Source organism: Ensifer aridi (assembly GCF_002078505.1).
Lineage (GTDB): Bacteria > Pseudomonadota > Alphaproteobacteria > Rhizobiales > Rhizobiaceae > Sinorhizobium > Sinorhizobium aridi.
In genome coordinates, this window is record NZ_LUAV01000012.1 from 1,177 (window position 1) to 55,909 (window position 54,733).

Annotated in this window: 61 protein-coding genes, 1 other RNA gene and 2 pseudogenes (1 of these 64 cut by a window edge); 31 read left to right on the forward strand and 33 right to left on the reverse strand. The window is 62.3% G+C overall.

Annotation, left to right across the window (positions count from 1 at the left end; translation table 11 throughout):
- Positions 1–103 precede the first annotated feature (103 nt).
- The 3 genes from AYK65_RS10120 to AYK65_RS10130 form a co-directional block, all read right to left on the reverse strand.
- Positions 104–1,009 carry an aminoglycoside phosphotransferase family protein gene (locus tag AYK65_RS10120; RefSeq protein WP_081158286.1) on the reverse strand — a complete coding sequence of 302 codons (906 nt, stop codon included), beginning with the start codon at positions 1,007–1,009 and terminating at the stop codon, positions 104–106.
- A gap of 70 nt (positions 1,010–1,079) precedes the next feature.
- Positions 1,080–2,348: an NAD(P)/FAD-dependent oxidoreductase gene (locus tag AYK65_RS10125; protein WP_046120743.1), complete on the reverse strand. Its 1,269-nt coding sequence runs from the start codon at positions 2,346–2,348 to the stop codon at positions 1,080–1,082.
- Between the two features lie 104 nt (positions 2,349–2,452).
- Positions 2,453–2,917 carry an Lrp/AsnC family transcriptional regulator gene (locus tag AYK65_RS10130; protein WP_026617684.1) on the reverse strand — a complete coding sequence of 155 codons (465 nt, stop codon included), beginning with the start codon at positions 2,915–2,917 and terminating at the stop codon, positions 2,453–2,455.
- Positions 2,918–3,136: 219 nt separating this feature from the next.
- Here AYK65_RS10130 and AYK65_RS10135 point away from each other — a divergent pair, with 219 nt between their 5' ends.
- Complete coding sequence (locus AYK65_RS10135) at positions 3,137–3,856, forward strand: aspartate/glutamate racemase family protein (protein WP_026617685.1); 720 nt, start codon at positions 3,137–3,139, stop codon at positions 3,854–3,856.
- A 449-nt stretch (positions 3,857–4,305) separates the two neighbouring features.
- On the opposite strand, the gene AYK65_RS10145 is transcribed toward AYK65_RS10135, so the two are convergent.
- Positions 4,306–4,710 carry a winged helix-turn-helix transcriptional regulator gene (locus tag AYK65_RS10145; RefSeq protein ID WP_081158288.1) on the reverse strand — a complete coding sequence of 135 codons (405 nt, stop codon included), beginning with the start codon at positions 4,708–4,710 and terminating at the stop codon, positions 4,306–4,308.
- Positions 4,711–4,856: 146 nt separating this feature from the next.
- Here AYK65_RS10145 and AYK65_RS10150 point away from each other — a divergent pair, with 146 nt between their 5' ends.
- On the forward strand, positions 4,857–5,744 hold the full coding sequence (locus tag AYK65_RS10150) for an SDR family oxidoreductase (RefSeq protein WP_081158289.1): 888 nt from the start codon (positions 4,857–4,859) through the stop codon (positions 5,742–5,744).
- Positions 5,745–5,918: 174 nt separating this feature from the next.
- The gene (locus AYK65_RS10155) at positions 5,919–6,530 is read left to right on the forward strand and encodes a 2-hydroxychromene-2-carboxylate isomerase (protein WP_081158290.1); all 612 of its coding nucleotides are present in this window, start codon (positions 5,919–5,921) and stop codon (positions 6,528–6,530) included.
- Between the two features lie 45 nt (positions 6,531–6,575).
- Here AYK65_RS10155 and AYK65_RS10160 read toward each other — a convergent pair whose 3' ends face one another.
- From AYK65_RS10160 to AYK65_RS10175, 4 genes are read right to left on the reverse strand one after another with little or no spacing between them, the layout of a single operon-like run.
- On the reverse strand, positions 6,576–7,103 hold the full coding sequence (locus tag AYK65_RS10160; protein WP_077068259.1) for a DoxX family protein: 528 nt from the start codon (positions 7,101–7,103) through the stop codon (positions 6,576–6,578).
- Positions 7,093–7,893, reverse strand: coding sequence for an HvfC/BufC N-terminal domain-containing protein (locus AYK65_RS10165; protein ID WP_081158291.1), 801 nt, complete (start codon positions 7,891–7,893; stop codon positions 7,093–7,095). The genes AYK65_RS10160 and AYK65_RS10165 overlap by 11 nt, the downstream gene beginning before the upstream one ends.
- Positions 7,880–8,809, reverse strand: coding sequence for an MNIO family bufferin maturase (gene bufB / locus AYK65_RS10170; protein WP_081158292.1), 930 nt, complete (start codon positions 8,807–8,809; stop codon positions 7,880–7,882). Before bufB ends, AYK65_RS10165 begins: the two co-directional genes overlap by 14 nt.
- 33 nt (positions 8,810–8,842) lie before the next feature.
- Positions 8,843–9,166 carry a BufA1 family periplasmic bufferin-type metallophore gene (locus tag AYK65_RS10175; protein WP_026617693.1) on the reverse strand — a complete coding sequence of 108 codons (324 nt, stop codon included), beginning with the start codon at positions 9,164–9,166 and terminating at the stop codon, positions 8,843–8,845.
- Between the two features lie 251 nt (positions 9,167–9,417).
- Here AYK65_RS10175 and AYK65_RS10180 point away from each other — a divergent pair, with 251 nt between their 5' ends.
- Together AYK65_RS10180 and AYK65_RS10185 are read left to right on the forward strand one after the other, a co-directional pair.
- Entirely contained in the window at positions 9,418–9,954 is a 537-nt protein-coding gene (locus AYK65_RS10180; RefSeq protein WP_026617694.1) for a sigma-70 family RNA polymerase sigma factor, read from the forward strand.
- Between the two features lies 1 nt (position 9,955).
- A complete protein-coding gene (locus tag AYK65_RS10185) occupies positions 9,956–10,594 on the forward strand; it encodes an NrsF family protein (protein ID WP_026617695.1) in 639 nt (212 codons plus the stop codon).
- A 232-nt stretch (positions 10,595–10,826) separates the two neighbouring features.
- Here AYK65_RS10185 and AYK65_RS32930 read toward each other — a convergent pair whose 3' ends face one another.
- Entirely contained in the window at positions 10,827–11,039 is a 213-nt protein-coding gene (locus AYK65_RS32930; protein WP_077068260.1) for a GDCCVxC domain-containing (seleno)protein, read from the reverse strand.
- Positions 11,040–11,164: 125 nt separating this feature from the next.
- Positions 11,165–11,917, reverse strand: coding sequence for a pyridoxine 5'-phosphate synthase (locus AYK65_RS10195; RefSeq protein WP_026617696.1), 753 nt, complete (start codon positions 11,915–11,917; stop codon positions 11,165–11,167).
- Positions 11,918–12,128: 211 nt separating this feature from the next.
- Between AYK65_RS10195 and AYK65_RS10200 the strand changes: the two genes are divergently transcribed.
- From AYK65_RS10200 to AYK65_RS10235, 8 genes and pseudogenes are all read left to right on the forward strand, one after another.
- On the forward strand, positions 12,129–12,839 hold the full coding sequence (locus AYK65_RS10200; protein ID WP_026617697.1) for a DUF899 family protein: 711 nt from the start codon (positions 12,129–12,131) through the stop codon (positions 12,837–12,839).
- 304 nt (positions 12,840–13,143) lie between these two features.
- The gene (locus tag AYK65_RS10205) at positions 13,144–14,241 is read left to right on the forward strand and encodes a hypothetical protein (protein ID WP_081158293.1); all 1,098 of its coding nucleotides are present in this window, start codon (positions 13,144–13,146) and stop codon (positions 14,239–14,241) included.
- 102 nt (positions 14,242–14,343) lie between these two features.
- On the forward strand, positions 14,344–15,009 hold the full coding sequence (locus tag AYK65_RS10210) for an HAD family hydrolase (RefSeq protein WP_081158294.1): 666 nt from the start codon (positions 14,344–14,346) through the stop codon (positions 15,007–15,009).
- A 102-nt stretch (positions 15,010–15,111) separates the two neighbouring features.
- The gene (locus tag AYK65_RS10215; protein ID WP_081158295.1) at positions 15,112–16,086 is read left to right on the forward strand and encodes an MBL fold metallo-hydrolase; all 975 of its coding nucleotides are present in this window, start codon (positions 15,112–15,114) and stop codon (positions 16,084–16,086) included.
- A 336-nt stretch (positions 16,087–16,422) separates the two neighbouring features.
- Positions 16,423–17,097 carry a MerR family transcriptional regulator gene (locus AYK65_RS10220; RefSeq protein WP_026617701.1) on the forward strand — a complete coding sequence of 225 codons (675 nt, stop codon included), beginning with the start codon at positions 16,423–16,425 and terminating at the stop codon, positions 17,095–17,097.
- Between the two features lie 316 nt (positions 17,098–17,413).
- The gene (locus tag AYK65_RS10225) at positions 17,414–17,659 is read left to right on the forward strand and encodes a glycine zipper 2TM domain-containing protein (RefSeq protein ID WP_026617702.1); all 246 of its coding nucleotides are present in this window, start codon (positions 17,414–17,416) and stop codon (positions 17,657–17,659) included.
- 16 nt (positions 17,660–17,675) lie between these two features.
- Complete coding sequence (locus AYK65_RS10230) at positions 17,676–18,029, forward strand: EF-hand domain-containing protein (RefSeq protein ID WP_026617703.1); 354 nt, start codon at positions 17,676–17,678, stop codon at positions 18,027–18,029.
- 204 nt (positions 18,030–18,233) lie between these two features.
- Positions 18,234–18,859 (forward strand): annotated as a pseudogene (locus tag AYK65_RS10235) (LysE family translocator).
- A gap of 13 nt (positions 18,860–18,872) precedes the next feature.
- Here AYK65_RS10235 and AYK65_RS10240 read toward each other — a convergent pair.
- Positions 18,873–20,000, reverse strand: coding sequence for an ATP-dependent DNA helicase (locus AYK65_RS10240; RefSeq protein WP_026617705.1), 1,128 nt, complete (start codon positions 19,998–20,000; stop codon positions 18,873–18,875).
- Between the two features lie 276 nt (positions 20,001–20,276).
- Here AYK65_RS10240 and AYK65_RS10245 point away from each other — a divergent pair, with 276 nt between their 5' ends.
- From AYK65_RS10245 to AYK65_RS10260, 4 genes are all read left to right on the forward strand, one after another.
- Positions 20,277–21,365 (forward strand): AbrB family transcriptional regulator, encoded by a 1,089-nt coding sequence (locus AYK65_RS10245; protein ID WP_081158296.1) that lies wholly within the window; start codon positions 20,277–20,279, stop codon positions 21,363–21,365.
- A 153-nt stretch (positions 21,366–21,518) separates the two neighbouring features.
- Positions 21,519–21,893, forward strand: coding sequence for a COG4315 family predicted lipoprotein (locus tag AYK65_RS10250; protein WP_081158297.1), 375 nt, complete (start codon positions 21,519–21,521; stop codon positions 21,891–21,893).
- A complete protein-coding gene (locus AYK65_RS10255; protein WP_081158298.1) occupies positions 21,877–22,431 on the forward strand; it encodes an RNA polymerase sigma factor in 555 nt (184 codons plus the stop codon). Before AYK65_RS10250 ends, AYK65_RS10255 begins: the two co-directional genes overlap by 17 nt.
- Positions 22,428–23,234, forward strand: coding sequence for an anti-sigma factor family protein (locus AYK65_RS10260; RefSeq protein WP_026617709.1), 807 nt, complete (start codon positions 22,428–22,430; stop codon positions 23,232–23,234). The genes AYK65_RS10255 and AYK65_RS10260 overlap by 4 nt, the downstream gene beginning before the upstream one ends.
- A gap of 13 nt (positions 23,235–23,247) precedes the next feature.
- Here AYK65_RS10260 and AYK65_RS10265 read toward each other — a convergent pair.
- From AYK65_RS10265 to AYK65_RS10290, 6 genes and pseudogenes are all read right to left on the reverse strand, one after another.
- A pseudogene (locus AYK65_RS10265) lies at positions 23,248–23,678 on the reverse strand (nitrile hydratase accessory protein).
- On the reverse strand, positions 23,647–24,306 hold the full coding sequence (gene nthB / locus AYK65_RS10270) for a nitrile hydratase subunit beta (protein WP_081158299.1): 660 nt from the start codon (positions 24,304–24,306) through the stop codon (positions 23,647–23,649). Before nthB ends, AYK65_RS10265 begins: the two are co-directional and overlap by 32 nt.
- A complete protein-coding gene (gene nthA / locus AYK65_RS10275) occupies positions 24,303–24,938 on the reverse strand; it encodes a nitrile hydratase subunit alpha (RefSeq protein WP_081158300.1) in 636 nt (211 codons plus the stop codon). The genes nthB and nthA overlap by 4 nt, the downstream gene beginning before the upstream one ends.
- Positions 24,939–25,018: 80 nt before the next feature.
- Positions 25,019–25,612, reverse strand: a complete 594-nt coding sequence (locus AYK65_RS10280) for a LysE family translocator (RefSeq protein ID WP_081158301.1) — start codon at positions 25,610–25,612, stop codon at positions 25,019–25,021.
- A 246-nt stretch (positions 25,613–25,858) separates the two neighbouring features.
- On the reverse strand, positions 25,859–26,086 hold the full coding sequence (locus tag AYK65_RS10285; RefSeq protein WP_026617713.1) for a hypothetical protein: 228 nt from the start codon (positions 26,084–26,086) through the stop codon (positions 25,859–25,861).
- A gap of 141 nt (positions 26,087–26,227) precedes the next feature.
- On the reverse strand, positions 26,228–26,437 hold the full coding sequence (locus AYK65_RS10290) for a cold-shock protein (RefSeq protein ID WP_026617714.1): 210 nt from the start codon (positions 26,435–26,437) through the stop codon (positions 26,228–26,230).
- Positions 26,438–26,872: 435 nt separating this feature from the next.
- On the opposite strand from AYK65_RS10290, the gene AYK65_RS10295 reads away from it, so the two are divergent.
- A complete protein-coding gene (locus tag AYK65_RS10295; RefSeq protein WP_026617715.1) occupies positions 26,873–27,718 on the forward strand; it encodes an aldo/keto reductase in 846 nt (281 codons plus the stop codon).
- Positions 27,719–27,842: 124 nt separating this feature from the next.
- On the opposite strand, the gene ilvN is transcribed toward AYK65_RS10295, so the two are convergent.
- A complete protein-coding gene (ilvN, locus tag AYK65_RS10300; protein ID WP_026617716.1) occupies positions 27,843–28,415 on the reverse strand; it encodes an acetolactate synthase small subunit in 573 nt (190 codons plus the stop codon).
- A gap of 22 nt (positions 28,416–28,437) precedes the next feature.
- Positions 28,438–30,216, reverse strand: a complete 1,779-nt coding sequence (locus AYK65_RS10305; RefSeq protein ID WP_026617717.1) for an acetolactate synthase 3 large subunit — start codon at positions 30,214–30,216, stop codon at positions 28,438–28,440.
- 355 nt (positions 30,217–30,571) lie between these two features.
- On the opposite strand from AYK65_RS10305, the gene AYK65_RS10310 reads away from it, so the two are divergent.
- The 5 genes from AYK65_RS10310 (at position 30,572) to AYK65_RS10325 (ending at position 37,238) form a co-directional block, all read left to right on the forward strand.
- Complete coding sequence (locus AYK65_RS10310) at positions 30,572–32,578, forward strand: ATP-binding protein (RefSeq protein WP_081158302.1); 2,007 nt, start codon at positions 30,572–30,574, stop codon at positions 32,576–32,578.
- 253 nt (positions 32,579–32,831) lie between these two features.
- Positions 32,832–34,967, forward strand: a complete 2,136-nt coding sequence (locus tag AYK65_RS10315; RefSeq protein ID WP_052728669.1) for a gluzincin family metallopeptidase — start codon at positions 32,832–32,834, stop codon at positions 34,965–34,967.
- A gap of 48 nt (positions 34,968–35,015) precedes the next feature.
- On the forward strand, positions 35,016–36,560 hold the full coding sequence (locus AYK65_RS10320) for an MBL fold metallo-hydrolase (protein WP_081158303.1): 1,545 nt from the start codon (positions 35,016–35,018) through the stop codon (positions 36,558–36,560).
- 81 nt (positions 36,561–36,641) lie between these two features.
- A complete protein-coding gene (locus AYK65_RS31615; protein WP_139015899.1) occupies positions 36,642–36,779 on the forward strand; it encodes a VOC family protein in 138 nt (45 codons plus the stop codon).
- 27 nt (positions 36,780–36,806) lie between these two features.
- Positions 36,807–37,238: a nuclear transport factor 2 family protein gene (locus AYK65_RS10325; protein ID WP_139793164.1), complete on the forward strand. Its 432-nt coding sequence runs from the start codon at positions 36,807–36,809 to the stop codon at positions 37,236–37,238.
- Between the two features lie 7 nt (positions 37,239–37,245).
- On the opposite strand, the gene miaA is transcribed toward AYK65_RS10325, so the two are convergent.
- On the reverse strand, positions 37,246–38,154 hold the full coding sequence (miaA, locus tag AYK65_RS10330; protein WP_420810242.1) for a tRNA (adenosine(37)-N6)-dimethylallyltransferase MiaA: 909 nt from the start codon (positions 38,152–38,154) through the stop codon (positions 37,246–37,248).
- Between the two features lies 1 nt (position 38,155).
- On the opposite strand from miaA, the gene serB reads away from it, so the two are divergent.
- The 3 genes from serB to AYK65_RS10345 are packed head-to-tail and all read left to right on the forward strand — an operon-like array spanning position 38,156 to position 40,320.
- Positions 38,156–39,043, forward strand: coding sequence for a phosphoserine phosphatase SerB (serB, locus tag AYK65_RS10335; RefSeq protein ID WP_081158304.1), 888 nt, complete (start codon positions 38,156–38,158; stop codon positions 39,041–39,043).
- On the forward strand, positions 39,040–39,648 hold the full coding sequence (locus AYK65_RS10340) for a GNAT family N-acetyltransferase (protein ID WP_081158305.1): 609 nt from the start codon (positions 39,040–39,042) through the stop codon (positions 39,646–39,648). Before serB ends, AYK65_RS10340 begins: the two co-directional genes overlap by 4 nt.
- Before the next feature lie 33 nt (positions 39,649–39,681).
- Positions 39,682–40,320, forward strand: coding sequence for an alpha/beta hydrolase (locus AYK65_RS10345; RefSeq protein WP_081158306.1), 639 nt, complete (start codon positions 39,682–39,684; stop codon positions 40,318–40,320).
- A 25-nt stretch (positions 40,321–40,345) separates the two neighbouring features.
- Here the strand turns inward: AYK65_RS10345 and AYK65_RS10350 are convergent, their stop codons facing one another.
- From AYK65_RS10350 to AYK65_RS10400, 11 genes are all read right to left on the reverse strand, one after another.
- Positions 40,346–41,848, reverse strand: a complete 1,503-nt coding sequence (locus tag AYK65_RS10350) for a Do family serine endopeptidase (RefSeq protein ID WP_081158307.1) — start codon at positions 41,846–41,848, stop codon at positions 40,346–40,348.
- Positions 41,849–42,088: 240 nt separating this feature from the next.
- Complete coding sequence (locus tag AYK65_RS10355) at positions 42,089–42,475, reverse strand: ACT domain-containing protein (protein WP_026617724.1); 387 nt, start codon at positions 42,473–42,475, stop codon at positions 42,089–42,091.
- 6 nt (positions 42,476–42,481) lie between these two features.
- Positions 42,482–42,667 (reverse strand): DUF2065 domain-containing protein, encoded by a 186-nt coding sequence (locus AYK65_RS10360; protein ID WP_026617725.1) that lies wholly within the window; start codon positions 42,665–42,667, stop codon positions 42,482–42,484.
- 7 nt (positions 42,668–42,674) lie between these two features.
- Complete coding sequence (gene hflC, locus AYK65_RS10365; protein WP_026617726.1) at positions 42,675–43,607, reverse strand: protease modulator HflC; 933 nt, start codon at positions 43,605–43,607, stop codon at positions 42,675–42,677.
- On the reverse strand, positions 43,604–44,689 hold the full coding sequence (gene hflK / locus AYK65_RS10370; RefSeq protein ID WP_026617727.1) for an FtsH protease activity modulator HflK: 1,086 nt from the start codon (positions 44,687–44,689) through the stop codon (positions 43,604–43,606). Before hflK ends, hflC begins: the two co-directional genes overlap by 4 nt.
- Before the next feature lie 203 nt (positions 44,690–44,892).
- Positions 44,893–45,432: a dihydrofolate reductase gene (locus AYK65_RS10375; protein ID WP_026617728.1), complete on the reverse strand. Its 540-nt coding sequence runs from the start codon at positions 45,430–45,432 to the stop codon at positions 44,893–44,895.
- Positions 45,425–46,030, reverse strand: coding sequence for a glutathione S-transferase family protein (locus AYK65_RS10380; protein ID WP_046120731.1), 606 nt, complete (start codon positions 46,028–46,030; stop codon positions 45,425–45,427). The genes AYK65_RS10375 and AYK65_RS10380 overlap by 8 nt, the downstream gene beginning before the upstream one ends.
- 147 nt (positions 46,031–46,177) lie before the next feature.
- Entirely contained in the window at positions 46,178–46,972 is a 795-nt protein-coding gene (locus AYK65_RS10385; RefSeq protein ID WP_081158308.1) for a thymidylate synthase, read from the reverse strand.
- A gap of 199 nt (positions 46,973–47,171) precedes the next feature.
- Entirely contained in the window at positions 47,172–47,390 is a 219-nt protein-coding gene (locus tag AYK65_RS10390; RefSeq protein WP_046118889.1) for a hypothetical protein, read from the reverse strand.
- A gap of 41 nt (positions 47,391–47,431) precedes the next feature.
- The gene (locus tag AYK65_RS10395; protein ID WP_081158309.1) at positions 47,432–47,677 is read right to left on the reverse strand and encodes a hypothetical protein; all 246 of its coding nucleotides are present in this window, start codon (positions 47,675–47,677) and stop codon (positions 47,432–47,434) included.
- Between the two features lie 11 nt (positions 47,678–47,688).
- Positions 47,689–47,895, reverse strand: a complete 207-nt coding sequence (locus AYK65_RS10400; RefSeq protein WP_026621656.1) for a hypothetical protein — start codon at positions 47,893–47,895, stop codon at positions 47,689–47,691.
- Positions 47,896–48,122: 227 nt separating this feature from the next.
- Here AYK65_RS10400 and AYK65_RS10405 point away from each other — a divergent pair, with 227 nt between their 5' ends.
- Complete coding sequence (locus tag AYK65_RS10405; RefSeq protein ID WP_026617734.1) at positions 48,123–48,569, forward strand: DUF2267 domain-containing protein; 447 nt, start codon at positions 48,123–48,125, stop codon at positions 48,567–48,569.
- 214 nt (positions 48,570–48,783) lie between these two features.
- Here AYK65_RS10405 and AYK65_RS10410 read toward each other — a convergent pair whose 3' ends face one another.
- On the reverse strand, positions 48,784–49,092 hold the full coding sequence (locus AYK65_RS10410) for a DUF2853 family protein (RefSeq protein WP_046118887.1): 309 nt from the start codon (positions 49,090–49,092) through the stop codon (positions 48,784–48,786).
- Positions 49,093–49,246: 154 nt separating this feature from the next.
- On the opposite strand from AYK65_RS10410, the gene ssrA reads away from it, so the two are divergent.
- From ssrA to AYK65_RS10430, 4 genes are all read left to right on the forward strand, one after another.
- Positions 49,247–49,608: a transfer-messenger RNA gene (ssrA, locus tag AYK65_RS10415) on the forward strand.
- Between the two features lie 205 nt (positions 49,609–49,813).
- The gene (locus AYK65_RS10420; RefSeq protein ID WP_026617736.1) at positions 49,814–50,332 is read left to right on the forward strand and encodes an SspB family protein; all 519 of its coding nucleotides are present in this window, start codon (positions 49,814–49,816) and stop codon (positions 50,330–50,332) included.
- A 22-nt stretch (positions 50,333–50,354) separates the two neighbouring features.
- Positions 50,355–50,585 carry a DUF4169 family protein gene (locus AYK65_RS10425; protein ID WP_081158310.1) on the forward strand — a complete coding sequence of 77 codons (231 nt, stop codon included), beginning with the start codon at positions 50,355–50,357 and terminating at the stop codon, positions 50,583–50,585.
- A gap of 145 nt (positions 50,586–50,730) precedes the next feature.
- Complete coding sequence (locus AYK65_RS10430; protein WP_081158311.1) at positions 50,731–50,967, forward strand: ribbon-helix-helix domain-containing protein; 237 nt, start codon at positions 50,731–50,733, stop codon at positions 50,965–50,967.
- 33 nt (positions 50,968–51,000) lie between these two features.
- Here AYK65_RS10430 and AYK65_RS10435 read toward each other — a convergent pair whose 3' ends face one another.
- On the reverse strand, positions 51,001–54,733 hold the 3' portion of the coding sequence (locus AYK65_RS10435; RefSeq protein WP_139793165.1) for an AsmA family protein. Its footprint extends 26 nt past the window's final position; only the last 3,733 of its 3,759 coding nucleotides appear in the window; its start codon lies off the right edge, out of view; its stop codon occupies positions 51,001–51,003.

Here is a 54,733-nt window from a genome sequence, read left to right on the forward strand (position 1 = left end):
TTTGAATTGCTGCATGTCTCCTTAAATCGAGGTCGATTTAAGGAGACATGCAGCAGAACAAGTTCTGTGCGGACGGAAAGACTTTCTTTTCCTTGATTCCGCTTCAGCCATAGCGTTCGTGGTCGGCAAGCACTTCGTCGATGACGCGCCGCGATTTTTCGACCTCGAGCCGATCGGTTCCCGGCATCCCGGCAGCAACGATCAGTGCCTTCCACAATGTCCATCCGCGGCCGCGCGCCCAGGTATCCCTGTCGAGCGGAAGGGCCGCGCGAAATGCCTCACGGCTTTCTCCCCTGAACATCGTCCAGGCAATCGATAGGTCGCACGCGGGATCGCCGACACCGGACGTGCCGAAGTCGATGACCGCACTCAAGCGACCGTTGTCAACGAGGAGATTGCCGGAGGCGACATCGCCGTGGAACCAGACGGGCGCACCCGTCCATGTGGTCCCAAGGGCCGCGTCCCATACAGCCCGCGCCGCCGAGGCGTCGATCTCACCCTCGAGCGCTTCGAGTGCCCAGCGGGTCTCATGGTCGTAGACCGTCAACGGTCCTCCGCGAAAGAAGTTGTGCTGCCCCGGCGGCGGCCCGCCTTCTGCATCGATCCGCTGCAAAGCCGCCAGGAACTCGGCGAGCGTCGTTGCGAAGGCGCTCAAGTCGGCGATACGGGCATGCGTCGCGATCTCGCCCGCTCGCCACTGATAGACGGACCAATGCCACGGATAGCCCTGGTCCGGTCGGCCCATCGCCCGAGGGACAGGAATGGCCAACGGCAGAAGCGGTGCCAATTGCGGCAGCCAGCGCTGTTCCTTTTCCACCTGAAAGGCGTAGGAGGCATCACTCGGCAGCCGCACGGTCATCTCGTCCCCGAGGTGAAAGGTCCTGTTGTCCCAGCCGCCGTGCCTGACCGGCATCACCGGCAAGTCCGCCCACTGCGGAAATTGTGCCGCTATGAGGCGCTTGACGAGAGATACGTCGATATGGGGCACGTCGGGGGAGATCGAGGACATTCGAATAGCAACTTACCTTGTGAAGCATCCCGAGTTTGCCCGGAGCCGGCGAGTCCCGCAACCCGGTCGATCAGCCCGTCTCGCGCAAGGTCTCCTTCTGGGTGATCAGCCGGGCGCTGTGCTGGCCACTCAGATAGGTCCAGAGCCAACTCCAGGCGACGGCGAAGCGGCTGCGGGTGCCGATGAGGAAGTAGATATGGGCGATGCCCCAGATCCACCAGGCGAGCGCGCCCTTGAGTTTGATCCTGCCGAAATCGATGATCGCAGCGCGCTTGCCGATAGTGGCAAGGCTTCCCTGGTGGCGGTAGCGGAACACGTCGGGGACGGATTTGCCTTCCAGCCTGGCGCGAATGACCCGCGCCACGAAGGCGCCCTGCTGCTTGGCCGCCGGCGCAATCCCCGGCACCGGCTTGCCGTCTTCCTGTTTGACGGAAGCGGTGTCGCCTATGACGAAAACGTCCGGATGTCCGGGTGCCGTCAGGTCCTCAGCCACGAGCGCGCGCCCGGCGCGGTCGGCCTCGATCCCGAGCCATTTGGCAGCGGGCGAAGCCTGGACACCGGCTGCCCAGACGAGCGTACGACTCGGCACGAAACGGTCGCCGATCTTCACGCCGGCGTCGGTGCAGTCGGTGACCGGCGTTCCCGTGTGCACCTCAACTCCAAGCTTCTCCAGTGCCTTACGCGCATAGGCGGAAAGATCCTCGCTGAAGGCAGGGAGAATACGCGGCCCCGCCTCGACGAGCACCACCCGCGCCCGACGCGTGTCGATCCGGCGGAACTCGCCGGGAAGCGTTTTATGCGCCATCTCGGCAATGATACCGGCAAGCTCCACCCCGGTCGGACCTGCGCCGATCACCGTGAAGGTCAGGAGCGCGTCGCGCCTTGCCGAATCGTCCTCCACCTCCGCCTGCTCGAAGGCAAGGAGCACGCGGCGGCGAATGGTCGTCGCATCCTCCAGCGTCTTCAGCCCCGGAGCGACCGCCGCCCATTCGTCATGGCCGAAATAGGCGTGCGTTGCCCCGGTGGCCAGCACCAGCGTGTCGTAGGAAGCCGATTGCCCGTTCGCCAGCGACACGGTCTTGATGGCCGTATCGACGGCCGTAACCTCGCCGAGCACCGTCGTCACTTCCGGCCGGTCGCGATAAAGATGGCGGATCGGCCAGGCAATCTCCGATGTCGCGAGCACCGTGGTTGCGACCTGATAGAGCAGCGGCTGGAAAAGATGGTGATTGCGTCGGTCGATCAAGGTGACTCGAACCGTTGCACCCTTGAGATCATTAACAAGCTGCAGCCCGCCGAAGCCGCCACCGACCACGACGACGTGGTGTTTTTCGTGCATCGCCTTCCGCCCTGTTGGAACCAGTCTGCAGATTGTTCAACTTCGCGCACCGGCGGGCAACCCTCTGCCGGACATGGCTGCATTGCGCTGAGCGCCGCCGCATCCTAATCGGCGTAGCCGACCGGCACGGCCGTACCGCTTTTCAGTATCTCCATCGAGATCGAGGCCGAAACGTCGAAGAGTTCGACCTTGCGCACGATTTGTTTGTAGACAACGTCATAATGCTCGACACGCGGCAGAACAACCTTAACGATGTAATCATAATTGCCGGTCAGCCGGTGCGCCTCCACGATCTCGGGGATATCGACGATCGCGCGCCGGAACTTCTCGATCCACTCATCGGAGTGATGTGCGGTCTTGATGAGTGCAAAAACTGTCGTTGGCACGCCCATTTTCTGGCGATCGAGCACGACGATGCGCCGAGCGACGTAGCCTGCCTCCTCCAGCCGCTGAATGCGTCGGGAGCAGGCGGAAAGTGAAAGATTTACCCGCTCCGCGAGATCACCCATCGCGACGCTTGCATCCTCCTGAAGGAGTGAGAGAAGCTTTCGGTCCCTTTCATCCAGCACGCCCTTGGCTCCCCACTAACCGTAGTAGTGACGCCTATATTTTGCACGAAGTCGACAACATGCGCAAATACTTCGCGAGCTTTGCCGGCCACCTATTCATCAAAGCAAACAAATCCGGCTCGGGCCGCGCCATAATCCGACCGATGGAACGGAATCGGAAGTGGCAACGCGCACTTCCACGTTCGGTTCCAATGATCCGTAAAACAAGGGAACCAGACGATGGAAATGCGCAAGATCGGTCTCATTGGCGGCATGAGCTTCGAAAGCTCCGCGGTCTATTACCGGATGATCAATGAAGCCGTGCGCGAGCGCCTCGGCGGGCTGCGTTCGGCGGAGGTGCTTCTGCATTCGGTCGACTTCCAGAGGATCGTGGACCTGCAGAAGGCCGGCCGCTGGGACGACGCCGCCCAGCGCCTTTCCAATGTAGCGCGCGGGCTGGTTGCCGGCGGTGCCGATTGCGTTCTGATCTGCACCAACACCATGCACCTCATCGCCGACCAGGTACAGGCCTCGGTGGACGTTCCGCTGATCAATATCATCGACGAGACGGCGCGGCGCCTCAGGGCGGAGGGCCGTCGTCGGCCGCTGCTGCTTGCCACCCGCTACACGATGGAGCACGGCTTCTACGCGGAGAGGATGAGAGCGCACGGGATCGACCTAGCGGTGCCGGATGCCGAAGATCGCATGCTGACGCACAACGTCATCTTCGACGAGCTCTGCGCCGGAAAGGTGCTGGATTCTTCGCGCACCGCGCTGATCGCGCTGATCGAAAAGGCCAAGGCCGAGGGCGCCGATGCCGTCATCCTCGGCTGCACCGAGATCTGCCTGATCCTCGACCCGGCCAAGCTGCCGCTGCCGGGCTTCGATTCCACCGCCATCCATGCCGAAGCAGCGGTCGATTTCGCACTTGGGTGCGAAATGGTCAGCAGCGCGGCATAATGGGTTCAAACGCCGTCGGGCGGCGCGAAGAAGCAGTTCATGTGGTGCTCGGTCGGGTGGAGACAGATGTGATAGTCGCTGTCTCCGGACGGAATCTCGTCGCCGTATGGAATCTTAAATCTATGTTCCCTCGTTACCAGATGGTGGTCCCCAGGCCGCAGGGTGATCGAAAACCCGCGCTGCCCTTTCGACACACTTGCATCCGGAATTCGCTCACAATCGCCGCCTAGCTCGCTGCCCCTGCAGCACGCCGGGGGATAGGCCCAGCCGGTCACCATGGTGTGGGCATCGGCAGTGAGACTGGCGAGAACCGCAGCAGCGAACGCGAACTCTCTGACCATCGCGCGATTCCGATCAGTAAACGATCGTCATCATCCCTGCGGATTTTACACCTGCCCGGCCGAACTGGCACGAAAAACCTGAGGCACCCGGATGCGCCCTGCGCGCAGTCACCCGGTCGCATCAAATTCCGCCCGTGCTTTGCGGATCGCCTCATGGTTCTCGAGCGACCAATCGACAAATGGCTTGAGAATGGCGAGAAACGAGCGACCGAGGTCCGTCAGGCCGTATTCCACGCTCGGCGGCTGCGTCGGGTAGACGGTGCGGTTCAAATAGCCGTCGCGCTGAAGATCACGCAACGTCTGGGTCAGCATCCGCTGGGAAATGTCAGGGATCAGCCGCCTGAGCTGCGAGAAGCGCAAAGGTCCGTCGGCAAGCGAGAGTATCATCAGCGAATTCCACTTGCCGCCGATGTTGTCCATCACATCGCGCACGGGACAGTTGTCGACATCCATCGGCACGCCGCAGACGATTGCCACCCGCTTACCCTTCACCTCGCCCGTCGCCCGGTTCATGGCGGTACCCTTTCCGTAACCACAGCAGAAAAAACTGCCTCCTTTACAGCTCTTAGCAGATTACGAGATAAGAGCAACTCTCAAAACGAGACCAGCACTCAGCAGGAGCCAAATTGGCGAGGCTGGAAGGAAACGAAAGGAAACCTATGTCCGAAAAATTGCTCGTGACCGGTGCCGCAGGCCAACTGGGCCGACTGGTGCTCGATCAGCTTCTTGCGTCCGGCAAAACGCGACCGGCCGATATCATCGCCACCAGCCGCGACACCGCCAAGCTCGCTGACTATGCCGCCAAGGGCGTCGAGACCCGCGCCGCCGATTTCGATGACCCGGCCTCGCTCGAGAAGGCCTTCGTCGGTGCCGATCGTATCCTCATCATCTCGACCGATGTGCTCGATCAGCCCGGAAAGCGGCTGAAGCAGCATCTTGCAGCCGTGGATGCCGCCAAGAAGGCCGGTGCCAAGCACATCCTCTACACCTCCATGCCCAACCCGGAGAGCTCGGTCATTCCGTTCGCCTCCGATCATCTCGGCACCGAAAACGGGATAAAGGCGACCGGTATTCCCTACACGATCCTGCGCAATGCCTGGTACATGGAGAACCTTTTCCTGTCCCTGCCTCACGCGCTTCAAAGCGCACAATGGTTTTCGTCCGCCGGCAACGGCCGCATTTCGCACATCGCCCGCAGCGATATCGCTGCCGCTACCGCAGCGGCGCTGGAGTCTGGTTCGACGGAAAGCCGTACCTATACGCTGACCGGCCCTGCGGCTCTCACCACGAACGAAATTGCATCCCTCGCCGCCAGGGCCACAGGTAAGAAGCTGGACGTCGTGCACATTTCCGACGAGGCGCTCGCAGGCGGTCTCAAGGCGGCCGGTCTGCCGGACTTCTTCGTTCCGATCCTCGTCTCCTTCGATGCCAACACCCGCGCAGGCCACTTCGACGTCGTGACCGACGATGCCGCCGCCCTCACCGGCAAAAGCCCGATCGAACTCGTCGCCTTCCTCAAGGCGAACAAGTCGGCTCTCGCTGGCTGAGCAAACAAGAATGACGACAGGGCCCGACGGCGGATGCCGGGCCCTGTCGTTGCGGGGCCCCGGCGCATCGGCAACTTCTCCGGGAAGCCCACATGTCCGCCACCCTTTCGCCTCAGCGCATTGCTATCGTGAGATCGGCTGAGTAGGAGGGACATGCGTTAGGAGGGACTGGCGATGACGGCGCCGATCGACTTCTGGTTCTCGATAGGAAGCCCCTACACCTTTCTGGCGGTCATGCGGTTACCCGGGATCGCCGAGAAGGCAGGTGTCGAGGTTCGCTGGAGGCCCTTCAACGCTCACGCCCTGCAAATCGAGGCGAACGACGTGCCTTTTGCCGACAAGCCTCTCAAAGCCGACTATATGTGGCGTGATATCGAACGCCGGGCCGCGAAATTCGGCCTGCCCGTGAGGCTACCGATCCCCTACCCGCTTCCCGAAATGGAACAGGCGAACCGTGTCGCAGTGCTCGCCGCCGGCGAAGGCTGGTGCCCAGCCTATGCGATCGCTACCTACCGGCGCTGGTTTGCCGACCGCGAGCCCTCCGGCAGCGAGCCGAACCTCTCGGAGAGTATAAAGGAGGCAGGGCAAGATCCCGCCCGTGTGCTGGAGCAGGCAAACTCCGGCGCCGCAGCCCGGGCGCTTGAAGCCGCGACCGGCGAAGCGAAGGAGATCGGCATCTTCGGCTCACCCTCCTTCGTCGCCGATGGCGAATTGTTCTGGGGTCCCGATCGTTTGGAAGACGCCATCGAATGGCAGCATAATCTGGACCGGGGCAACCCGGGGTGAAACCTTGCTTTGTCGCCACCTATCGGGTGGCATATTAAGTTTCCCTCACATTTGTCGTCGGCCCGCGCCAGTGGCGAGCCACCAATCCGCAGACAGCCTTCCCGCACCCCAGGTCATGACGCCGAGCGCCATCGCCGCCCAGGTCAGATGAAGCGGCCATCCATCCGGTACCGTCAACTGGATGGCGATTGTCATCACCAAAAGCCCGAACGCGACGAGACGCGTCGCCAATCCCAGGACCAGCAAAGCAGACAAGAGAACCTCGGCGCAGGCGACCACGAAGGCGGTCACCGCCGGTGCCGGGAAAGGATAGGGCCCGCCCGGCAGATGCAATTGGAATTCCGATGTGAAGAGGAGGACGGCAACGTCGTTCAACTGCAAAAAGCCATCCCATTTGCTCATGCCCGAACGCCAGAAGGGTACGGCCAGCCCCAGCCGCAAGGCGAGTTGAGTAAGCGACGCCGGTGCCACGGCGGCAACCAGGCCGTCGATCCAACCGAGCCAGCCTTCCCTTCCCCTGCTCTCGCGTTTGTCGAAAAATTTTCGTACCGGAATCACCTTCTCATCCTCCATGGCGGATCGCGGCAAAGGCGCCAGCCTCAAGCGTGACGGCAACGGCAGCCGCGAGATCGAATTCCGGGCAGCACGTTTTCCCTGTCACCGCGGCGTTTCCGAATGGCTCGCCTCCAAGCAGACTGCTCAGGAAGACGTCAGACCCCGGCTGAAGGGAGCGAACCTCCACTTCGAGCGCCGGCCGTGTGATCAGCGCGCTTTCCGCTGCCGCGACCTCGATGCGGCCGACCGGACCATCGCCGCGGTTCGCCGAAAAGACGGTCACGGCCGGATAGGCGGAGCGGATGATGCGGGTCGCCGGGTGCGGTTCGAATATGATGCCGGCGAGGTCCGCGGGTCGAACCGACGCCAGCGCGTGCGGTGGCAAGACGGCTGCGTCCGCCGCATGATAGGCGTCGAGCCAGGCGCGCTCGATGCGTGCGACGTCGGCTAGCCAGGGCATGGACTGAGCATATTCATACCGCTCGATGAAATCGGGAAAATCCCGGCCGTATTCGAAGGGGAGCGGCGACGTGGGTGGTGTCTCGCGGATGTGAAACCGGGCCATGGCCCGAAAGAATGCTTCGCCCGTGATGCGCATCGTCGCCGGAAATGCGGCGGCGAGCGCCTCGATCAGGCTGACGGTCACGTTGTTGCGATAGACATTGAAGCGCTTGTCAGCCGCCTTGCCGTTTGGGCCGGCAACGAGCGCCGGGGTCGGGCGGCCGGGGTCAAGCAGTGCGGGCACGAAGCGCTCCGGATAGCCCGGCCGCTCGGCGGCTTCTGACGGACGTCCCTTAGCCGCATGCATGCAACTTCTCCTGTCGGGGGACCGCCGCATGCCGATCCAGGATCGTTTGGGCTGCCCTTGCTTCGCGCTTCAGGACTGACCACTCCGGAATGGCACTGTCCCATTCGATCAGCGTCGGGACCGGGCCGCGCCAGCCGATCACGATGTCGAAGAGCTTCCACACCGCGTCTGCGACCGGTCCGTCATGACTGTCGATCAGCAGGAGGTCGCCTTCATCGTCCTCCTGCTCGGCATGGCCGGCCAGATGGATCTCGGCGACCCGACCGAGCGGGTAGTCCGACAGGTAGTCGAGCGCGGAAAAGCCCTGATTGGTCGCCGAGACGAAGACATTGTTGATGTCGAGCAACAGACCGCATCCCGTGCGTTTCACGATCTCCCGGATGAATGCGGTCTCACTCATCGTCGACTCTTTGAAAACCACATAGGTCGAGGGGTTTTCCAACAGGAGCGGCCGACCGATCGCCTCCTGCACCTCATCGATATGCTCGGCGACGCGCCTGAGGCTTGCCTCCGTATAGGGCAACGGTAGAAGGTCGTTGTAGTAGGTCGTGTCGTGCGTCGACCACGCCAGGTGTTCAGAGACGAGCGCCGGCTCGTATCGCTGGACGAGTGCCGCGAAACGGCCGAGATGGTCCTTGTCCAAGGGCTGCGGCCCGCCGATCGACATGCACACGCCATGGAGCGAGACCGGGTAGTCCTCGCGTATTCGCGTGAGTGCTGCGTGCGGCGGCCCGCCTGCCCCCATATAGTTCTCTGCGTGAACTTCGAAGAAACCGCCACGCCGCTCTTCGTCGGCTAGGATGGACGGCAGATGCTGGTGTTTGAAACTGGTACCCGCCAGCCCATCGATCGGATGCGCCGGAAAGCGGAGAGTTCCCTGCTGAGCGCGATCCGTGTGACTTGCCACTTCCGGCATTGTCGCCTCCACTTTCCGGTGCTTGATATCGGCTTAAGAGGGAATGTCCCGCGACAGCGGTTCCGGCGAGCCCTTTCGGCCGCCCGGGAGTTCCATGGTCGTGCAGGTGCCGCCGTCTACGAATTTCCAGGCATTGCCCTGGTAATCGACAGTCGATGTGGCCTGGCAGGTCGTGCCTGGGCCGGCAGCGCAATCATTCTGCCCCTTGAGCGCGACGCCGTAGCACTTCTCCTTGCCGGCATCCATCGCGGCTTTGACCTCGGCCTCTGAGAGCGGCGCGGCGATCGCGAGCGACGACATCGCGGTTGCCACAGCGCTGGCAAGCATGGCCGCGCTTATCGAGCTTCTGGTAGACATGATCTTCTTCTCCGTTGTTGCTGGGTGCGCCTTCCCTTCGGCACACAGAGCGTCCTTCGTCGTCAGCGGGAGAGATGTTACATTTGGCGGCTACACGCTTTCGTGAGCCGGGCGTGCTCTGAATTCACGGTGATTTTGGATTGACTCGGGAAGGACGAACGCTTCCGGTTCCATGAACCACCGCGGCGGAAACAATTGCTCCGCGAGCATGTAACAAGTGGTGCAAACCGGCGAATTGGGAGGAAGAACAAGTGAACGGTGCGGATGACGGCGATCTTGCCGGTCTCTTTCGCACGTCGCTTGGCGGCGATGAGAAAGCTTACGGCGAGTTCCTCAAGGAAGCCGCCGCGCTCGTCCGTGTTTGGGCACGCCGGAGAGCAGCGCATTCCGGCCTCGATCCGGAAGATATCGTCCAGGAAACGCTGCTCGCGGTCCACGTGAAGCGCCATACCTGGCGGAATGACGGTCCGGTCAAGCCTTGGCTTTATGCGATCGCGAGGCACAAGCTTGTCGATGCGTTGCGGCGGCGCGGCCGCCACGCTCGTGTGGGACTCGGCGAGGTCGAAGAGGAGCTCGCGAGCGAAGAGGCGGAGACCGCGAGAGACTGGGAGATCGGCCGCGCACTCGAAGTGCTGACGCCGGGCCAGCGTTCGGTCGTGACGGCGATATCGGTGGAAGGACGCACGATAGCGGAGGCCGCGAGAAGCCTGCACATGAACGAGACCGCAGTTCGCGTCGCGCTCCACCGCGGCCTTGCTGCCATCGCCAAGCGATTTGGACGGGAATGACATGGAAACGCACGAACTCATTAAGGCACTCGCGGCAGACACGAAGCGAAGCGGCATGCCGATGGCTTTTGCCTGGTCGGGTGCCGCCATCCTTGCAGTCGCCGTTGCTGCGGGCGTCTTTCTGGCGCTTCTCGGTCCGAGGTCCGACGTCGCAAACGCGATGCAGACGTTGCGCTTCCTCTACAAGTTCTTGGTTACGATTGCGCTTGCGCTCAGCGCCTTAGGAGTTCTGCGCGTGCTATCACGCCCGGACGCCGAGCCGCGCACGTTGCTGCCCTATCTTGCCATCGCACCGGCGCTGCTGTTCGCGGGTGTCCTCGCGGAGCTTTTCGCTGTGCCCACCAGCACATGGCCTGAGCGCCTCGTCGGAAGCAATGGCCTCGTGTGCCTGACCTTCATTCCGCTGATCGGCCTCGGTCCGCTGGCGTTGTTGTTGCTGGCGCTGCGGCATGGAGCTCCGTCCCATCCCACACTTGCAGGGGCGGTTGCTGGGCTTGCTGCTGGGGGCGTTGCAGCAACCTTCTATGCCGCCCATTGCACCGACGACTCGCCGCTCTTCGTGGCTACCTGGTACACGGCGGCAATCGCCATTCTGGTGTTCCTCGGCTGGGTCGGCGCGCGCCGCTTCGTCCGCTGGTAGCGGCTAGCGCGGGATGAGGAAAAGTGTGCGCGGTTTTCCGCCCCGCGCCGACCATTAGAATCGATCACGTTCATGATTTTAGGTCGATCCGCCCTAAAATCATCGTGATCTACAGCGCCGCGCGTCTGATCAGACGCGCAAAGGTCGCTGTAGCACTTTGAATCGCTGCATGTCTTTGTGCTTAAATCGAGGTCGATTTAAGGAGACATGCAGTAGGCGGCGCGGAACGAATTCATCGGCTGTGTCGCGCCTCCTGAACCGGCGGACATGGCTCAGAACCGTAGGAGCAGAACACGCAGCAATCGCCTTCCTTCGGCTTGATGATCGCGCCGCATCCCTTGCATTCGTAGACACGAAGACAGGCATCGATTGGCATCGTTTCGACCGCCTGGTAGCGACAGTTGGGGCAAGTCAGCACTGATAGAAGGTGAACCATACGGCGCATTCTCCTGCAGCTTTCATCCGCCCGCCGCATGACTTTACCTCACATCACCGCGCCGTGCCCACCTTCCGCGGGCGAGGCACGGCGCCCTGCGAACAACCTGCCCTCCTCGGCCTATCGTCTGCTCGTCACACCGTCTCACCGCAGGCGCGGCGGAAGCGACGCACGGTTTCAGCCATGCCATATTCGAGCGCATCCGCCGTCAGGCCGTGGCCGATCGAGACCTCGGCGAGAGCGGGAATGTGTTTCACGAGCAGGGGCAGGTTGGCGACCGTCAGGTCGTGACCGGCATTGACGGCGAGGCCGAGGCCGACTGCGATCTCCGCCGTGCGGCCCAATTCCCCGGCGATCCGCTCGGCCTTCTCCTCGTCGTCGTAGCAGCCGCCATAGGGCCCGGTATAGAGCTCGATGCGGTCGGCCCCGGTCTCCCTGGCGATTTGCAGCGCCTCCGCGTCGGGGACGCCATCGGCAAAGAGCGAGACGCGGAAGCCTTTTTTCTTGAGCCGTCCGACTACGTGGCCGAGCAGATTATGGTTCTTGCGGAAGTCCCAACCGTGATCGGAGGTCGCCTGCGCCGGATCGTCGGGAACAAGCGTCACCTGCTCCGGTTCGTGCCGCTCGACGAGCTCCAGGAACATTTCGTTCGGAAAGCCTTCCATGTTGAATTCCGCTTGCGGAAACTCGTCATCGATCAGGTCGCGGATCGGCTGGAGATCGGAAAAGCGGATATGCCGCTGGTCGGGACGTGGGTGCACGGTCAGTCCGCTTGCTCCCGCCTCGAGCGCGATGCGGCCAAGACCGGTGACGGATGGCCAGGGAAGATCGCGCCGGTTGCGCAACATCGCGATAGCATTGAGATTCACGGACAGTTTTGCGGGCATATCGGAACTTTCGAACGAGCACCCCGGCCGCAGCCGGGAGCGCATGAGTGACGAATGCCGCTGTTCTACCGCAGATTTTGCGAAACCGGAATCGCCCGCTGCCTCCCTCCGCGCGCCGCGCGCACATTTTTGACAATGGTCAAGTAGGTTGATATCAACGTTAAATTCAGAGGAGAAACCGCAACCACATCGCAGACTGAGGAGAGCGATCATGACGAATGAGACCCCAATCATCCCCGCAAAAGAACTGGCGGCGCGCAATCGCGCTCATTTCCCGAACGAAAGTGTCGAATATCGGCACGCACGCGATGCGCTTCTGGCCGAGGAGATCGAGCTCAGGCGGCACATCGAGCGGGTGGCCGAGATGCGTCGGCGGCTGCCGCAGGGTGGCGAAGTGACGAAGACCTATCGTTTCGAAGGGGAAGCCGGGCCAGTCACCCTCGCCGACCTCTTCGCAGATAAGGATACGCTCATCGTCTACAGCTATATGTTCGGCCCGCAGCGTGAAAAGCCATGCCCCATGTGCACATCGCTGATGGCATCCTGGGAGGGCAAGGTCCCGGACATCGAACAGCGCGTGGCGTTAGCCGCGATCGCCCGCTCGCCGATCGAAAGGTTGATTGCCGCAAAGAAGGCACGCGGCTGGCGCCAACTGAAAGTCTACTCCGACAGCGATGGCAGCTTTACCCGCGATTATGTCAGCGCTGAAGACGCGGACGTACCGGGCTACACCGTCTTCACCCGCCGGGACGGGACGATCCGGCATTTTTGGAGCGCCGAAATGAGCAATGAAATGGCCGACCCCGGCCAGGACCCGCGTGACGCGCCCGACCCGGACCCATTATGGACCCTGCTCGACACAACGCCCGAAGGCCGCGGCAAGGACTGGTACCCGAAGCTCGAGTATCCGAGCGGCGTCTAGCCGCAGGCGCTGCATGTTTCCTTAAACCGCGGGCGCTTTGAGGATAAAGCGTGCAGCAACGCAAAGCGCTACAGCGACTTTGCGCGTCTGATAGGACGCGCGGCGCTGTAGGGCGGCGCATAAAGCGGCGCGTCTCGCTTCGGATTGATACGTTCGGGCGCGTCTCTCGGAAAATGAACAACTTTCTTGCCCCAACGCCTGACAACCACCATTTTTGGGCCTAAGTTCCGAATCAGGCTATGGTTGCTTATTTTCGAAAACGCTTTTCACGGCCTGTGAGCCGCATCCTTCTTGGAGCCTATTGATGACGCCAGCCGAAAGGCCTAGCGACGAGACGATCCGGCTTGCGCTCGACCGGATCCTCGACAGCAAGGGTTTCCAGCGCTCCGAGCGGCTGCGCGCCTTCCTGGCCTATGTGGTCGAAAAGGAAATCGCCGGAGAAGGAAGCCAACTGAAGGGCTATACGATCGCTATCGATGTCTTCGGCCGCGGCCAGGCCTTCGATGCCGATAGCGACCCTCTTGTGCGGGTGCACGCCGGCAAGCTGCGCAAGTTGCTCAGGGCCTTTTATGAGACGGAAGGCGCCCGAGAAGAATGGCAGATCAGCATTCCCAAGGGGGGCTATGTGCCGGAGTATCGGCGGCCGCGCGGCCACTCGCCGGGCGCATCTCTGCCGTCCGACGACCGCCAAAGGGCGCCTGGACGCCCGGCCGCATGGAAACCGGCGCCCTTCTCCTCCCCCTGGGCGGTATTGACCGTGTTGCCGCTTCTTCTGTTCGCGCCGCTGCCTTCGCCGGAAATGGCGCTCGACATCGACGCCGAGGCCAAGTTGTTCAGCGGCTCGACGACGGCCGCGCGGGGCCTTCCTTCGGTCATTATCCGTGTGAATGGCCCGCAACACAGCAGCACTAGGTCTTTTGCCGCAACGCTGAAACAGCTCGCGGAACGCCACAAGACACTTGCGCGAGCGAGCACGGCCGACGACAAACGGGCAACCGGCGCCAATTCGGCATTGACGTTCTTCATCACCATCTCCTGGCAGGAGGCACCGGCCACCGGTATCAACGTCACCCTGTTGCATGACGGCGAAGACATTCCGCTGTGGCGCGATTTCATCGCCGCGGAGCGACTGGCAAGCGAGGCCGACGTCCTTTACGAAACCACCTCATTAGCCGCGCAGCTATTTTCGTTGGATGGCGAGATCTATGCCCATGCCGCGCTGGAAGGACTGCAGAGCGCATTGATGAAATGCATGGCCGCGACCGCGCGCTACCGCAAGCTGCTCACCCGCGACAGCTTTCAGGAAGCTTGGAGCTGCCAGCAGAAGCTCGGGCCGCTGCGCGGCGACGAACCCCTCTTCACCCTCTCGGCCAACAGCCCGCGCAGAGTAATCGGCCACTGATCAGCGTCGGGGAACACGTTCAAGCTTGAGCGGTCCGACGGCTTAACATGGCGCTGATTCAGAGACAAAATCGCCCGACACTTTGAGAAGCGACACACCATCATGCCCCTGCCCCGGATCCCGCAAGCCATCATCTTCGATATGGATGGCCTGATCTTCGATACGGAAGTTCTGTACCGCGACGCCGTGTTGAGCGCGGCCCGCTCGCACGGGCGCGAGATGCCCGTTTCCCTTTACCTGGAAACGATCGGTCTATCCAGCGAGGCGACACGCGTGCTGTTCCGGGACCATTTCGGCCACCATTTCGATTTCGATCGTTTCTGGACGCGTGCTGTCGATCTCTTCCATGAAATGGCCGACACGCGATTGGGCCTGAAGCCGGGCGTTGTCGAGCTGCTCGACCTGCTGGACGAGAAGAAACTGCCGCGTGCGATCGCCACGTCTTCGCGCCACCAGGACGTGAAGCACCACCTGGCATTCCACGCCCTTGAGCAACGGTTCAGTGCTGTGGTCGCCCACGGCGACTATGAGCGCGGCAAGCCCCATCCCGATCCGTTTCTGAAGGCAGCGGCATGCCTGGGCGTAGAGCCGGAATTCTGCCTTGCCCTGGAGGATTCCCACAACGGCATCCGCTCCGCATCCTCCGCAGGCATGATGACGATCATGGTTCCGGATCTGCTTCCGCCGACTGAGGAAATCCGCGGGCTGTGCATGCATGTGGCCCCTGATCTCCACACTGTCGGAAGCATGCTCCGCGCGATCCGATAACCGTCGTTTGCGCAGGCGCCGATCATGGCCCGGCATACAAGTAATGCATTTTCAATGGCTTCAAACCTCGCGTTAGCGAGCGTTGGAACAAGGAGAGAACACATGACCACACGCAGATCAGTCCTCAAGGGAACGCTTTCCCTCATGCTGGCGGCGACGGCGATGACGACGCTTGCCCCATTTGGCGCCGCCGCCAAGGCGCCGCAGGTCAAGACACAGGCTCCCGCCTTCTATCGCATGATGCTCGGCGATTTCGAGATCACAGCGCTTTCCGACGGGACGGTGAAGTTTCCAGCGGAAGCCCTCTACGTCGGCGCACAGGACCAGATCGCCGCCCTGTTGACAAAAGCATTTCTCGCCTCGCCCGTGGAAATGTCGGTCAATGCCTTTCTCATCAACACCAACGAACGGCTGGTCCTGATCGATGTCGGCACCGGCGGCTTCTTCGGCCCTACGCTCGGCAAAGTCGTGCCCAATCTGATCGCCGCCGGCTACCAGCCGGAACAGATCGACGACATTATCCTAACCCATGCCCATGTAGACCATCTTGGCGGCCTCGTGGCTGGCGAAAAGGTCGTCTTCCCAAATGCAACCGTCCACCTCAACAAGCGGGACGCCGATTTCTGGCTGTCGCCGGCCAATCGCGACGCTGCGCCGGAAGCCAAGAAAGACTTCTTTGCTGCCGCGGTAAAGGCGCTCGCACCCTATCGCGAAGCGGGCAAGCTGAAGGACTTTGCGGATGGGGCAGAACCCGTTCCGGGTTTCAAGACCACTCTGCGCGCCGGTCATACGCCCGGCCACAGTGCGGTTGCCGTGGAGAGCAAGGGCCAGAAGATGGTTTTCTGGGGTGACATCACTCACGGCGATGTCGTTCAGTTCGACGAACCGGATGTGACCATCGGCTTCGACGAGGATGCCGGGGCGGCCGCAAACGCGCGCGACGCGGCCTTCGCCGAGGCTGTCCAGCAGGGTTATCTGGTGGCGGGTGCGCATACGCGTTTTCCCGGCATCGGCCATGTCCGCACGGACAGTGACAATTTCGACTGGGTCCCCGTCAACTACAGCACGGCGCTCTAACCCGCCACGATCACCGGCCACTCCGTTCGGATGCGCGACATCGCGTCCGACGGGTGGCGTAGCGAACCACGCCCCGCATGATCGGGGCTGTTCATTTCGGTGATTCGCGCTTACCGTGAACAGGTGCGCTGGATTTTCATGTCTGGTTGTTCGTTCACGAGAACGCGCAACGAAGCGCCAGCCCGAAAACGACCGCGCACGCTGTCTGGTGCGAAGGTCTGGAGAGGGCAAGCACATTGGTTTTGAGTAGCCGTGCCGAATGCACGGCGTGTCTCGCGAAGCGCCAGGCCGCGTCTCATGAAGAGACTGCCGGCGCCACCGAACGGGGGGCTCAAAATGTCGCAAGATTCATGGAAGTACGTCGACTCCGGAGGCGCGCCGAACGCGGCCGGTTTTCTGCCCAAACTGCCCATTCCCTATCAGGGCACGGACGACAGGCTTGCCATCGCGGAAATGGCGGAGGCCTTCGGCGTGACCCACCGCACGCTCCACTTCTATGAGGAGAAGGGCCTGCTGCACGCAGCGCGAATGGGGCCGATGCGCGTTTACGGCGAGGCCCAAATGCGCCGAATGGCGGTGATCAATGCCTGCCGGGAAATCGATATGCCGATCGCTGCAATCCAGGAACTGCTGGTCGCTCTCGACGGCGCGGGCAGCCAGAAGGAGGCCGACCGGCTGTTCGAAGCGACGCTTCGGGCGCGCCGCCGGGAGCTCGCCGCCCAGCAATCGATCCTGCGCCGCCAGATGCAGCGTATCGCCGAGCTTCTCGAAGAAGGAGCCGCCGGCGATGCAGACCCGCAAAATGGGAACATTCATCTCTCGCCGCTCGAAACGGAATGTCTCGGCTTCATGGCCGAAGGCCACCCCGCAGCACACATCGCCCGGCTGATGGACATGGACCTGACAGCGGCGCTCACGCTGGAAGCCGGCCTCATTCGAAAGTTCGGTGCCCACAACCGTTTTCAGGCCGTCGCCAAGGCCGTGCTCGCCGGTATGATCGCATCGGAATAGATGCCGAGCGGAAATGTGAAGCCGCCCCCTGAGGTCCGACTCTGCATCACGGCCGACATCATCTGTTGCCATTGGTGATCAGTGTTCAAATGACCGGAGAGTTGTCTTAGTCCTTGCGCGGCGCTAGTATTTGCCGGCAGTTCTGTACGTCTTTCTCGACAGTCTGCGTGTTTTGCCAGCGAGCTGCTTCTGATCGCACAGAACAATCTCTCGTCCGTCGAGAGCCATATTCAGAAGCTTATTTTCGTCCGACGCCACTCGAATGGCGCCTCCGCCGATCTGTCTTAAACACGAACGGATATACTTGGAGGAAAAGATGAGCAATCGCACGATCACTCTCATTCTCGCGGGCTGCCTCGCCCTGTCTGGCTGCCAGTCTGGCGCCATAACAGGAGCGACCGGACGCACTGCCGAGTTCGGCTGCATCGCCGGTACGGTCGGCGGCGCAGTCGTCGGCGGGCTGGCCGGCGCGACCATTGGCTCGGGGACTGGTCAGCTCTGGGCGGTCGGCGGCGGCGCCGTGCTCGGCAGCGCGGCCGGCAGTGCCTTGACCTGCGCTTGAAGCGAGGACCGGAATGATGAAAAGACTAGTCCTGATGACGGCATTCGCCGTTCTCGCAGCCGTTACGGCTGCGGCGCAGAACCAGCCGGTTGCCATGAACCAAGGCCAAATGGATCGGCTCGACCGTGACAAGAGCGGCGCGGTCGACCGCTCCGAATACCAAGCTTTCATGACGGCAGCCTTCGCGAATCTGGACAGGAACAAGGACGGCAGCTTGCGCTCCGAAGAAGTGGCGCAGGTCCTGAACGCGCAGCAGTTTGCCGCCACCGACGCCAACAGTGACGGCAGGATCAGCCAGAACGAGTTCCTGAACAGGGTGATGGCTGACTTCAAATCTGCCGACCGCAGCGGCGATGGTAGTCTGCAGTAGCCGAGGACCTGCTGACCGAATTGTGTTCAGGGACAGCAACACGGCGGCAAATCAACGGCGCCGCCAACAGGGCCGACTTAGAAGCGGGCCGTTAACGGTCCGCTTTTCTAAGCGGGGCGCACGCCGGCAACTTTTCATTGTAGACGCCGGACCTACCTTCGTTATAGTCGAGCGTCGTTTGCCGACACCGCGGAGGAAAAAACGTTGCCGTCGACCGGATTATTGATCACCTTCTTCATCACGACGGCCGTTTTCGCCTATATTCCGGGGCCGGCCATGCTCTATGCCGCAGCACAGACGATGGCGCGTGGTCGCTGGTCCGGGCTGATGGCTACGTTTGGTATTCACATCGGCGGCTATGTGCATGTCGCTGCGGCCGCTGCCGGACTGTCGGTCCTCTTCCACGCCGTGCCCACGCTGTATCTCGTCGTCAAATTGGCCGGTGCCGCCTATCTGATCTCGCTCGGCATTTCTCTCGTTTGCCGCAAATCTCAGGGGCCGCTGCCGGAATTCAGTGCCAAACCCGGCCGCCGCGCCTTCATCGGAGCGTCGTCGTCGAGATCCTGAACCCGAAGACCGCCATATTCTTCGTCGCCTTCCTGCCGCAGTTCATCGACGCGTCTGCAGCCCTCCCTGTCTGGGCCCAGTTCGTCATCCTTGGAGCGATCGTCAACTTGATGTTCTCGTCGGCAGACGTCGTCTGCGTCATGCTCGCGGCTGTAGTCATGTCGAATTTGAAGCGGTCCAGCCGCGTGGAGCGCCTCGTCCAACGCGCCGGCGGGGCGACCCTCATCGGCTTGGGTGCCCATCTCGCCTTCCAGAAGGGCTAAAGGCCATTCCGCCCTATCTAACGATCGTCAGCCGTTCCGCCGCCCGGGTGATCGCCGTATAGAGCCACCGCTCGCGCGTGTCGCGGAAGGCCCAGCTTTCGTCGAAGAGCACCACATTGTTCCACTGCGAGCCCTGCGCCTTGTGCACCGTCAGTGCGTAGCCGTAGTCGAACTCGTCATAGCGCTTGCGGGTCGACCAGGGGATCTCCCCTTCGACCTCTTCGAAGGCCGCTTTCAAAAGTTTGATCTTCGCCGCACCGCGGTCCATGTCGTCGTCTTCGGGGCGGATCATCAGATTGATGCCCGGTTTCACGGTTTCCTTCGACGAGCTCATCACCTGCCAAAGCGAGCCGTTGAGCAGCCCCTTGGCCGGATCGTTGCGAAGGCAGACGAGTTTGTCGCCGGACTGAGGATATTCGCTGGTAAAGCCCTTAAGCTCGCGAAGCCGCTGGTTGTAGCGCCGTCGCGTCCGGTTGGTGCCGACCAGCACCTGATCGGCCTCGAGGACCAGCGGCTGCGTCACCTCGCCCTTGGAGATGACCTGCGCAGTACCATAGTCGCCATGCATGATCTCCTTGCCCTCGCGCACATGCATGGCGAGTTGAATGATCGGATTGTCCCGCGCCTGGCGATGGATTTCCGTCAGAAGATAGTCCGGCTCGTGGTTGGTGAAATAGCCCCCGCCCGAGACCGGCGGCAATTGCCCCGGGTCGCCGAGAACGAGGATCGGCGTGCCGAAGCTCATCAGGTCCTTGCCGAGCGCCTCGTCTACCATCGAGCATTCGTCGACGATGATCAGAGCGGCTTTCGCGACGGGGCTCTGCCGGTTGATCGCAAACATCGGCGCGATCGACGTCTTGCCGGTCTCCTCATCCTCCACTTCTTCTTCGCCGCGCGGCCGGTAAATCAGCGAATGGATGGTCTTGGCGCTGCTGGCCCCCTTGGAGCGGAGCACTTGCGCGGCCTTGCCGGTGAAGGCGGCGAACAGCACCTCACCGTCCACATGCTCGGCGAAATGGCGGGCGAGCGTCGTCTTGCCGGTTCCGGCATAGCCGAACAGCCGGAAAAGCGGCGAGCGACCCTCCTTCAGCCAGCGCGAAACGGCCTTCAGGGCCTCATCCTGTTGCGGAGCGAACTGCATGACGTGCAGTGTCAGGATTCGGGCGCCGGGCGCAAGTGCCGATTTGGCTATCGGCGGTTGCATCGATGCGTGGGACGGCCGTTGCGCAAAATTCTATGCGGCGCCAAGGTGGTCATTCAGCGTCAAGCAGCGTCCTTTCGGGGCCACACTGGCAAAGCCGGTGTGGCACTTTTTTGCACCGCACCTTGTATCGAGGCAGTCAGTGCTGCTAACCAGTAAGCGGCTGCATACAGTGTGCACGAACATCGATGCGGCAGCGCCTGCCGGAGAATGCCCTTGAAGCCGGAACAGCCATCAATGCCGATGCCGCCCGTAAAGACCGGGCTGGGCCGCTTAGCGGGCCTCTGGCAATGGTGCCTGCTCGCGGCGCTCTCCGTTGTATTCGCAGCCATTCTGGAAACGATCGGCATCCCCGCCGGGCTCTTGATGGGACCTATGGCCGCCGGCGCACTTGTTGGCATGAATGGCGGTACCATCCGCCTGCCCCGGCAGCTCTTCTTCTGCGTGCAGTTCGTCCTGGCGATGATGATCGCCGGCTCCATGAGCCCGGACCTGCTCGTGACCTTTTCGGGCAACTGGCTCCTGTTCCTCGCAATAATTCTCTCCGTGATCGGCATGAGTACGCTTTGCGGCTGGACCATAACGCGAATGGGCATCCTGCCTGGGACGACCGCGATCTGGGGCTCATCGGCCGGTGCTGCCTCGACAATGCTGCTGATGGCCGACGCCTACGGTGCGGATGCCCGTCTCGTCGCCTTCATGCAATATCTGCGCGTCGTCTTCGTCGCGAGCACAGCGACCATGATCGCGCATCTCTGGGTGAGCGGTGCCGAGGCCGAGACCACAACCGGCTGGTTCGCGCCGGTCGCCGGCCTTCCTTTCCTCATGACGCTTGCCGTGGGCATCGTCGGCGGCTTCCTCGGTAGGGTGCTGCGCGTGCCGGCCGGCGCCTTCCTCATCCCCTTCGCCATCGGCTCGGCGCTCAGCATCACCGGCGCCATGACGATCGAGCTGCCGCAGTGGCTGCTGGCTCTTTCCTTTGCCTTGCTCGGTTGGAACATCGGTCTCGGCTTTACCCGAACGATCCTGACGCATGCCCGCCGCGCCCTGGTGCCGACGGTCATCTCCATCCTCGTGTTGATGTCTTTTTCCGGGCTTCTGGCCCTGTTGCTCATCGAAGCGGTCGGGATCGACCCGCTGACGGCCTATCTCGCCACCAGTCCCGGCGGCCTCGATTCGATCGCCGTCATCGCCGCCTCCAGCAATGTCGACCTCCCCTTCGTCATGGCGCTGCAGACGGCCCGCCTGCTGATCATCACCTTGATTGGCCCGCCGCTCGCCCGTTTCGTCGCCGACCGGGCCTGACAGGCACCGTCCCACGCGGAGCAAACGCGTCTTCTCCGCCTGGCGCAACCATCGCGAGCGCGGCGGGAATAAATCTGCCGTCCCTCGTGTCTCATCTGCGAACCCGCTGGAGCGCGGTTCTGCTTCAGAAACACTTTCAGGAAGGAAATCCCCATGAGAACGTTTCCGTTAGCCGTCGCCTTCTCATTTGCCGCGGCCGCTGCCGCCCTCGCCGCGCCGCCGGTCAAGACGGTCGAGAGCGAAAAGGGTCCCGTTCTCGCCGCAGCGAACGGCATGACGCTTTACACCTACAGGGACGACCAGAAGGGCGTTTCGACCTGCTATGATCAATGCGCCAAGAACTGGCCGCCCTTCATGGTAGAGGGCAATGCAACCGCTGAAGGCCCCTATACGATCGTCGAGCGCAAGGACGGTAGCAAGCAATGGGCCAAGGACGGCATGCCGCTTTATTTCTGGGTCAAGGACAAGAAAATGGGTGACATCACCGGCGACGGTGTAAAGGGCGAATGGGATGTCGCACGGCCGTGACGGTCAAGGTACGGGCACGGGCGCGGATGCTTCCGCTCCCGATGCCTTTGAACGAGATGTCCTCGCCTTGATGCCGGCGCTCAGGCGCTATTCGCGCAGCCTCGCGCGTTCCGATCCGGACGGCGAGGACCTGTTGCAGGATTGCGTCGAGAAGGTGTTGGCGCGGCGCGCGCAATGGCGCGGCGTCAATCTGCGCGCCTGGGCTTTCACCATCATGACCAATCTCCACCGCAACCGTCACCGCCGCCAGGCGCAACATCCGGAGGTCGAGTTCGAAGATGCACTTGGCCTTTCGGCTGAGGAGGAGAACGCGGACCCGTTGGAACGGCAGCGTTTGGAGCGCGCTCTGGACAGGCTGTCGGCCGACAAACGCGCGGTGCTGATGCTCGTGGTGATCGAGGGATACCGCTACCAGGACGTGGCCGACATGATGGCGATCCCCATCGGAACGGTGATGTCCCGCCTCTCGCGCGCCCGGCGCCAACTCGCAGAAGCGATGAAGGATGATAATGTGATTGCCCTGCGGAGACCGAAATGACCGACGAATTCGACAGCGTCTCCGAAGACGAGCTGCACGCCTATGTCGATGGCCATCTGAGCCAGCCGGAGCGCGGGCGCATCGAAGCCTGGTTGGAGAGACATCCCGCCCGGGCCGAGGAGGTGCGTGAGTGGCAGGCGCAGGCGCAAACGTTGAAGCAGCATTTTGCCTCCTATGCCCGCAGCGACGAAGGCGACCGCGCCCTGATCTCGGCTCGTCGGCCAACCGCGGGTTCGGCATCCTCCGCATCCCTGCTGCGGCGCATCGCCGCCGGCCTCCTGATCTTTGCCGCTGGGGCCCTCGCCGGCGCTTATGCGCCACGCTTCATCGCCCCGGACGCCCCGTCTCAGAGCGAACGGCTGAACGAGTCGCTGCCCCGCCAGGCGCAATCCGCTTTCCTGATCTACGCGAGCGAGGTACGCCATCCGATCGAGGTCGGGGCCGACCAGCAGGCGCATCTCGCGACATGGCTCGGCAAACGGCTCGACTACGCGCTGACGATCCCAGACCTGTCACCCCTCGGCTTTTCGCTCGTCGGCGGCAGACTCCTTCCGGTCAACGGCAAGGCGGGCGCGATGCTGATGTATGAGGACGGCACCGGGCAGCGGCTGACGGTGCTTCTCGGCCGCAACCCCGACAACCGCGAAACCAGCTTCCGCATTGCGAGCGAAGGCGGGATCGAGACCTTCTACTGGATCGATGGCGAGATCGGCTATGCCGTCACCGGGGAGGTGCCACACGAGCTGCTCCAGAAAGTCGCCAGCGAATGCTACCGGCAGTTCGAGGGATCGTCGCCGTCCTAAGATGCGCTGCGCTTCAGCGAGACGGTCGCCGGAACGCGCGGCCGTCCACCATCGCTTGCCGTTCCGGGTCGTTGTCCAGCGCGATCGGCTTGCCGTGCGGCGTCGCTTCCGCGGCGCGCTGCCAGCTTTTGGAGAGCGCTTCGAGTTCGGGACGGGAGGTGATGGACAGTTCTGTCACCAGACGGCTGAGCGCCGCCACCAGCAATCGTAGTAGTCGCTGCCGTCCGCCTTGCGGCCGGGCCTGTAAAGCTCGGCCGAGAGCGCTTCGGCCCATTCGTTCCAGGAAAACACGCCCTGCTCGTGAAGCCGCACGGTCATTGCGAAGGCGACTGCCTGCCAAGGCTCGGCGAAGACGGGCTCGCCTTCCGGCGATTTCGGCAGTTCCGCCGAGGCGACCAAGGGAGAAGTGAACTTACACGCGCTCAAGATAGCTCTCCCAGGCATCGATCGAGACGGTGAGCGTCGGGTCTGCGCCCTCGCCCCAGACCTCGCCCGCGTCGAACACGACCGTATAGAGCCATTGCGGGTTCTCGCCCTTGCCATGGGCGTTGTCGTCCGGAAAGACGAAGCTCCCCTGCACCGCCTCCACTACGCCGACTTTGGCGCGCGCATAGCGCGGCAGGCGTGTGTGGGTCTCAGGATTGAAGTTCTTCGTTCGCACCGTCTGGCCGACGGCGAAGCGCGGCGGCCGATCGACCGGCCGGTCGCAGGGCCCGCCTTTGGCAAGCACGCCCGCTGCCATCTCAGCCTTCAATACTCGCTTCGGCTCGCGCCCCTTTTCGAGCATGTGGCCCGTGTCGAGCTCGGCCTGAGTGATGAAGCCGTGCCGCTTGAGCAGCGTTTCCAGCGCCCTTACCCAGATTTCATAATAGCTTGCAGAGAGATAGATCGGCGGCGGCAGGCTTTCGCGCGCGTGCCGGCTTTCATCCAGCGTCCAGGCGCCGAAGGCGCCGCAGGAGAGCGTAATCCCGAGTGCCCGCTTCTCCCACTCTGCATGGAAATAGGGTTCGTCCTTTTCCGGTGCGATCGGCCCGAGCCCATGCTGCCCGCCGAGATCATGCGGCCCGTTCATCTCGCGGCCTCCCGCGAAAGCGCAAGCCCGGTACCGATCATCGAGTCGCGCGTGACAAGCTCGGCCAAAGCGTCCTCGCTGAAGCCTTCGGTTCCTTCCGGCCGCTCAGGCACGACAAGGTAGCGCAGTTCAGCAGTGGAATCCCAGACGCGGATCTTCTTTTCCGCAGAGAGCTCCAATCCGAATTCCGCGAGCACGCCGCGCGGATCGATGACGGCGCGCGAGCGATAGGGCGGCGCCTTGTACCAGACCGGCGGCAGCCCCAGCACCGCCCAGGGATAGCAGGAGCAGAGCGTGCAGACGACGAGATTGTGGGTGTCGGGCGTGTTGAACACTGCGCGCATGTGCTCGCCCTGCCGTCCGGCGAAGCCGAGGCTGGCGATCGCCGCGGTCGCGTCCCGCTTCAGCCAGTCGGCAAACTCCGGATCGCTCCAGGCCTTGGCGACGACGCGGGCGCCGTTGCGCGGGCCGACCTTCGTCTCATAGGTCTCGACGATTGCGTCGATCGCCTCCGGATCGATCAGCCCCTTTTCCGTCAGCACCGTCTCAAGCGCCTTCACCCGCGCTTCCATGTCGGTGAAATGGTTGTCGTGATGGTGACCGTGACCATCGCCATGATGATGCTCGGACATTCCGTGGCTCCTCTGCCGGAAACGCTACTATTCTTAATATATTAGTCCAAAAGCCGGAACTAACTATTGGGGGATCGGTCTTACTTGAGCATCGGCCAGAGGCTGACGACGAGCAGCACGGCCATGGTGATGTTGAACCACTTGAACCGTGCCGGCTCGGAGAGCCATTGTCTGAGTGCCGAGCCGAAACCCGCCCAGGTCGACACACTCGGCACATTGACAATCGCGAAGACGAGACCGACGACGAGCACGCTCATGAGATAGCTGTCGCTGCTGGTATAGGTGGCCATGGCCGAAACCGCCATCACCCACGCCTTCGGGTTCACCCATTGGAAGGCCGCGGCTTGAAGGAAGGTCATCGGCACGGCATTCGCCCTTCCTTCCCCGAGCGAGCGCGAGGTGCCGATCTTCCAGGCGATCCAGACGAGATAGGCCCCGCCCGCAAATTTCAGCGTGGTGTAAAGGAGCGGCATCGAGTGAAGCAGCGCGCCGAGTCCAAGTCCGACGGCAATGAGCAGAACGAAGAAGCCGCCGCCGATGCCGAGCATGTGCGGGATGGTGCGCACGAAGCCGAAGTTCACGCCCGAGGCGAACAGCATCATGTTGTTCGGTCCCGGCGTGATCGATGTCGTGAAGGCAAACAGGAACAGCGCCAGAAGCATATCCGGTTGCATCGTTCCTCCGAGAAGGCGCGCCGCGCGGCGCCACCACAAAGTTATTGATCTGTCGTGAATTTTTCCGCGAAGCGTGGCTCGCTCCGGAAGATATTTGAGACAGCCTAACTGACCCAAATGCAATGGCCAGCCAAATCTTGTCACGGTGACAAGACCGGAGTGAGGATAGCCAACTCACTCAGTGCAACCGTGCACCTCCGTAGAAATGGCGCATTCCTCGACGCAGATGGAAAGAGCGTGTTCGGCTTACTTGCGCTTCTGCAGCTTTCGTTTTTTTTCAGGCTCGGCGGGAGCGTTCGCCGCCTCGGCGGCTTCCTTTTCCAGGCGCAGCTGTTTCAAGCGCGCCGTCTTCTTCTCGCGGGCCACCGCCTCCTGCTCGTTGATGGCGCGCGCCGCCAGCGTCGCCTGATCCGCGCGATCCGCGGGATTCTTCTTCTCGGACTTGAAGATACGGTTCGTATTGGCGTTCTTCACGGACGACCTCCTTTCGGATGGAAATAAAAAAGGCCGGGCGAACCCGACCTTCCTCACCATCTCAACCTGTCGCTGCCAGTACATCCGTGGTCAACGGTCGGGAGATGACAATCTCGTTGCGAACGAGCATACGCGAAACGCTTAAAGCGCGCGCAGATTTTCGGCGGACGTCTTGCCCGTGCGGCGATCCTGAGTAAGCTCGAAGCTTACTTTCTGGCCGTCCTTCAGCGTGGACATGCCAGCGCGCTCCACAGCGGAGATGTGCACGAACACGTCGGCTGCACCATCGTCCGGCTGGATAAACCCGAAGCCTTTGGTGCTATTGAACCATTTTACTGTTCCAGAAGCCACGTCGATACCTTTCAATCGCTCATGGAAAAACACCATCGCGGTTTTAGCGATGTATTGAAACCGATTTTGTCAGGATTTTCGTGACGACGCGCCGCGGCGCAGTAACAAATATCGTCGATCAACATCGATAAACGCTATGTAGTTCATAATTGTGTTGGTTACAAGGCGCGATTTTTTATTTTCTTTTATCTGAACTTTGAAGGCGCCTGCGCGTCCATGGCATCAAAAGACAGTGAGTGTGAGCCGCGTTTGCGCCTGGCCGGCGGCGGATGGACATTTCTGGATCGGATTCTAAATCTATGCATGTCGCCCAGAAGTGTGCAGCGGTTTTGGGGCAATGACATGTACAAAAGCAAGGAGCTAAAGGCATCGCATGAATTCGATTGGACGCGACGCGCTTTAGGACAGTGGAACAGATTTCAGGACGATTTCCCAATGCACGATCAGATTCCGACGATCAATTTTCCCGATGGCCCCAAGGTTGCCGCCCTTGGCCAGGGCACGTGGCGGATGGGAGAGAGCCGGGCGAAAGCCGCGGAGGAAATCCGCAGCTTGCAGACGGGCCTAGACCTCGGCATGACGCTGATCGACACGGCCGAAATGTACGGCGACGGTGCCGCCGAGCGTATCGTTGGGGAAGCGATCAAGGGACGGCGCGAGGACGCCTTTGTCGTCAGCAAGGTGCTGCCCTCCAATGCCAGCCGCTCAGGCACCCTTGCCGCCTGCGAACGCAGCCTCAACAATCTCGGCATCGACTGCATCGATCTCTATCTTCTGCACTGGCGTGGCGGCTATCCGCTCGCCGACACCGTCGCCGCCTTCGAAGAACTGAAGAAGACCGGCAAGATCCGCGCCTGGGGCGTCTCGAATTTCGACGTGGAAGACATGGAGGAACTGGAAGCCGTACCAGACGGCCGAAATGTCGCGGCCAATCAGGTGCTCTACAATCTCGCTCGACGCGGTATCGAATATGACCTTTTGCCTCGGTGCCGCGACCGCGGCGTGCCGATCATGGCCTATTCACCGCTCGACGAGGGTCGCCTGCTGCACAATGCCGATCTGATCCATATCGCCAAGGCTCACCAGGCGACGCCGGCCCAGGTGGCGCTCGCCTTTTTGAAAACGCGCTCAGGCGTCATTTCCATTCCAAAGACGGGTTCCGCCGAACGCGCCCGCGAAAACCGCGACGCGATGGACATCCATCTGACAGAAGAAAACCTCGCCGAACTCGACCGGCTTTTTCCGCCGCCGAGGAGGAAGACGCGGCTGGAGATTATCTGAGGCGAGAGCCGCCTGAGGGCCCCCCATCCGGCCTGCCGGCCACCTTCCCCCCGCGTGCGGAGAGAAGGTTAGAGTGAGGGGCAACTCCCTCTCACGGCGCAGCTAATGAGCAATCGACGGTGCTTTACATCCCCTGCGGCCCGCGGTTCATCGCGGCAATACCGGTGCGGCAGACCTCGATCAGGCCCAGCGGCTTCATGATGGCGATGAACTGCTCGATCTTCGAAGGCTTGCCGGTGATCTCGAAGACGAAGTGTTCGATATTGGCGTCGATGACCGAGGCGCGGAAGGCATCGGCAAGCCGCAGCGCCTCAACGCGGTGCTCGCCGGAGCCGTGCACCTTGACGAGCGCCAATTCGCGCTCGATCGGGCGGTCATGGCCGAGGCCTGCGGCGCGCACGGTGAGGTCGACGACACGATGCACCGGCACCAGCCTTTCGAGCTGGTTCTTGATCTGCTCCAGCACATGCGGCGTGCCGCGCGTCACGATCGTGATCCGCGACAGATGCGCCTCGTGCTCGGTTTCGGAGACCGTCAGGCTCTCGATGTTGTAGCCGCGGCCGGAGAAGAGACCGATGACGCGGGCGAGTACGCCCGGCTCGTTGTCGACGAGAACGGAGAGCGTGTGTGTCTCCGCAAGCTCGGTCTCCTTGGCGATGAAATAGGCAGAGCCCGTCGGCTGAAGATGTGCACTCATTATTGTTCCTCTACCCTTTTCATCAAACGAGCTGGCGGCCCTTGGCGTCGATGGCATTCGCGACCGCCTCGTCCGTCGCTTCGTCGGGCAGCAACATTTCGTTGTGCGCCTTGCCGGAGGGGATCATCGGGAAGCAGTTTGCGAGATTGGCGACGCGGCAGTCGAAGATGACCGGCGCCGGCGTGTCGATCATACGCCGGATCGCGTCATCGAGGTCGCCGGGCTTCTCGCAACGAATGCCGACGCCGCCATAAGCTTCGGCGAGCTTTACGAAATCCGGCATCGCCTCCGTATAGGAATGCGACAGGCGGTTGCCGTGCAGCAGCTGCTGCCACTGACGAACCATGCCCATATATTGGTTGTTCAGGATGAATATCTTGACCGGCAGCCCGTATTGGACGGCGCAGGACATTTCCTGGATGCACATCTGGATCGAGGCATCGCCGGCGATGTCGATGACGAGGCTCTCCGGATGGGCCACCTGGACACCGACAGCGGCCGGGAAGCCATAGCCCATGGTGCCGAGTCCGCCCGAAGTCATCCAGCGATTCGGCTGCTCGAAACCGAAGAACTGTGCCGCCCACATCTGGTGCTGGCCGACTTCGGTGGTGATATAGGTGTCGCGGTCCTTGGTGAGCTCGTAGAGCCGCTGGATCGCATATTGAGGCATGATCACGTCGTGGCTTGGCGTATAGGCGAGCGAGTTGCGCGCCCGCCACTTGGCAATCGACCCCCACCAGTCGTCGAGACGCGCCTTATCGGCCGTCTTTGCGGCAGCACGCCACAGGCGGACCATATCCTCGAGAACGTTCGCGACATCGCCGACGATCGGAATGTCGACACGGACGTTCTTGTTGATCGAGGACGGATCGATATCGATGTGGATCTTCTTCGAGTTCGGCGAGAAGGCATTGAGGCGACCGGTGATGCGGTCGTCGAAACGCGCGCCGATGCAGATCATGACGTCGCAATCGTGCATCGCCATGTTGGCCTCGTAGGTGCCGTGCATGCCGAGCATGCCGAGCCAATTCTTGCCGGAGGCCGGATAGGCGCCGAGGCCCATCAGCGTCGAGGTGATCGGGAAACCGGTGAGCTCGACCAGCTCGCGCAGGAAATGCGAGGCCTGTGGCCCGGAATTGATGACGCCGCCGCCGGAATAGATGACCGGCTGGCGGGCCGATTTCATTAGCGCGACCGCCTCCTCGATCTTCTTCAGGTCGCCCTGGGTCTTCGGCTGATAGCTCTTCTGCGTCGGGACGGCGGAAGGCGGCGTATAGGTGCCGGTCGCGAACTGGATGTCCTTCGGTATGTCGACGACGACCGGGCCCGGACGGCCCGACTGCGCAACGCGGAACGCCTCGTGGATGATGCGCGCGAGCTCATTCACGTCCTTGACCAGCCAATTGTGCTTGGTGCAGGGCCGCGTGATGCCGACAGTGTCACATTCCTGGAAGGCGTCCGAGCCGATCAGCGGGGTCGGAACCTGCCCGGAGATGCAGACGAGCGGGATCGAGTCCATCAGCGCGTCTTGCAGCGGCGTCACGGCATTGGTCGCGCCTGGACCGGACGTAACCAGCATGACGCCGACCTTGCCGGTGGAGCGGGCATAGCCTTCGGCCATGTGGCCGGCGCCCTGCTCGTGGCGGACGAGAATGTGTTCGATCTCGTCCTGCTGGAAAATTTCGTCGTAGATCGGAAGCACAGCGCCGCCGGGATAGCCGAAGATGTGTTCGACGCCATTGTCTTTCAGAGCCTGGAGAACGATCTCCGCGCCTGTCATCTGGTTCTCAGTTCCGCTCATTGGCCTGCTTCCGTCCCTCTTTCAGGTTTGGGTGAATTAGCTTGTTTGGAGGCATAAAAAAAGGCCCCGTCAGGAGCCTCGTTCAGCGCATGGGTGGCTATCGCCGGATGGTTACACCATCCTGCCCATGCGCCTTCCCACCACAAGAATAACCGCGAAATTTTTCATGGGGCGACTTGATAAACAGAAATCCCCCACCCGTCAACGGCTTTTGGCGCGGCTTACCCTGCACCAAGCGGTGCAGGACGGCAGTAAGGGCGGGCAACCACTTGTTAAACCGCTGCGGCTACCCTGGGGTGCCGTCAGGAAAACGAGCGCCTCCGTGCGCAATCCTGCCATTCGCCCGAGGTGTGTGTTGCTCAACAGTGAAACTCAACGCCCAATCAACGAAGGGCGGGATCGCCGTGACGGCACGAAGCCGGGCAACCGTTTCCTCGGCCGGGTCGTCGCCTGCAACGGCTCGCGCGCGACGATCGCCGCGGTCGCGGAAAACGGCGAGACATCGCTCACTGAGCTCTGGTCCGTCGGCAAGCTGATTTCAATTTCCGTCGGCACCAATCGCGTGGTAGCCCTCGTCTACTCGATGCAGACCGTTTCCGAGGGTTGGGGCGAAGAAGCCAACAACACCTTCCGCATCGAGGTCGAACTGATGGGCGAGGTCCACGTCGGGCCGGACGGGCGGGAGGAGTTCTCCGCCGGCATCAGCCGCTACCCCTATCTTGGCGCAATCGCACATCGCATCCGCGCAAGCGACCTCTCCCGCATCTACGACTCGGGACAATCGGACAGTTGCGTCATCGGCAAGCTGACGCAGGACGAGAGCCTCGATGCCACGATCCATGTGCCCTCGATGCTTGCCAAGCACTTCGCCATCGTCGGCACAACGGGCGTCGGCAAGTCGACGGCAGTAACGTTGCTGCTCAACAAGGCGATCGCCGCCGATCCCAAGTTGCGCGTGCTGATCCTCGACCCGCACAACGAGTTCGCGGCCGCCTTTCCGGATCATGCCGTGGTCATCGAGACGGATACGCTCGACCTGCCCTTCTGGTTCTTCCGGCTCGAAGAATTCGCCGAGGTCATTTTTCGCGGCCGCCCGCCCGTAGCGGAGGAGCTCGACATCCTGCGCGACGTCATACCGGATGCGAAGAAGGCGTTCAGGGGTGGTGAATCGAGCCTGATGCGTCGACAGACTGAGAAGAGCTCGATCACCGCCGATACGCCGGTGCCCTATCGCATCGCCGACCTTCTCGCGATGATCGACGAGCGCATCGGCCGATTGGAGGGACGCGCCGACAAGCCGCATCTGCGCTCGCTGAAGGTCAGGATCGTCTCGGCGATCAACGATCCGCGCTACCATTTCATGTTCTCGCAGAACACGATCACCGACACGATCGAGGACACGATCGCCAAGATCTTCCGCGTTCCGGGCGAAGGCAAGCCGATCGCCACCTTCGAACTCGCCGGCATCCCCTCGGAGGTCGTCAATTCGGTCGCCTCCGTGCTCTGCCGCATGGCTTTCGAAATCGGCCTTTGGGGCAACGGCGCCATCCACATGCTGGTCGTTTGCGAGGAAGCCCACCGCTATGTACCGGCCGACCCCTCGCTCGGCTTTCTGCCGACACGCCAGGCGATCGCGCGCATAGCCAAGGAGGGCCGCAAATACGGCGTCTCGCTCGGCATCATCACCCAACGGCCCGGCGAGCTCGATCCGACGATCCTGTCGCAGTGCTCGACGGTCTTCGCTATGCGGCTCGCAAACGACCGAGATCAGGAAATCATCCGCTCGGCGATCTCCAATTCGTCGATCTCCACCACCAGCTTCATCTCATCGATCGGCAACGGCGAAGCGATCGCCTTCGGCGAGGCGGTGGCGGTACCGATGCGCATGCGCTTCGATCGCGTCGAGGAAGCGCGGCTGCCGCGCGCCCACGGCATCACCGACCACGTCGACGAGGATGCCGCGTCGAGCGTCGACCTGCGCTCTATCATCGGCCGCATGCGCGCCATCAGCGGGCCGGACATATCGAGCTTCCAGCAGAGCTATCTGGCGGCGGAGAGAATGCGAGACGACGATACCTGGAGCGAGACGGCCGAAATGGCACCGGCCGATTGGCTGGCCCAGGAAGGGCCCACATGCGAACCCTATCGGCCCGACATGCTCCCCCGCCCGCCGGAGCCGGTCAATCCGCAGCTCGAGCGCTTCAACCAGATCCGCGAGCAGATCCTGTCCGGACAGGCGGAAAGAGACGTCTCCCGGGTGCCGCATGCCTCGCCGCTGCCGCATGCCGGCGAGGCGCGCCGCGAGGGATCGCTGCGTGAAAGTCTGCTGAAGCGCCCGCTCGGAAGCCTGATCCGGAAGTAAGCGGGCAGACATAGTTTCCGGCGCCTAAGGACTTGGAGCCTCTTAATTCCTGTGACAAGCACAGCAATCCAGCCACGGCGCGCCGTGAACGACTCCCATCGAGAAGGCCTCGAAGCCTCGCACAATCGGGAGTTGACAATGCAGTCACGCGGACGAATCCTTTCTGCTGTAAATCTCGCGGACCATGATCGGCGCAGCACAAGGACACATTGACCAGGCAGGCAGTAGCGACAGTCCCCCGGGGAGGAACTTCATGTCCGTTATGTCGACAATGCCTCCGCGCAAGCTCAGGATTTTCGCGTTCGACCCGAGCATGGGGCGCCGCCACGAGACGCTGCCGCTGAACGAGGTGACCGTCGCCATCCCTTGGGAAATGGACAAGATCGATCCCGGCGTCCCCTTTGTCGGCCCCGTCGGCGAATATGTGGAAGTGATCGACTTCGACCCTTCGCTCGACCTCGTCTATGCGCCGGTCAATCTGCACGATCCCGCGCTCCTTGCCGAAGACGGCCTGAAGCCGGCTGAGTGGAACCCGCAGTTTCACCAGCAGATGACCTACGCCGTGGCGATGAACACGATTGTCAACTTCGAGAGCGCCCTCGGCCGGGTCGCCCTCTGGGCGCCCCGCGACCACGACGAGAAGGGCAAGTGGATCAATCCGGAATATGTGCAGCGGCTACGCATCTATCCGCACGGTCTGCGTGATGCGAACGCTTATTACAGTCCCGCGAAGAAGGCCCTGCTCTTCGGCTATTTCCAGGCCGGCGAGGGTCAATCCGGCGCGCCCGCCGGGACGATCGTCTTCACCTGTCTCTCGCACGACATCATCGCCCATGAGACGTCGCACGCGCTCCTCGACGGCATGCACCCGCGTTTCATCGAGGCGACCAATCCCGATGTGCTGGCGCTGCACGAGGCCTTCGCGGATATCGTCGCGATCTTCCAGCATTTCTCCTTTCCGGAGGTGCTGAAGGACCAGATCGCGCGCACGCGCGGCGATCTCGAAAGCCAGAACCTGCTAGGCCAGCTCGCCCAGGAATTTGGCCAGGTGCTCGGCCGTGGCGCTGCGCTGCGCGATGCGCTCGGCGGTGTGAAGGATGGCGTCTGGCGCGCCCACGCGCCCGATCCTAAGGTGCTCCGCCGGACGGAGGAAGTGCATGCCCGCGGCGCCATTCTGGTCGCCGCCGTCTTCCGGGCGTTCCTGTCGATCTATCGATCCCGTATCGCCGATCTCCTGCGCATCGCCTCCAGCGGCACCGGCATCCTGCCCGAGGGCGAGCTGCATCCGGACCTCGTCAACCGGCTGGCGCAGGAGGCGGCGAAGTCGGCCCGGCACATCCTGCTGATGTGCATCCGCGCGCTCGACTACTGCCCGCCGGTGGATGTCACCTTCGGCGACTATCTGCGCGCCATCATTACCGCCGATCACGATCTTTATCCGGAGGATGAGCACAACTACCGCGTGGCCCTTATGGAGGCCTTCCTTGCCTGGGGCATCGTGCCCCGCGACCTGCCGATCGTCTCGGTCGAGACCCTTCTCTGGCCGACCATGCCCGAGGCCGCCGCCGACTATGAAGCGAGCGTCCCGGACATCGCGGGGCTCAAGAGCGCTGTCGGCTATCTGCTCTCCCGCCCGCTCGATATGATCGACGAGCTGAAGACGCGCAGCGATTTCCGCGGCAGCGAGGGCCAGCGGTTCCTGGAAGGCCTCGACAAGACGGCGCAGGAAATCTTCGAGGAGATGAACAAGGCGATGGGCGACCGGCTGCCGGAAAAGGCGCGACGACCAAGGGCATCCGTCCGGGAAATTCTTGCCCGCAACCTTCTCGAACTTGGCCTGGAGGCGGACCGCCGGGTGGAATGGCTGGCGCGCGACCTCTACGGCCGGCTCTTCTGGGGCCTCGTCACCGAGGCCAAGAGCGCGCCGCTGCGCCAGGTGATCGGCATCCGGACCGACGCCGAAGCGCCGGCAACCGTTCGGCGCAGCAGGATCGTCGACGCCCCCGCCATCGAGGTGCACAGCGTTCGGATGGCCGCGCGCCGCGGCAAGCGCGATCAATTCGAGCGCGAGTACGTGGTCGAGCTGACGCAAACCCGGGAAGCCTATCTGGATCCGAAGGATCAGGAGGCCGCGGACAAGGGCAAGGCACCGAAACGCCCCCATGATTTCTATTTTCGCCGCGGCTGCACCCTGCTCATCGATGCCGACACGTTCGAGATCCGGCGCGTGATCCGCACTCCCGGCGATATTTGCGACGACGCGGAACTGGAGCGGATGCGGGCATATCTGAGAAAGCAGGCAGCCGGTCGTGAGAACGCCTTTGCGACAAGCGGCGTCAGGGCGGTCCGGCCCGAGGTCTTCGCTCACCTCCACCGGCAGCAGGGCTAAGGCATCCTCCCGAAAGTGGATGGCTCGAATCGAGTCGAGGAGAAGGAAATGCCGAGAATGCAGGCACCCGAGTCCGGCATCACCGTGCGCATGTATCGGCAGGGACACGGCGACTGCTTCCTGCTCGCGACGCGCAAGACGGACGGTTCTGCCTTCTACATGCTGATCGATTGCGGCCTGTGGACGAATTCCGAGATCAAGCCGGAACAGACGATCGATAAGGTGATCGCGGACATTGCGAAGGCGACGGGCAATCGGCTCGACGTCGTGCTCGTCACGCATGAGCACATGGACCACGTCAACGGTTTCGCGAAGAAGGATCCCGAGACGGGAAAGCCGTGCTTCGACGCGATCGAGATCGGCGAACTCTGGCTTGCCTGGACGGAGGATGGCGAAGACGACTTGGCCAACGCCGTTCGCGCTCATTTTCACGACACGCTGCTGGCGCTGATGGGCGCAGACGAGCGGCTGGATCGCGCCGGCCTCGCGGCGCAATCGCCACAGCGCGCCATGCTGCGCGACCTCCTCTCCTTTGAGACCGGCGAGGATGCCGCCGACGAGCTTCGCAAGCGGCTGGAGAAGATCCGCAAGCGCCATCCGGCGCTCTCGGCCCGAGAGCAGGCCGAACTCGCAATTGAGGGGATCACCAACAAGCGTGCGATCAAATATCTGCGCGACAGGATCGAAGGCGAGCCGCTTTTCCTGCGGCCCGACCGCGAACCCTACATGCTCAAGGGCGTCGACGGCGTGCGTGTCTATGCGCTTGGCCCCCCGCGCGATGTCGAGCTGCTGCTTTCACTGGAGCCGCGGGGCGAGGAAGCCTTCGAGCTCTTGACGGACAGCCTCACGCTCAGTCTCCTGACGGCAACGATGGTCGGCGAACCGGAAGATGCTCCGCGCAGCTTCGATCCGCGCTTCGGCATGTCGCGCCGCGATGTCGAGAAAGGCCATGATCCCTTCATGAAAACATTCTTCACCAGCCGCTACGGCGCGAAGGGAAAACGCGGCTTCGCGCAGGCTTGGCGGCAGATCGACAATGAATGGCTGGCAGGCTCCGAATCGCTGGCGCTGCGGTTGAACAACGAGGTGAACAATACCAGTCTCGTCATCGCTATCGAACTTCCGTTGACCGGCAAGGTACTGCTCTTCACCGGCGACGCCCAACGCGGCAACTGGATATCCTGGGCGCCGCTGAATTGGACCGTCGGCGGCAGAACGGTCACCGCGCGGGAGCTTCTCGGCCGTACAGTCTTCTACAAGGCCGGTCATCACGGCAGCCACAACGCAACACTCGACGGCAGCGTCGATGCGGACTACCCCAATATCTCCTGGCTAGCACAGGGTGCTTTCAAGAACGATTTCGTCGCCGTGATTCCCGCCAACCCTGGCTGGGCAAAACAGGAAAAGAACTGGGAGCACCCACGCCGCTCCATTGAGACGAGACTGAAGCAAAAAGCCCGCGGCCGCGTCTTCCGCAGCGACGTTGACCACGTGGAAAGGCCCGAGGACGTCAGCGCCGCCGAATGGGAAAAGTTCAGTCGCGTGGAGCGCGATCTCTTCTTCGAATACACGATTCCGGATGCGCTCGCGTGACATGAGCGCCCCTCCTCAAAACGGCTCGGTTTCGCCTGTAAATCATCGGCTGTGCTGCTTGAAACCGGGAGAAGCCAGGCCATGGCAACAAGCGTAAGACCCTTCCTCATGTTCGAAGGCGATGCCGAGGCGGCGGTGAATTTCTACGTGTCGCTGTTTTCCGATTCTGACGCCGACCCCTTGATCCTGCGGAACCGGCGACCGCCGCAGGCGTTTTGACCAGGGGTCGAAATCGGGAAGACAAACATGGAAGAAACACTCCGGCGCTTTTTCGAGCGCTACGAAAGCATGGCCAATCGGGTGCTCGCCGGTGAAATGGATGTCGGCGCGACGACCTTCGCCTTTGCCTCGGATTTCATAGCCGCCTCCCCGGCCGGAGTGATGACGGGCAAGAACGACGAGAACCTGAAAGCATCGATGGAAAGCGGCTATGCCCGCTACCGCGCAATCGGCACCAAGGAACTGAGAATCCGCAAGACGAGCATCACGCCGATCGACGCACTCCATTTCCTCGTCCGCGTCGATTGGCGCCCCATCTACGACGTGAAGGACCGTCCGGACGTCACCATCGATTTCGAGGTCCACTACCTCGTCCAGATGCGCGACGGCGAGCCGAAAATCTTCGGCTGGATCAGCGGCGACGAGGAGGCCGTGCTGAAGGAGCATGGCATCAGTTGAGCGTTAACTACATCAGTTCGTTCGGGTTCTCGATTCGCCGCCAGCTTTCGTCGAGCTGATTGCGGAACCAGGTCATCTGGCGCTTGGCATATTGGCGCGTCGCCGCGGCCCCGGTCGCGATCACCTCCGCCTCGCTCAGCTCGCCCCTCAGCATCGCGGCGATCTGCTGGACGCCGATCGCTTTCATCACCGGCATCTCCGGAGAGAGCTTGAGCGCAAGGAGCGCGCGCACCTCCTCCACCGCGCCGCTTGCAAGCATCGCCTCGAAGCGGCGGTCGATGCGGCTATGGAGAAGCTTACGATCCGGCAACACGACGATCTTCTGAGCCCGGTCAGGATCGACGATCATCGGGCCTCGGGCTTTCTGAAAGAGCCGGATGGGCTTGCCCGTCGCTTCGATCACTTCCAGCGCCCGTACGATCCGTTGTCCGTCGCCCGGCCGCAGTTGGGCGGCCGTTTCCGCATCGCGGGCTGCAAGTTCGGCATGAAGCGGCTCGGGCCCCATCTCTTTCAGCCGCTCGCGCAGCCGCGCGCGGATTGGCGCGGGTATATCCGGCATGTCCGAAAGGCCGCCCGTCAGCGCCTTGAAGTAGAGACCGGTGCCGCCGACGAAGACGGGCAACCGTCCCTCTCCGCGCAATCTCATGACTAGCGCCTCCGCCTCGCGCAGCCACGCGCCGGTCGAATAGGGCTGCCCCGCCGGCACATGACCGTAGAGGAAGTGCTCGATGCCCTCCATGTCCGCCTCGTCCGGGCGTGCCGTCAAGACCCTCAGCGTGCCGTAGACCTGCATGCTGTCAGCGTTGATCACCACGCCGCCGTGCCGACGGGCGAGCTTCACCGCAAGCGCGGACTTGCCGCTGGCGGTCGGCCCGGTTATCAGGATCGCGTCCATATCTCGTTCAAGGTCTCGCATCATGGCTCTCGTTGCCACGCTTATCGCCAATCCGTCAAATCCTGTTCTGACGCCATCCTTGGCGGAGGCGGCGGCCGAGGCGGTGAAAGCCTCCGGCCTCTATTGGCTTGCCGACGGCATTGCCTGCGACATCGCGCTGGCGGACGGCACCGATGCCGGCGAAGCCGAAGCGAAGCTGCGGGCGGCCTTAAACGGTGCGGCGATCGACGTCGCCGTGCAGGATGCTGAGACGCGCCGCAAGAAGTTTCTGATCGCCGACATGGATTCGACCATGATCGGTCAGGAATGCATCGACGAACTCGCCGCCGAGGTCGGCCTCAAGGAAAAGGTGGCCGCGATCACCGCGCGCGCCATGAACGGCGAGATCGCCTTTGAGCCAGCGCTCATAGAACGCGTAGCGCTCCTGAAGGGCCTGCCCACCACCGTCATCAGCGACGTCATCGCAAGGCGCATCACGCTCACGGCCGGCGGCCGCGAACTGATCGCCACCATGAGGGCGAAGGGCTATTACACCGCCCTCGTCTCCGGCGGCTTCACCGTCTTCACTGGCCCCATCTCCGAGAAGCTCGGCTTCGACGAGAATCGCGCCAATGTGCTCATCGAAAACGACGGGACGTTGACCGGGGAAGTCGCCCATCCGATCCTCGGCAAGCAGGCCAAGATCGATGCGCTGCTTGATATTTCCAAGAGACTGGGTATCTCGACGGCCGAGGTAATCGCCGTCGGGGACGGCGCCAATGACCTCGGCATGCTGCAGCTTGCGGGCAGCGGTATCGCCCTGCACGCCAAGCCCGTCGTCGCGGAACAGGCCAAGATCCGCATCGATCATGGTGACCTCACTGCCCTCCTTTACCTGCAGGGCTATCGCAAGACGGATTTCGTGACGTGATCATCTGCGAAACGGAGCGGCTCGTAATTCGCGCCTGGCGCGAGAGCGATCGCGATCTCTTCGCCGAGATCAACAGCGATCCGAAGGTCATGGAATTCTTCCCGCACCGCCGCAGCCGTGCGGAGGCCGATGCTCTGTTCGACCGCAACAACCGCGACATTCGCGAGACCGGTTTCGGTTTCTTCGCGCTCGCGCTTCGCGAGAGCGACGGGCCCCTTGGCTTTTGCGGATTGGCACGCACCGACCTCGAGCCGCATCTGCCGAATGGCACGATCGAGATCGGCTGGCGCCTCGCGGTGCCTTATTGGGGCAAGGGCTACGTGACCGAGGCGGCGCTCGCCCTTCTCGAGCACGGCTTCGCTCAAAGGAAGCTTGCCGAGATCGTCTCCTTCGCCGTCCCGGCAAACACCCGCTCGATCACCGTCATGAAGCGCATCGGCCTGCGTCCGGACCCCACCCGCGACTTCGATCACCCGCGCGTGCCGGAGACGCATCCGCATCTAAAGCGCCATGTGGTCTACGCGGTAAAGGCGGAGGAGTGGAAGCGCTACGCCGATGTGCGCTCTCCGGTGTACAGCCTGAAGACTCCGCGAGAACGCGTGTAGTTTAATAGGCGTACGCGAGAATCGGATGGCGCCATGCTGCATTTGGAAGGCTTTGACTTCGACCTTACCGCAAAGAATTCCGACGTGCCCCCGGTCGTTCTACTTCACGGCAGCGGCGGAAGGGAGACGGATTGGACGGACTTCGCGCAACATATCGCTCCCCGTTCCACCTGCTTTTCTGTTCGTGGCCCAATCGCATGGGAGCAAGGTTTCACTTTCTTTCGACGCAATCCCGATCGCAGCCTGAACTATGCCGAACTGGCAACTGGCAGTGAAAGGCTTTGCGTCTTCTTGGATGCAATATCGAAAAGGTATGGCTTCGCCCAACCTCCGATCCTCGCGGGCTATTCGAACGGCGCGATCATAGCCGCCGCCGTCGTTTGCCGTCGAAGGGAGTTCACGTCCGGCGCAATTCTGCTGCGACCGCAATCGCCCGATCCGCAGACACCATTTCCCAATCTCCAGCACTATCCCGTACTCATCCTGGCAGGTGCAAATGAACGGCGGAAGAAGGGCGACGCGCAGGTGCTCGTCGACCAGTTCAGGGTCGCCCAGGCCGACGTGAGCTACCATGAGCTGAATGCCGCACACGGATGGGAGCAAACAGGCTTGGACCGATCCCTTTCCAAGGAGTGGTTCGCAGAGCGGTTCCGCCGCCTCAGACGCGTTTGAGCCGTACACAAAAGCGACCGGCGCCTTACTCCATCCGCACCGTCACGAAACGCAGCTCGCCGGTCTTGCTGGCGATCATCAGGAGGGCGTTGCGGCGTCCGTCCGCCTTCAGTTCCTCGACACGCGCAGTGATGTCCTCCGGCGTTGTCATCGCCTCCTGGCCGACTTCGACGATGACGTCGCCGGCCTCGAGCCGACGTTCGGCAGCGGGCGAGTTGGGCTGGACTTCGGTGACGACGACGCCTTTGACCGCCTCTGCAATGCCGAAGCTCTTGCGGCGGTCGGCGTCGAGCACCGCGAGTTTCATGCCGAGCACGGTATCGCTCGCGGGCAATTGTGCGGCCGGCGGTTCGCCCGGCTTGGCGCCTTCGCCGTTCGGCTGCTGGGTCTGCCTGGCGGCAAGGTGCTCGCCATCCTCGAGGCGGCCGAGCGTCACGCGAACCGTCTGCTCCGTGCCATCGCGGATGATGACGACATCAACCGCCTTGCCCACCGGACTTTCGCCGACGGCGCGCATGAGATCACGAATTTCCGCGACATCCATTCCGTCGAAGCGGATGATGACGTCGCCCGGCTTGATCTCGCCTTTCGTGATCGGCCCGCCTTCGATGATACCCGAGACGAGGGCGCCGCGCGGCATCTCCATCTTGAGGCTCTCGGCGATATCGTCCGTAACCGGCTGGATGCGTACGCCGAGCCAGCCGCGCCGCGTCTCGCCGAATTCCTTGAGCTGGTTGACGACGTTGACGGCGAGCTCCGTCGGCACGGCAAAGCCGATGCCGACCGACATGCCGGTCTGCGAAAGGATCGCCGTATTGATGCCGATGACCTCGCCCTTCATGTTGAACAGCGGTCCACCCGAGTTGCCGCGGTTGATCGCGGCATCCGTCTGGATGAAGCTGTCATAGGGGCCGGCATTGATGTTGCGGCCGCGGGCCGAAACGACGCCGACGGAAACGGAGACGCCGAGGCCGAAGGGGTTGCCGACGACCATCACCCAGTCGCCGATCCTGATGTTGCGCGAATCGCCGAAGGAAACTGCCTTGAGCGGCTTCTTCGGCTCGACCTTCAGGACGGCGAGATCGGTCTTCGTATCCGTGCCGACAAGCTTTGCTTTGAGCTTCGTGCCGTCGGAGAAGTTGATCTCGATGTCGTCCGCGTCCTGGATGACGTGGTTGTTGGTAACGATGTAGCCGGTCGGATCGATCACGAAACCGGAGCCGAGCGAATTGACCGTACGCGGACGACCACCCTCTCCCTGCCCTCTGAAGAATTCGTCGAAGAATTCCTGATGCGGCGAGCCCTCCGGCACCTGCGGCATCGGTGCATTGTCGTCGTCGCTCTTGACGTTCTGCGAGATCGATATGTTGACCACAGCATCGAGGAGACCTTCCGCGAGTTCGGCGACGGACGGTGGACCGGCCGGCGGCAACGAGGTCGCTGTCTCGGCAAGTGCGGTGTTGGAGAAGAGCAGTGCCGTCGCGGCACCCAGCACGATGCCGCGGAAGATTTCGGGTCGTTTTGACAAGTCGCTAGGCTCCTATCATTTCCTTTGCATCACGCCGATACGGCTATGGCAGCCAAGGATTATCGCACGATCATTGCTTCGCCGCAGCGAAATATGCCGGCCGTTCGGGCGATTCCCATCAAGGAACCCTGCGGTAGCGGCGGCCCGTGCAACAGACGACTTTTCCCTTGAAGATACGGCGGAATTCCGAAGCGTCCAGACACGATTTCCTGATCGGCTGAGACGCTGCCGCCGCAGCATTCAAGGGATGATTTCGTGTCCGTGCTCCTTCAGCGCCTGCACCGCCTTTTCAAGATCGAAGCCGGCGACGAAGACATAGTCGGTGCTGAAGGTTGAATTGGCAAAGACACCGACCCCCGCCTCCGAAAGCGGCCGCAGGACCGACGAGAGGACGCCCGGAACGTCGAAGCTGAAATGCTGCTCGATACGCAAGCAGCGCCAGCCGAGGGAACTCTGCACGCTTGAGGGGACGCGGGCGGCGCGACAGACGAGCGTCATCTCCTCGCGGGAACTCGACACCGTCCAGAACCCCGGCCCGGGCAGCCATTCCGGAATAGCGGACCCGATGTTCAGGCGGGTAATCGCATATTCGGCATCGACCAACCGGATCAGCAGTTTATGTGGCATTTCGCATTATCCTCGAAGCAACCAAACTAGTCCGACGCCAACGGCCACCGATGTCAATCCGGCCATTCGGAGCTGATGCTCAGGGACATACGGCAAACGCTTCGCCAATTCTACAAGAACCAAAGGGGCCAGTGCGTACACCAGCCCCTCGATGATCAGGAAAAATGCAAACCCGGTCAGGAAATCGGACATCGTCCGCTCAATCTCCGGTCGCAGGCGTCGTTGGCGCGGCTGGCGGTGCCGGTGGCGTCGCCCCATCTGCGCTGTTGAAATAACGGAAGAATTCCGAATGCGGCGACAGCACCACGGTTGTGTCCGGATTACCGATCGACTGCGTGTAGGCTGCCATCGAGCGGTAGAATTCGAAGAAGCCCGGATCACGCGTGAAGGCGTCGGCAAAAATCCCCGTCCGCTCAGCCTCGCCCTCGCCTCGAAGGATTTCCGAATCACGCTGGGCCTCCGCGATGATCTCCACCACCTGGCGATCGGCAATGGCGCGGCGGCGCTGGCCCTCTTCGTTACCGCGTGCGCGGATCAGTTCGGCTTCGGCGAGACGTTCAGCCTTCATCCGGTCGAAGGTTTGCTGCGAAACTTCCTGGGTCAGATCGGTGCGACGGATCCGCACGTCCTCGATATTCAGGCCCAGCGATTCAGCGTCTGCCCTAAGGTCGGTCCGCACCTCGCGCATCATCGACGCGCGCTCATCCGAAAGAGCCGCCTCGAAGCCCCTGAGGCCGTAGACGCGGCGAAGCGAAGCATCGAGACGCGTGCGAAGGCGCGCTTCGGCCGACTCGCGATCGCCCGAGACCGTTTCGCGGAAGCGACGGGCGTCCGCGATCCGGTAGACCACGAAGGCATCAACCTCGTAGAACTTGCCGCCGGAGACCTGCACGCGGATATTGTCGAGATCGAAGCGAAGCGCCTGGTCCTCGACATATTGCACGCGGTCTGCGTCCATGAAGGCGAAAGGAAGCTTGAAATAAAGGCCCGGCTCCGTCTTGACGGCGCGGATCTCGCCGAAGCGCACGACGATTGCCTGCTGACGCTCGTTGACCACGAACACCGACGAATAGATGATGACCAGCACCGCGGCCAAGACGATCAGGATGATTGAACTGCGATTGTTGATCATTGGGTACCTCCCGACTGCGCGGGCCTGCCGATTTCCGTGAGCGGCAGGTAGGGCAGCACGCCCTGGCCGTTCTTCTCGTCGAGAATGACCTTCTTCGACTTGCCGAGAACATCCTGCATCGTTTCGAGATAAAGCCGCCTGCGCGTGACCTCGGGCGCCTTGGAATAGGCGTCATAGACCGAGATGAAGCGCTGCGCCTCACCCTGGGCTTCCTTGACGACGCGATCCTTGTAGGCGGCCGCCTCTTCACGGATCTGCGCACCCTGGCCGCGTGCCTTGCCGAGCACCTGGTTCGCGTACTGGTTGGCTTCCTCGACGAAGCGGTCCTCGTCCTGTTCGGCGCGCTGCACCTCATCGAACGCATCGGCGACTTCGCGCGGCGGCGCGGCATCCTCAATGGCAACCGTGTTGACCGAGATGCCGGCACCATAGCTGTCCATCGTCGCCTGAATCGTATTCTTCACGTCCGCGGCGATCGCCTGGCGATTGTCACGGAAGATGTCCTGGGCCGGACGCCGGCCGACGACCTCGCGCATCGCGCTTTCGGCAACCTGCTGCAGCGTGTTGGCTGGATTCTCGACGTTGAAGAGATAGGCCTTCGGGTCGGTGACGGAGAAGAGAACCGAGAACTGGACGTTGACGATGTTCTGGTCCCCGGACAGCATCAGCCCGGCGTTGGACTGGCCGCCGACGCGACCGCCGATATTCTGCTGCTGCTCAGTCACCTTGACGAACTCGACCGTCTCGAATGGCCAGAAGTGGTAGTGGAGACCGGGCATGGAGATCTCTTCCTTCGGCTTGCCGAAGCGCATCTCGACGCCGCGTTCATCGGGCTGAACTGTGTAGATCGAATTGAGCAGGATGAAACCGAGGATCAGCAGGCCGACGATGACGAATACGCCACCGTTGAAGCCTCCCGGCACTACGTTCTTCAACTGATCCTGGCCGCGCCGGATGATCTCTTCGAGATCCGGCGGACCACCTCTTCCGCCGCGCGGCCGATTGGGCCCCTGGCCCCATGGCCCCTGATTGCCGCCGCCGCCCCAAGGGCCGCCGCCGCCATTCTGATTGCTCCAGGGCATCAAAACCTCACTTCAAAGGAACTCTCTCGCTGAACGCCCCGCAAGCATTGCGGCCGGTCACGATGTGAAACCCGTTATAGGTATCATCCTCATTGCTTTCAACGCGATACGGCCGAGTTCACGGTAAATGCGTTAAAATAGTTGGCGCTCATGCCCTGCCGGTAAGCGACAGAGGGATGAGAGCGGAAAATATCCTGGGGCTTTCAGCGACCCGGCCGGTCTTTTCGTCGCCAGGTCACGAAATGCATCGCATGGCTATCCTTCTCGCCACGCGGCAGGTCCTCCTCCAGCACCTTTTCGAACACGGCCGGGTCGATGGCCGGAAAGCGGGTATCGCCCTCCACATCCGCCTGCACTTCAGTGACGTGGAGCACATCGGCCATGCCGATCGACTGACGGTAGATTTCGCCGCCGCCGATGATGCAGATTTCGTCTGCCGCGATCGCCGCCGCATGCCGCCGCGCGATCTCGAGCGCCGCCTCGAGCGAGGGCGCGACCTCGGCGCCTTCGGCGATGAAGTCGGGGTTGCGGCTGACGACGATGTTCGGCCGGCCGGGCAGTGGCCGGCCGAGAGAAGCCCAGGTTTTCCGCCCCATGATGACCGGTTTGCCGATCGTCAGCGCCTTGAAGCGCTTGAGATCGGTCGAAAGCCGCCACGGCAGGTCGCCTTCGCGGCCAATCACGCCGTTGGTCGCAACCGCGACGACGATGACGAGCTTCGGTCCGATCCTCGCTTCAGTCATGGAAGCCGCTCGGCTTGCTGTCGATCTCCCGCGCCCGCGCGAGCGCGGGGCGGTCGGTCACGACGCGAATGTAGCGGTCGATGACCTCGCTTTCCGGCAGTATCTTGCGCATCCATTGCAGCGCGCTCGCGAGCAAAAGGTCGGCCCCGCTCATCTTTTCGCCGATGAGAAAGGGCTGGCGCGTCAGCACATCGATCACATGCGCGCACATTTCGGTATAGAGCCTCGCCAGCGCTGGATTGTTGACCGTGACGCCGGAAATATGGGCAAGCGCCGTCGGTTCGATTACGCCCGCGTAATAGGCAAGCCAGGAAAGATAGGCGCCGCGCTCAGGATGGCCCGGCGGCCGCCCGAGACTGCAGTCCGGAAAGAGATCCGTGAGATACTGCACGACGGCGGCCGATTCCCAGATCAGCGTTCCATCATGCAGAAGCGCCGGTACCTGCTTGTGGGGATGCGGATTGTTTTCGTCCGGTCCGCCGGATCCGTCCCAGCGGCGGATATCGACGTAGCGGATTTCGTATTCGGCGCCGAGTTCCTCGAGCAGCCAGATAATTCGCGACGAGCGCGACAAGGGCGCATGGATCAACGTCAGCATCAAAACCTCCCGTCATCCCGGCTACGGCCGGTTATCCGAAGCATGGCTCTTCCGAACGAGCCAGACTCCGCTTCTTGATTGCAAACATATGGGCTGCCTTTGGCAAATCCACTCGAGGCCCGGATTTCGCAGGCATCCGGCTCGCGATCAAACCGCGACCGGCGCCTTGATATGTGAATCGGCTTCGTAGCCGACGAGCTGAAAGTCCTCGAATTTAAAGGAAAATATATCCTTGACCGCCGGATTGATCTCCATTCTCGGCAGCGCATTCGGCGTTCTCTCGAGCTGCAGCCGCGCCTGCTCGAAGTGGTTGTGATAGATATGCGCGTCACCGAGCGTGTGGACGAAATCGCCGGCTTTGAGCCCCGTCACCTGCGCCACCATCATCGTCAGCAAGGCGTAGGAGGCGATGTTGAAAGGTACGCCGAGGAAGATATCAGCAGAACGCTGATAGAGCTGGCAGGAGAGCTTGCCGTCCGCCACGTAGAACTGGAAAAGGCAGTGGCAGGGCGGCAGCGCCATTTCGTCGACAAGCGCTGGATTCCACGCCGAAACGATATGACGGCGGGAGTTCGGGTTGGTTTTCAAGCCCTCGATAAGCGCTGCGATCTGGTCGATATGGCCGCCGTCGGGCGTCGGCCAGGATCGCCACTGATAGCCGTAGACGGGCCCGAGTTCGCCCTTTTCGTCCGCCCATTCGTCCCAGATGCTGACACCGTTCTCCTTGAGGTAGGCGATATTCGTATCGCCTTTCAGAAACCACAGCAGTTCGTGGATGATCGACCGCAGATGCAGCTTCTTGGTGGTCAGCACTGGGAAGCCCTTCGAAAGGTCGAAACGCATCTGATAACCGAAGACGGAGCGTGTGCCGGTGCCGGTGCGGTCGCCGCGGTCGGTTCCCGTTGTCATCACATGTTCAAGGAGATCGAGATATTGCCGCATACTTGTTCGCCGCCGATTCGTTTGTCCGCTCAAAAATAGGTCGAACCGACGCGCGAACCAATGGTCCGGATGCGTTTTCCTACAGATTGATGCGCCGTGAAGGTGTGCGCCGCCACCGATGATGGCGCACTGCGGATACAGCCCCGAACCCAGGCGTTCCTGTGCAGCACCTCGGCGGCTGCGGAATTGCCGGCGGCGATCACTTCGAAGGACGCCGGTTGGCGGCGTGGTCCTGATATTGTTCGTTTCTCACCGCCCTTTCATCCAGGCCGCGCGTATCGGAATGCTGCGCTTTGTCCCGGTTGGAAAGGACGTCGTTTTCGCCCAAAACGCCCTGCTTCACTTCCGTCTGGGCGCCGCTTCCAGAACCCTTGCCCTTGTCCGGTTTCCCGACGTTCTTGCGACTGGCGTGAGCCATGGTCCGTCTCCTTCGGCTGTCTCTATGGCTGGGTGGGACGTTCAGTTTTCAGCACCCTTGTGGTGTCTGCTTTCCTGATTTTTGCCGCGCGGCATGCTGCGATCGTCATCGCTCTCGCGCGCGTCGCTGTGCTCGGTGTCGAGGCTCCGACCCTTGCGCTGGGCCCTCCGCAATGCCTCGGAACGATGCAGGTCCGCCTCGGCATTGAAATCCTTGTCCGCATTCGACGTATCCTCGCGGCCCTGGATTATGCGCCGCTGCTGCTCTTGCGTCTTTCTGCCGACCATTGCCTTTGCTCCTATTTGTTCGTCCGACCCCGCTGGCGCGGGTTCGCGCCGCCCTGAGCGGTTACGTCGTTCGCAACGTCACCTTCGATGGTGTTGCCGCGTTTCAGGAGTTCGTAATCGGACGGTCCTTTGATGCCTTTGCTACGGCCGATCCCGGGGTCCTGCTTCAGGTCCTTGTCACTGGGATGGCGTGTCTTCGGATGCTTTGATGAGGTCATCGAGCTTCCTCCTGCGCTTTTGAATTGCTGGCGCCCCCCGCTTGACGGTCAGTCGTCGTTCTCCCGGTTAACCGCACCCAGCCGCGAATGTTCCGTAATGGGTCCGATTGCTGCAGGTGGTGACGAGAGACGCGCTTGTTCGACAGAAGGGAAACAATCTCGGCGGACGATTGTTAGGCCTTATTGAATCAGATCGAACGTTCCAGCAAAACACCAGGGAGGTGACCATGAGCGCGACAGGTCTCGACGTCTTCGACAAAACCCTACAAACGACCAATATCTGGCTCGGCGAAATCATGGAGCATCACGGGCCCGACCGAAAAGTGGCGTGGCACATTCTGAATGTCGTGCTGCGGGCGTTGCGGGACAGGCTCCCCCCGGAAGTCGCCGCCCATCTCGGCGCGGAACTACCCCTGCTCGTTCGAGGCGCCTATTACGATCAATACCGCCCCAACCATCAGCCGGATAAGGCAACCCGCTCACTCGACGAGTTTCTCGCCACGATCGCGGACGGACTGAAGAATACGCGGCCGGTCAACCCGACCGAGGCGGCGAAAGCAGTCTTCCAGGTGCTGGCGCGGCACGTCGATCTTGGCCAGACGAAAAAAGTACGCGACACCTTACCGAAAGAAATCCGGGCTCTTTGGCCCGACAGCGTTGGCGCAAGCGGATAGAGAGAGAGGCCGTGAAGATGACTTCGCCTGCCCCGTAGAAGAGTGAGAGCGGCCGAGGCTCCCTTCAACGGCGGCAGCAGACACTTGGGCTCCCTCGCCCAAGCATCCGAGAGACCGGCACCCACGCCTCGTCGCATGTTTCTTCGGGGAAACTGTGAAGCTTGTCCCGGCCGGCGCACGGCGCCAGCCGGAAACATAACTGATCGCGCCTCGATCAAAGCGCCTGAAGCTTGCCGAGATTCTTGGCGACCAGATAGTAGAAGGTCACGCGCGATTTCGAGCGATCATCCGCCATCGCCTGGGCGGCCGCCGCAATCGCCGCATCCGCCTCAACCCCATCTACGCCGAGCTTCTTCTCGCACCATTTTTCCTTGACGCGCTCGAGTTCCTTGGGGTCCGACGCGGAAACGAGGGCGGAATCCTTGTTGCGAAGCGCTATGCCAAGATGGCGCACGATCTTGTTGACAACTGCTTCGTCGGCGGCGCTGTCGTATTTCTGCACGTCTGCGAGATAATCGCTCATGATGCCTCCACTTTGCACTTGCTCCGAAAAGCTGCCGCCCTTCCTCGCGAATTGCGTGCAGCAACCGAAGTCTTTTCACGCTTCTCTTGCATGTCAAGGCGTTTTGAGGCGGACCGCCTCAGCCTGACACATATCCTCACTTTCTCTGTCGATGGCCCTTTTCTTGGGCACCGGAAGCACCTATATGACGGATGCCGCTTTCGGGCGGCTATGGCGATAAACTGGCGATGCAATAAACCCATTGGACCCGGGGGCGGTACCCGGCGCCTCCACCAAAAACCGGCCCTGAAGCGCGGCCGGCTTTTGATGGGGGCGAAATAGGATCGACAAGGGTGTAAAGATCGACCTTTTGCTCGGCATTGTACCACCGTTATCGGGCTAAACTAATAGTTGCAAACGACAACTATGCTGAAGCACGTCTCGCTGCCTAACGGCGGTGCGGCACTTCAAATCAAGTCCTTCCGGGTAGCACCGTAAGGCGGGGTCCGAAGGCACCTGGCAACAGAAGCCTTCACCTTCTCCCCTGTCGTGAAATGGTCTATAGATGCTCGATAATTGACTCGTCATAAACGGACGGGCAATGAAAGAGCAGACGATGGCGCCGCTCATCCTTGGAGACGCAAGTCTCGTGTAGCGCCTTGAATCGCTGCGTGATTTTCCCGAATGGATTTCCGGTCGGAGAATCATGCAAGACAATGACTTTGAAGAGAACGGGGATCATATGGGCCAGGACCACATACGCTACGACATTCTGGCGCAGGACGCGCTTCGGGGCGTCATTCGCAAGGTGTTGGCCGAAGTCGCCGCCACGGGCCATCTGCCCGGTGACCACCATTTCTTCATTACCTTCCTGACCGGCGCTCCCGGCGTACGCCTCTCGCAGCATCTCAAGGCTAAGTATCCGGAGCAGATGACGATCGTCGTCCAGCATCAGTTCTGGGATTTGAAGGTCACCGAGACCGGCTTCGAAATCGGTCTCTCGTTCTCGGACACGCCGGAGAAGCTGGTGATCCCCTTCAATGCGATTCGCGGTTTCTACGATCCCTCGGTCAATTTCGAGCTGGAGTTCGATGTTCCAGCCGGTGAGGATGAAGAGGCTGAATCGGCGGAAATCACAGCCTATCCGCTCAGCGAAGACGACGATGCGCTGGAGGACAAGAGTTCCGAAAAGCCGGAGGGTGGTCCGAAGGGCGGCGGCGCCTCCGTCGTCTCACTCGATTCCTTCCGCAAGAAGAACTAAGCGCCCGGAGAGGTACGGGGCCATGAGCGGCGACGTCATCAATCTGCGTCAGTTCCGCAAGAAGCAGACCCGGGCCGACAAAGAGAAGCAGGCCGAGCAGAACCGTACCGCTTTCGGCCGCAGCAAGGCCGAGAAGGCGCTGACGAAAGCCCTGAACGAAAAGGCCGCGAAGGCACTCGATCAGGGCCGGCTGGAGAAATCACCGGGCACTGCAGCGCCGCGCGAAGGCTTTCCCGACCGCAAGAAGCCGTGATCGATTTTGCAGGAATGCTGGCGGCAGACCGCGCAAGCTTCCGGACGATCCTGCTCCAGCCCCAGCCCCCGAAAGTGATTCCGAGGCAAGAACTTAGTGCCATTTCGGGAATCGGAATGCCAACTGCTTGAATCGGTTTGCGAGGATGGAAAAAATCGTCAAGCACTCGGCGACATTGCACGGACACCGCACCAGCTTCACGCTTGAGGAGCCGTTCTGGCGGGAGCTGAAGGCAATCGCCAAGGACCGCGGCATACCGCTCGCCCGGCTGATTGCCGAAGTCGATGACGGCCGCGGCCCTGACGGGAACCTCTCCTCGGCCTTGCGCGTCTATGTTCTCGCCTGGGTTAAGGCGCGCGCCGATGGCGAAGCTCCGTCCTGAGCCGGACACGATTTAAGGAAACATGCAGTAGCGTTACTGCACGGTGATGTCGGGCAGCACGTCGAAATTCAGGCTCGGCCCAGAGGGCGGGCCGACATTTTGACCAGTCGTATTGCCCCCCGGAGACGGGCCGCTGCCCTGCATGCTCTGTGGTGGCGCAACAGGCGCCTGCTGTCTTCCGACGCTGCGCGGAAGCTGCCGCATGCGCAGACGCTCCTCCTCCGCGGCGCGACGCTCGGCCGCTGCGCGGGCCTCTGCCTCGGCCTTCATCCGCGCAGCCTCGACCGCGGCGGCCTGACGCCGGCGGTCTTCGACAATCGCGCGCAGCCGCTCGAGCTCCCGAGCGGCTGCGCGCGCCCGATAAAGCGCCGCCTCACGGCGCAGGCGCTGCTTTTCAAGCACATTCGCTTGCAGCGTTTCCACGCGCCGCCGTTCTCGCTCGAAGGCTCTGAGCGACAGGAAATTCGACAAGTCCGTCACATCGACCGTGACCCCCGGCGCCGCAAGCAGCCCGGCGTAACTGAAGCGGACACGCGGTTCGGCGCCCGCGAGGGCCTCTTCTCCCGGCCGGAACGTCAGATCGATCGCGCCACTCATCCGGGCGGCAGGCAGATCGAAGGATGCCTCGCCGCCGAACGCCGCGTTGCCGTCACCCGCAGTTACGTTCTGCGCCCTGACGGTGCCACCGGCTATGCTGAAGGGCACCTTCACGGCGCCGACGACCGACTGTCCGGTAAAGAGAACCCTCTCGACAGCCTGCTGGATCGCCTCCGGCGAGATCTCCGTCTTCATCGCATCGGCGGCGGCCATCAGTTGCGGCAATGCCGCAGTGTTGATGCCGTTGAGCGTCACGCCGTTGAAGGTGGCGGTGCCCGAGCCGCTCGCCGATTGAGCCATTGCCTGGGGTGTGGCGCCGGAGGCCTCCATCGCCACGGCCAGATCGAAGCGACCCGTCGCCACGGGACCGTTCGCGCGGCTCCAACCTGCCGCGCCCAGATCGCCGCCCTTGAGATCGAAACGTGAGCGGAGGAAACCCGAACCGTTGGCGTTGCCGAGCTGTAGCCGGCCCTGAAGCTTGCCGCCCAGCCAATCTCCGCTCGCTTCGTTGAGTGTGAGTTCGTCCCCCTTCCATTCCAGCTTGCCGGCAAAGCCGGTCACCGGCCCGTAAGCGCCGGGCCAGAAACGCTTCGCCGTCACGTTCAGTGCCACATCGAGACCCGTCCAGGCCGGCTGCACCACCGGCGCCCGCGACAGCCCGCCGGCCGCCGGATCCTGAACCTGCCCCAGGATACCTTCGCCGAGCCAGCCAAGATCGAGTGCATCGAAGGCGAGCTCGCCCTCGGCCTTCCCGGGGACCTTGCGGTCGATCGAGAGCGCGCCGGTGAAACTGTTCTGGTCAGCCTTTCCCTCGACGGCGGAGATCGAGACCTTGTCCGGATCGCTGGCGATTTCGGCCGAGAGCGTCACAGGCAACCCGCTGCCCATCTGTGGCAGGCCTATGCCCTGCATCAGCAGATAAGGCTCCAGGTCCTCGCTCTTCAGCGTCAGCTTTCCCTGCCCTTCGAGATAGCGCTCACGCGAGAGATCGACGACACCCTCGGCGCCGAGCGACGTCTTCTCCGTGGTGAAGGTCAGCGTTCCGTTGGCCTTCGAGCCCTCCGTACTTTGCAGCTTGACGGCCAGGATCCCGTTGGCGTCCGCGTCGAACGGCAGCGGATCGAGGCCTGCCTGTCCGAGGAGGACGGATGTCTGCGGATTTTCGAGCGTGGCGTCGAGCAGCATGCCCCGGCCGGCAAGCGCCTGGCCGATATCCGGCGCCTGGTAGCTCGCCGCGATCTTGCCGCCGTTGGCGGTACCGATCACACCGAAGGTGACGGGCGCGTTGCCTTCTTTGCTACCCGCCGTCAGGGTCACGTCCAATGCCGCATCGGCGAAATAAGGGCCTGCCTTGATGAGCCGCGCCAGGCCCGGGTGGCCGGCCGTATGCCTTCCGATCATTTCCAGGAAGGGCGTGAGTTCCTTGGCGGCCAGCTTCATCTTCGCCGAGACCACCGGCTTGTCGAGCTCTCCGCTCATCCGACCGGAGAAGGCGAGCTGAGCCCCCGAAAGAGCGCCGATCGCCACCCGCTCCGCCTGTAATTGACCGTTCTTCATGGTCAGCACGGCCTGTACGTCGCTCGCTTCCTCGCCGAAGGCCAGAAACGTTTCGGCCGAAATGTCCGCAGCGATGGCGTGCTGCAGCAATGTGCCGGTCGACGCGTCGCCGGCGATGAGGCCCGCCAGCGCCCGCAGCGCCTCCAGATCGATGCGGTTACCCTTGAGTTGCAGCGACAGGCTGGGTTGCTGCTCTGCGAAGGACTGGCGTTCGATGCGGCCCTTCAGCGTCGCTGGACCAGCCGCCACCTCCAGGCTTTCAAATTGCTGCAGCGTGTCCGTAAGGTTGACGCTTGCCGCGAACCCCGCCGTCTTCAGCTTGCGGATCGCGGGATCGACCGACCCCGCCAGCCAATTCGCGAGACCCGAGGGCTGGTTGGACGCAACGAGCACGTCGCCGCGGAAGGATCGCTGGCCTTTGAGGTTCAGCCGGCCCTTGGTCTCCAGTTGCGTACGGCCTGGCAGAAGCGCCACGGCATTTTCGACGATCCAGCCGGCACCGTCGGGCCGGACATCGAGGCGCACGTCGCGCACCGTCGTGTCGCCGATCACGATCGCCGGAAGCTTCAGGCTTGCGCGGCCCGGCACCTGCGGAATGGGAATATCGGCGGCGATCGCCATCATCGCTTCCACCCTTTGGCGGAGCGAAATGGCCGGATTGCGGCCCGTCTTCCCGCCGCTGCCGGAATTGCCGATGCGGCTGACATCGATCTGCTGGCCATCGGCGATCAACAGGAACGTCTGGTCTTTGCCGGTGTCTAGCGTCGCCTCGCCCGTGACGATGTAGGGATCATCCGGAGGGCCTATCTCGAAATGGTATTCCGGCACGCGGATGCTTTCGTTGGTGAGCTGGAACTGGCCGTTGATCCGCAGCGCGCCGGCTTTGGCTTCGCTTTCAGGCCGGTTTTCCGTGAGCGTGAAGCGGCCGCCATAGACAGGCCTGAAGTCGACGACCTTGAGATCGCCGTCGAGCTCGACGCCGAATGGCCGCTTATCCGGCGTCAGCCGCGCCCGGAGGCTCAGTGCTCCCTCTTCGTCGACTGCATTGCTGGCAAAGGAGAAGCTGCCCGCCTCCCCGTCGAGCGCCGCACGTCCCTCGATCTTCCAGGGTCCGGCCAACGAGCGCGCTGAAAGGGCTGCCGAAAGATCGGTGACGCGGCGCGTGCGCCCCGTCTGCTCATCCACGAACTCGATCTCTCCGTCGACGATCTCGACCTTCTCCAGGACGACCGTCTTGGCGGGTATTGCCGAGCGGGGCCCCCGCGCCCAGTCGAGCGTGCCGTCCGGCTGCAGCCGGAGTCTTGCCTTTGGCCGGTCGAGCCGCATGTCGAAGATCAGCGCCTCGCCGCTCAGGAAGGGCGCGAGCTCCGCACTCATCGAAAATTGCGCTACCTGGATCAGCGGCGGTCCGCCGTCCGTCGCTCCGACACGCACGTCGTTGAGCGTGACCGTCGGAAAGGGAATGAGCCGCGCGTCGACGCTGCCATGCACGACCACCGGCTTGCCCATGATGCGGCTCGCCTCGCGCTCGAAGTCGTTGCGGAAGCTGGTCCAGTCGATGAACAACGGTGCGATCAGCGCCGCAAACAGCGCAGCAACCAGCAGCCCGCCG

Bases quoted from the DNA above. Each gene is read 5' to 3' on its own strand.
- AYK65_RS10195 (WP_026617696.1), bottom strand. From the start codon at position 11,917: ATGCCCGCAAAACTGTCCGTGAATCTCAATGCTATCGCGATGTTGCGC.
- AYK65_RS10150 (WP_081158289.1), top strand. From the start codon at position 4,857: ATGTCCGAAAAATTGCTCGTGACCGGTGCCGCAGGCCAACTGGGCCGA.
- AYK65_RS10175 (WP_026617693.1), bottom strand. From the start codon at position 9,166: ATGTCTACCAGAAGCTCGATAAGCGCGGCCATGCTTGCCAGCGCTGTG.
- AYK65_RS10185 (WP_026617695.1), top strand. From the start codon at position 9,956: ATGGAAACGCACGAACTCATTAAGGCACTCGCGGCAGACACGAAGCGA.
- AYK65_RS10315 (WP_052728669.1), top strand. From the start codon at position 32,832: ATGTCCGTTATGTCGACAATGCCTCCGCGCAAGCTCAGGATTTTCGCG.
- AYK65_RS10320 (WP_081158303.1), top strand. From the start codon at position 35,016: ATGCCGAGAATGCAGGCACCCGAGTCCGGCATCACCGTGCGCATGTAT.
- AYK65_RS10215 (WP_081158295.1), top strand. From the start codon at position 15,112: ATGACCACACGCAGATCAGTCCTCAAGGGAACGCTTTCCCTCATGCTG.
- hflC (WP_026617726.1), bottom strand. From the start codon at position 43,607: ATGATCAACAATCGCAGTTCAATCATCCTGATCGTCTTGGCCGCGGTG.
- AYK65_RS10255 (WP_081158298.1), top strand. From the start codon at position 21,877: ATGTCGCACGGCCGTGACGGTCAAGGTACGGGCACGGGCGCGGATGCT.
- AYK65_RS10135 (WP_026617685.1), top strand. From the start codon at position 3,137: ATGGAAATGCGCAAGATCGGTCTCATTGGCGGCATGAGCTTCGAAAGC.
- AYK65_RS10305 (WP_026617717.1), bottom strand. From the start codon at position 30,216: ATGAGCGGAACTGAGAACCAGATGACAGGCGCGGAGATCGTTCTCCAG.
- AYK65_RS10125 (WP_046120743.1), bottom strand. From the start codon at position 2,348: ATGCACGAAAAACACCACGTCGTCGTGGTCGGTGGCGGCTTCGGCGGG.
- AYK65_RS10325 (WP_139793164.1), top strand. From the start codon at position 36,807: ATGGAAGAAACACTCCGGCGCTTTTTCGAGCGCTACGAAAGCATGGCC.
- AYK65_RS10420 (WP_026617736.1), top strand. From the start codon at position 49,814: ATGGGCCAGGACCACATACGCTACGACATTCTGGCGCAGGACGCGCTT.
- AYK65_RS10220 (WP_026617701.1), top strand. From the start codon at position 16,423: ATGTCGCAAGATTCATGGAAGTACGTCGACTCCGGAGGCGCGCCGAAC.
- bufB (WP_081158292.1), bottom strand. From the start codon at position 8,809: ATGCCGGAAGTGGCAAGTCACACGGATCGCGCTCAGCAGGGAACTCTC.
- AYK65_RS10355 (WP_026617724.1), bottom strand. From the start codon at position 42,475: ATGCCACATAAACTGCTGATCCGGTTGGTCGATGCCGAATATGCGATT.
- AYK65_RS10260 (WP_026617709.1), top strand. From the start codon at position 22,428: ATGACCGACGAATTCGACAGCGTCTCCGAAGACGAGCTGCACGCCTAT.
- AYK65_RS10400 (WP_026621656.1), bottom strand. From the start codon at position 47,895: ATGACCTCATCAAAGCATCCGAAGACACGCCATCCCAGTGACAAGGAC.
- AYK65_RS10210 (WP_081158294.1), top strand. From the start codon at position 14,344: ATGCCCCTGCCCCGGATCCCGCAAGCCATCATCTTCGATATGGATGGC.
- AYK65_RS10230 (WP_026617703.1), top strand. From the start codon at position 17,676: ATGAAAAGACTAGTCCTGATGACGGCATTCGCCGTTCTCGCAGCCGTT.
- miaA (WP_420810242.1), bottom strand. From the start codon at position 38,154: ATGCGAGACCTTGAACGAGATATGGACGCGATCCTGATAACCGGGCCG.
- nthB (WP_081158299.1), bottom strand. From the start codon at position 24,306: ATGAACGGGCCGCATGATCTCGGCGGGCAGCATGGGCTCGGGCCGATC.
- AYK65_RS10410 (WP_046118887.1), bottom strand. From the start codon at position 49,092: ATGAGCGATTATCTCGCAGACGTGCAGAAATACGACAGCGCCGCCGAC.
- AYK65_RS31615 (WP_139015899.1), top strand. From the start codon at position 36,642: ATGGCAACAAGCGTAAGACCCTTCCTCATGTTCGAAGGCGATGCCGAG.
- hflK (WP_026617727.1), bottom strand. From the start codon at position 44,689: ATGCCCTGGAGCAATCAGAATGGCGGCGGCGGCCCTTGGGGCGGCGGC.
- AYK65_RS10295 (WP_026617715.1), top strand. From the start codon at position 26,873: ATGCACGATCAGATTCCGACGATCAATTTTCCCGATGGCCCCAAGGTT.
- AYK65_RS10145 (WP_081158288.1), bottom strand. From the start codon at position 4,710: ATGAACCGGGCGACGGGCGAGGTGAAGGGTAAGCGGGTGGCAATCGTC.
- ilvN (WP_026617716.1), bottom strand. From the start codon at position 28,415: ATGAGTGCACATCTTCAGCCGACGGGCTCTGCCTATTTCATCGCCAAG.
- AYK65_RS10225 (WP_026617702.1), top strand. From the start codon at position 17,414: ATGAGCAATCGCACGATCACTCTCATTCTCGCGGGCTGCCTCGCCCTG.
- AYK65_RS10430 (WP_081158311.1), top strand. From the start codon at position 50,731: ATGGAAAAAATCGTCAAGCACTCGGCGACATTGCACGGACACCGCACC.
- AYK65_RS10425 (WP_081158310.1), top strand. From the start codon at position 50,355: ATGAGCGGCGACGTCATCAATCTGCGTCAGTTCCGCAAGAAGCAGACC.
- nthA (WP_081158300.1), bottom strand. From the start codon at position 24,938: ATGTCCGAGCATCATCATGGCGATGGTCACGGTCACCATCACGACAAC.
- AYK65_RS10360 (WP_026617725.1), bottom strand. From the start codon at position 42,667: ATGTCCGATTTCCTGACCGGGTTTGCATTTTTCCTGATCATCGAGGGG.
- AYK65_RS10280 (WP_081158301.1), bottom strand. From the start codon at position 25,612: ATGCAACCGGATATGCTTCTGGCGCTGTTCCTGTTTGCCTTCACGACA.
- AYK65_RS10160 (WP_077068259.1), bottom strand. From the start codon at position 7,103: ATGGAGGATGAGAAGGTGATTCCGGTACGAAAATTTTTCGACAAACGC.
- AYK65_RS10205 (WP_081158293.1), top strand. From the start codon at position 13,144: ATGACGCCAGCCGAAAGGCCTAGCGACGAGACGATCCGGCTTGCGCTC.
- AYK65_RS10395 (WP_081158309.1), bottom strand. From the start codon at position 47,677: ATGGTCGGCAGAAAGACGCAAGAGCAGCAGCGGCGCATAATCCAGGGC.
- AYK65_RS10200 (WP_026617697.1), top strand. From the start codon at position 12,129: ATGACGAATGAGACCCCAATCATCCCCGCAAAAGAACTGGCGGCGCGC.
- AYK65_RS10380 (WP_046120731.1), bottom strand. From the start codon at position 46,030: ATGCTGACGTTGATCCATGCGCCCTTGTCGCGCTCGTCGCGAATTATC.
- AYK65_RS32930 (WP_077068260.1), bottom strand. From the start codon at position 11,039: ATGCGCCGTATGGTTCACCTTCTATCAGTGCTGACTTGCCCCAACTGT.
- AYK65_RS10250 (WP_081158297.1), top strand. From the start codon at position 21,519: ATGAGAACGTTTCCGTTAGCCGTCGCCTTCTCATTTGCCGCGGCCGCT.
- AYK65_RS10155 (WP_081158290.1), top strand. From the start codon at position 5,919: ATGACGGCGCCGATCGACTTCTGGTTCTCGATAGGAAGCCCCTACACC.
- AYK65_RS10385 (WP_081158308.1), bottom strand. From the start codon at position 46,972: ATGCGGCAATATCTCGATCTCCTTGAACATGTGATGACAACGGGAACC.
- AYK65_RS10165 (WP_081158291.1), bottom strand. From the start codon at position 7,893: ATGCATGCGGCTAAGGGACGTCCGTCAGAAGCCGCCGAGCGGCCGGGC.
- AYK65_RS10390 (WP_046118889.1), bottom strand. From the start codon at position 47,390: ATGGCTCACGCCAGTCGCAAGAACGTCGGGAAACCGGACAAGGGCAAG.
- AYK65_RS10375 (WP_026617728.1), bottom strand. From the start codon at position 45,432: ATGACTGAAGCGAGGATCGGACCGAAGCTCGTCATCGTCGTCGCGGTT.
- AYK65_RS10345 (WP_081158306.1), top strand. From the start codon at position 39,682: ATGCTGCATTTGGAAGGCTTTGACTTCGACCTTACCGCAAAGAATTCC.
- AYK65_RS10240 (WP_026617705.1), bottom strand. From the start codon at position 20,000: ATGCAGTTCGCTCCGCAACAGGATGAGGCCCTGAAGGCCGTTTCGCGC.
- serB (WP_081158304.1), top strand. From the start codon at position 38,156: ATGGCTCTCGTTGCCACGCTTATCGCCAATCCGTCAAATCCTGTTCTG.
- AYK65_RS10120 (WP_081158286.1), bottom strand. From the start codon at position 1,009: ATGTCCTCGATCTCCCCCGACGTGCCCCATATCGACGTATCTCTCGTC.
- AYK65_RS10405 (WP_026617734.1), top strand. From the start codon at position 48,123: ATGAGCGCGACAGGTCTCGACGTCTTCGACAAAACCCTACAAACGACC.